At 38.9% G+C, this 43,559-nt stretch carries 32 protein-coding genes and 1 pseudogene; 12 read left to right on the top strand and 21 right to left on the bottom strand.

Annotation, left to right across the window (positions count from 1 at the left end; translation table 11 throughout):
• Nucleotides 1-69: 69 nt before the first annotated feature.
• On the bottom strand, nt 70-1,038 hold the full coding sequence (locus tag FTT92_RS15720) for a hypothetical protein (RefSeq protein ID WP_180172588.1): 969 nt from the start codon (nt 1,036-1,038) through the stop codon (nt 70-72).
• 94 nt (nt 1,039-1,132) lie between these two features.
• On the opposite strand from FTT92_RS15720, the gene FTT92_RS15715 reads away from it, so the two are divergent.
• Nucleotides 1,133-2,050, top strand: coding sequence for an Arc family DNA-binding protein (locus FTT92_RS15715; protein ID WP_180172587.1), 918 nt, complete (start codon nt 1,133-1,135; stop codon nt 2,048-2,050).
• Between the two features lie 83 nt (nt 2,051-2,133).
• Here the strand turns inward: FTT92_RS15715 and FTT92_RS15710 are convergent, their stop codons facing one another.
• The 15 genes from FTT92_RS15710 to FTT92_RS15640 all read right to left on the bottom strand — a co-directional run bounded on the left by FTT92_RS15710 (nt 2,134) and on the right by FTT92_RS15640 (nt 23,955).
• Nucleotides 2,134-3,057, bottom strand: a complete 924-nt coding sequence (locus FTT92_RS15710; RefSeq protein ID WP_180172586.1) for a hypothetical protein — start codon at nt 3,055-3,057, stop codon at nt 2,134-2,136.
• Entirely contained in the window at nt 3,057-5,237 is a 2,181-nt protein-coding gene (locus FTT92_RS15705) for an AAA family ATPase (RefSeq protein ID WP_180172585.1), read from the bottom strand. Before FTT92_RS15705 ends, FTT92_RS15710 begins: the two co-directional genes overlap by 1 nt.
• A gap of 21 nt (nt 5,238-5,258) precedes the next feature.
• Complete coding sequence (locus FTT92_RS15700) at nt 5,259-6,410, bottom strand: restriction endonuclease subunit S (protein ID WP_180172584.1); 1,152 nt, start codon at nt 6,408-6,410, stop codon at nt 5,259-5,261.
• Nucleotides 6,407-7,984 carry a class I SAM-dependent DNA methyltransferase gene (locus tag FTT92_RS15695; RefSeq protein ID WP_180172583.1) on the bottom strand — a complete coding sequence of 526 codons (1,578 nt, stop codon included), beginning with the start codon at nt 7,982-7,984 and terminating at the stop codon, nt 6,407-6,409. Before FTT92_RS15695 ends, FTT92_RS15700 begins: the two co-directional genes overlap by 4 nt.
• Nucleotides 7,985-8,039: 55 nt before the next feature.
• Nucleotides 8,040-11,384 carry a DEAD/DEAH box helicase family protein gene (locus FTT92_RS15690; RefSeq protein ID WP_373684126.1) on the bottom strand — a complete coding sequence of 1,115 codons (3,345 nt, stop codon included), beginning with the start codon at nt 11,382-11,384 and terminating at the stop codon, nt 8,040-8,042.
• Between the two features lie 72 nt (nt 11,385-11,456).
• Nucleotides 11,457-12,215 carry an alpha-ketoglutarate-dependent dioxygenase AlkB gene (locus FTT92_RS15685; RefSeq protein ID WP_180172582.1) on the bottom strand — a complete coding sequence of 253 codons (759 nt, stop codon included), beginning with the start codon at nt 12,213-12,215 and terminating at the stop codon, nt 11,457-11,459.
• Entirely contained in the window at nt 12,216-12,989 is a 774-nt protein-coding gene (locus FTT92_RS15680; protein WP_180172581.1) for a class I SAM-dependent methyltransferase, read from the bottom strand.
• A gap of 197 nt (nt 12,990-13,186) precedes the next feature.
• A complete protein-coding gene (csm6, locus tag FTT92_RS15675; protein WP_180172580.1) occupies nt 13,187-14,317 on the bottom strand; it encodes a CRISPR-associated ring nuclease Csm6 in 1,131 nt (376 codons plus the stop codon).
• A gap of 778 nt (nt 14,318-15,095) precedes the next feature.
• Nucleotides 15,096-16,433 carry an MFS transporter gene (locus FTT92_RS15670; RefSeq protein WP_180107902.1) on the bottom strand — a complete coding sequence of 446 codons (1,338 nt, stop codon included), beginning with the start codon at nt 16,431-16,433 and terminating at the stop codon, nt 15,096-15,098.
• A 202-nt stretch (nt 16,434-16,635) separates the two neighbouring features.
• Nucleotides 16,636-17,661 (bottom strand): enoyl-CoA hydratase/isomerase family protein, encoded by a 1,026-nt coding sequence (locus FTT92_RS15665; RefSeq protein WP_180172579.1) that lies wholly within the window; start codon nt 17,659-17,661, stop codon nt 16,636-16,638.
• A 23-nt stretch (nt 17,662-17,684) separates the two neighbouring features.
• On the bottom strand, nt 17,685-18,458 hold the full coding sequence (locus FTT92_RS15660) for an enoyl-CoA hydratase (protein WP_180172578.1): 774 nt from the start codon (nt 18,456-18,458) through the stop codon (nt 17,685-17,687).
• 80 nt (nt 18,459-18,538) lie between these two features.
• Nucleotides 18,539-19,666 (bottom strand): acyl-CoA dehydrogenase family protein, encoded by a 1,128-nt coding sequence (locus FTT92_RS15655; protein ID WP_180035213.1) that lies wholly within the window; start codon nt 19,664-19,666, stop codon nt 18,539-18,541.
• Nucleotides 19,667-19,786: 120 nt separating this feature from the next.
• Nucleotides 19,787-21,442: an AMP-binding protein gene (locus tag FTT92_RS15650; protein WP_180172577.1), complete on the bottom strand. Its 1,656-nt coding sequence runs from the start codon at nt 21,440-21,442 to the stop codon at nt 19,787-19,789.
• Nucleotides 21,443-21,531: 89 nt separating this feature from the next.
• Entirely contained in the window at nt 21,532-22,422 is an 891-nt protein-coding gene (gene mmsB, locus FTT92_RS15645) for a 3-hydroxyisobutyrate dehydrogenase (protein WP_180144641.1), read from the bottom strand.
• A 15-nt stretch (nt 22,423-22,437) separates the two neighbouring features.
• Complete coding sequence (locus FTT92_RS15640) at nt 22,438-23,955, bottom strand: CoA-acylating methylmalonate-semialdehyde dehydrogenase (RefSeq protein ID WP_180172576.1); 1,518 nt, start codon at nt 23,953-23,955, stop codon at nt 22,438-22,440.
• A 163-nt stretch (nt 23,956-24,118) separates the two neighbouring features.
• On the opposite strand from FTT92_RS15640, the gene FTT92_RS15635 reads away from it, so the two are divergent.
• Entirely contained in the window at nt 24,119-25,000 is an 882-nt protein-coding gene (locus FTT92_RS15635) for a LysR family transcriptional regulator (protein ID WP_078193328.1), read from the top strand.
• Nucleotides 25,001-25,121: 121 nt separating this feature from the next.
• The gene (locus tag FTT92_RS15630) at nt 25,122-25,280 is read left to right on the top strand and encodes a hypothetical protein (RefSeq protein WP_168379604.1); all 159 of its coding nucleotides are present in this window, start codon (nt 25,122-25,124) and stop codon (nt 25,278-25,280) included.
• Between the two features lie 209 nt (nt 25,281-25,489).
• On the opposite strand, the gene FTT92_RS15625 is transcribed toward FTT92_RS15630, so the two are convergent.
• Nucleotides 25,490-26,305: a hypothetical protein gene (locus tag FTT92_RS15625; RefSeq protein WP_180172575.1), complete on the bottom strand. Its 816-nt coding sequence runs from the start codon at nt 26,303-26,305 to the stop codon at nt 25,490-25,492.
• 197 nt (nt 26,306-26,502) lie between these two features.
• Here FTT92_RS15625 and FTT92_RS15620 point away from each other — a divergent pair, with 197 nt between their 5' ends.
• Nucleotides 26,503-27,927: a PLP-dependent aminotransferase family protein gene (locus FTT92_RS15620; RefSeq protein WP_180172589.1), complete on the top strand. Its 1,425-nt coding sequence runs from the start codon at nt 26,503-26,505 to the stop codon at nt 27,925-27,927.
• A 120-nt stretch (nt 27,928-28,047) separates the two neighbouring features.
• On the top strand, nt 28,048-29,484 hold the full coding sequence (locus tag FTT92_RS15615; RefSeq protein ID WP_180172574.1) for an amidase: 1,437 nt from the start codon (nt 28,048-28,050) through the stop codon (nt 29,482-29,484).
• 105 nt (nt 29,485-29,589) lie between these two features.
• Here the strand turns inward: FTT92_RS15615 and FTT92_RS15610 are convergent, their stop codons facing one another.
• The 4 genes from FTT92_RS15610 to FTT92_RS15595 form a co-directional block, all read right to left on the bottom strand.
• Nucleotides 29,590-31,719 carry a TonB-dependent receptor domain-containing protein gene (locus tag FTT92_RS15610; RefSeq protein ID WP_180172573.1) on the bottom strand — a complete coding sequence of 710 codons (2,130 nt, stop codon included), beginning with the start codon at nt 31,717-31,719 and terminating at the stop codon, nt 29,590-29,592.
• 369 nt (nt 31,720-32,088) lie between these two features.
• The gene (locus FTT92_RS15605; protein WP_180172572.1) at nt 32,089-33,402 is read right to left on the bottom strand and encodes a DcaP family trimeric outer membrane transporter; all 1,314 of its coding nucleotides are present in this window, start codon (nt 33,400-33,402) and stop codon (nt 32,089-32,091) included.
• Between the two features lie 126 nt (nt 33,403-33,528).
• Nucleotides 33,529-34,902 carry an MFS transporter gene (locus FTT92_RS15600; RefSeq protein WP_180172571.1) on the bottom strand — a complete coding sequence of 458 codons (1,374 nt, stop codon included), beginning with the start codon at nt 34,900-34,902 and terminating at the stop codon, nt 33,529-33,531.
• Nucleotides 34,903-35,093: 191 nt separating this feature from the next.
• A complete protein-coding gene (locus tag FTT92_RS15595) occupies nt 35,094-36,008 on the bottom strand; it encodes a LysR family transcriptional regulator (RefSeq protein WP_180027179.1) in 915 nt (304 codons plus the stop codon).
• Nucleotides 36,009-36,288: 280 nt separating this feature from the next.
• Between FTT92_RS15595 and catA the strand changes: the two genes are divergently transcribed.
• The 7 genes and pseudogenes from catA to FTT92_RS15560 form a co-directional block, all read left to right on the top strand.
• Nucleotides 36,289-37,209 carry a catechol 1,2-dioxygenase gene (gene catA, locus FTT92_RS15590; RefSeq protein ID WP_180172570.1) on the top strand — a complete coding sequence of 307 codons (921 nt, stop codon included), beginning with the start codon at nt 36,289-36,291 and terminating at the stop codon, nt 37,207-37,209.
• An 85-nt stretch (nt 37,210-37,294) separates the two neighbouring features.
• Nucleotides 37,295-38,692: a benzoate 1,2-dioxygenase large subunit gene (gene benA, locus FTT92_RS15585; RefSeq protein ID WP_180172569.1), complete on the top strand. Its 1,398-nt coding sequence runs from the start codon at nt 37,295-37,297 to the stop codon at nt 38,690-38,692.
• Complete coding sequence (gene benB / locus FTT92_RS15580) at nt 38,689-39,198, top strand: benzoate 1,2-dioxygenase small subunit (RefSeq protein ID WP_180079092.1); 510 nt, start codon at nt 38,689-38,691, stop codon at nt 39,196-39,198. The genes benA and benB overlap by 4 nt, the downstream gene beginning before the upstream one ends.
• Nucleotides 39,199-39,292: 94 nt before the next feature.
• Nucleotides 39,293-40,309: a benzoate 1,2-dioxygenase electron transfer component BenC gene (benC, locus tag FTT92_RS15575; RefSeq protein WP_180172568.1), complete on the top strand. Its 1,017-nt coding sequence runs from the start codon at nt 39,293-39,295 to the stop codon at nt 40,307-40,309.
• A gap of 14 nt (nt 40,310-40,323) precedes the next feature.
• Nucleotides 40,324-41,109, top strand: coding sequence for a benzoate diol dehydrogenase BenD (gene benD / locus FTT92_RS15570; protein WP_180172567.1), 786 nt, complete (start codon nt 40,324-40,326; stop codon nt 41,107-41,109).
• A 63-nt stretch (nt 41,110-41,172) separates the two neighbouring features.
• The gene (gene benE, locus FTT92_RS15565; RefSeq protein ID WP_180172566.1) at nt 41,173-42,396 is read left to right on the top strand and encodes a benzoate/H(+) symporter BenE; all 1,224 of its coding nucleotides are present in this window, start codon (nt 41,173-41,175) and stop codon (nt 42,394-42,396) included.
• A gap of 401 nt (nt 42,397-42,797) precedes the next feature.
• Nucleotides 42,798-43,559 (top strand): annotated as a pseudogene (locus FTT92_RS15560) (IS3-like element ISAba14 family transposase); the annotation flags it as partial.

Below are 43,559 nucleotides of genomic sequence, written 5' to 3'. Positions count from 1 at the left end.
CGCGACTCATGAGTGCTCGGTTATATGCGGGCCAATTGGTTGTGCGGTAGATTTTGTGTGTAGGCTTCTTCATTTGAAAATTATATCGCTGAAAAAGCCTTTACAGATAGGTTTGTGCAACAAAGCCCTTGGTTTGTATTTTGTGACAGAGTTTCTAATGGCTTTTAATACATCAAATTTATTAACCTCTTTGCCTAAAGATAGGTGATAACCTAAAACTACTCTTGTATAAACATCAATGAGTACAATTACCCAAACTCTATGAATAATTTTTTCAGTAAAATCACCCGAAAAGTCTGGTACAAGAATACAAAAGTGACCATCAAGAAGATGTGCATCCATTTCTACTCGTGATAATGGTGCGTCAATAGGTCTGTCAGTACCATCTCCTGTTGTAATTTTTTGACTGCTTTGCTTACCAAATACCTTCACTGCCTGTGCAGGGTTTTCTGCTAAAACCTTTTTTATGTACTTAGTAATAGTTACGTAACCTCTTTTGTCTGTGTCGAAAGGCCATTCTTGTTTGATTTCCAGCCCTAACTCTTTTAATTGGTTTAAAAACCACAACCATAATCCTTTGCTAGACTGATTTACGTAGTCAAGATTTTTTTGTCCTCTAGAATTGAGAATTTTATTATTAAAAGATTCTTTAACTTCTGGAAATCTTACAAATAAGGAATCTAATGCCCCACTACATCCATGTCCAAAGGAATTTGCTGATACCTTATTTTTTCTTTTATATCCATTAATATTGACATTAGGAATTAGTCCTCTCCAACCATAAATACGTCCATCTTGATGTGTTGCTAAACACCTCTCGGTAATAAGTCTGTATATGTATTTTTCTGAAAAGCCGGTTTCAATTTTTATCAAACTAGCATCATGCCCTCTTGCATACATCTCAACACCTTTTTTTCTGTTGATGTATTCAAGATATTTCTTTTTTTCTAATGCCCCTTCATCAAAAGTTGGCCATTCCACAATATCCTGAAGCGCTGCACCAATACGCCCTTTTCTTAAAGCAACAAAATTTGTCATTACCGAAACCACAAAAGGTACCTAGTAGGTACCATATTGAGTTTTTTTGTAAATGTCAATAACCTAAGAAATGACTATTAACTAACGAATTCGTATGAGCTTTCTTCAAAAAGATCCGCAGTATAAGCTGCGGCTCCCGGCAGATTTGAAAGAAAAAATTGAGCAATCTGCTCAAGAAAAAAATCGATCTATGAATGCCGATATCGTTGCGCGTTTACAAGATTCTTTTGATGTAGATATCAACTCCTTAAATACAGTACTAAAAGCAATAGAGGAATTAGTCAGCAAAAATATTTATTCAAATCGAAAGGCTCATTTATCAAACCGCCTTAACTTATTAAAGGATCAGTTTAATAGAATTGAAAAAAACTTATCTTCATCAGTAATTGCGTATAAAATCAATGAAGAATATGCGGAGCATGTTGATCTTTGGTTTAAAGGAAAATTAGAACCGTCTTTTTCGCAGTTAAGGAAAATAGCTCAATTATTTAATTGCAATGTTGAGTGGTTATTTCATGGCATAGGTCATCCTTTCACCATTCTAGAAGATAATTTTCCTCTCGATAATTCTGCCGCTATAGAATGGCTTAATAAGTCTCATAATTTATATAATCAACCAATAAAAATTTTGTTACTACGTAGTAAAGATGATCGTGGTGATTTTTATATTGTTAAAATATATGAATCTAACCTATTTGAAATTATTTTCATAAAAAATATAATATTAAACAAAATGTTATATGAGGACAATTTAAAAAATATTAAGATATTTTCTAATATCTTAAAGGATATAAATAAGAATTTAGAGTTAACTTCTTTAAGAAAAAAAATAAAAAGTTTTATCTTAAAAAATAATGATTTCGAAGAGTTGGTTGCTGGTAATATTCATCCTCTATCTGTACTTAATACTTATACCCCTTGGTGGGAAGATATTTGGGATGAAGGCTTCTATCACAACAATCAATATTGGGATGGTTGGATTGAGTTATGTGATAAAATTCATGAAGAATGAAAGATATGTAAATAGAATAGCTGTTTAAAGCTATTCTATTTACAATTTCTAAATCTTATATCATTTAATAGAGGTTTTTAAATTCACTCACTTTTATCTAAAATTTCAAATTTATCTGGATAATAAAACTGATCCAATCTCTTCATATAGACATCATGCACTAATAATGTAGCTTCATCTGTATGATGTTCTTTTTCTGATAAATCTAAACCATGCCCTAACTGAATTCCACCTAACTCGTTTAAGATATAACGATTATGGAAAGCATCACTTTGATCTGTTTCTTTAATTTGATAGATAGTTATTTCAAGAGTTTTAGCAGTATTATTCAAGCCTAATCGCAGTTGATTTTTAATATATTCAGGGCTTGGAGAACTATCTTGTCTGTTTTCTTTATAATAAATTTTCACAGAGGGATATGATGGATTTTTTTTGTGTTCAAATAAATTTAAAAGGCTTTTAATCACGTTTATAGCATTTTCCTTCCAACAATAAGCATCTATAATAATTAAATCCTTTGAACTAGAAACGACAAATTGAGAAATTATTTTTAGAAAATCATCATGTGTTCTATTGAAACTTACTTGTGAAGGCACATTCCAAAGATTCGAAAAAAAAATATTGTCAGGTGGAAGCCAGTCTGTAGTTGCAAGTTTGTTCTGAGTGACAATAGCCTTAAAAGGATTTAAATTATGTTCATATATAACTCTTTCATGCCATTCATTAGCATTAATTTGAGCAGATTCTCCAAGACGTTCTAGCATGCCTGCTTTATCTAAATATTCACAAAAACGATCAAAACGCTCTAGAACCTTTTGATCATTTATTTCATCTTTTAATTTAACTAATCCTTTAATAAATTTACGTTTTTTTTGGTTTGGAAATGTACTTATAAAACGAGGTGTACCAATACCAATACCATTTATACTTTTAAGCCAATTTAAATGGTTTTCATTTTCTAACCATTGTATGACAACTTTTGGATCTAAAGCATATTCATAAATCATTACAGAGCCTCGTCCAATCTTTCATGGAAGAAACCATTTGGCCATGGGTCTCTAAACTCTCCATCTTCATCCATGCGGATTCGTCTAACTTTCACACCATCTTTTGAGGGCTCTAAATAATTAATGATAACCTTATTATGACTAAAAGCCTTTAGTCCAACTGGAACTTCATTATCAGTATTCTGTCTAATACGTTTTCTGAGTCGTAAAATCAAATGTTCACTGTGCGTTTCAATCAAATAATTTACATGTTCAGTGTTTTGACTTAACAGATCACCAATAGCAACTTGTACTCGTGGGTGTAAATGAAGCTCGGGTTGTTCACATGCAACTAAACCACCCTTTTGGGTAATAGCAGCAACGATTAGAGGCATTAACTGGGATACACCAGTACCAATTTCATTTGGAAGAACTGATATATCATTTTTATAATCCCAAATCGTATAGCTGAGATTATCTATTCTTCTGCTTTCAGATTTTATTAAGCCAAGATCCAACATTAAAGATTTAGCTTCAAATTTATGCCCTTCCAAATCTCGATCTGGATACTCTAAATGAGCTTCTAAATATTTTTTAAGTTTCTTTAAAGTTGATAATTCTTCCTTGTAAATCTCTTCTCTTATCATCTTTTCAGTACGTGATAATAAATTCTTTAGTACCGATTTTCGTGCTGTCAAAGATACATGACCTATATTCACATAGTCTTTTACTAGTTTTATTAAATTTAAAAAAGCATCAACAAACTCAGGTCCAGCAGAATGAATCGTTTTCAGATTCTCATTAAGAGCACTAGTATCATGTTTTACCAACTTTAACACTTGATTCAATTGGTTTTTTGCTTTTGTATTACCTTTTAAAATTTTAGTCATCATATCAAAAACTAAATTTACATCAGTCTCATCGGTATCAATACTTTTAGTTAGTTCTTTAAACATTTCACGAACATTATTAAAGTTATCTACGTTTTTGAACTGACTAAAGATACTTTCAACCTTAATATTAATGCCATAACCTAAATTAAGCTTGTCTTCATCTAACATCCAGCTGTTAATTTTTTTTAAGTCAGCTATATCAGTCTTTAAAAGATTGCTCCATGCAGCACTACCATCATACCAATCTGATTGTTCTACATACGGTAAAGGCTGATAGTTTGCATCAATGATTTTTCGGATTGGACCGATACAAAGACTCTGATTTAAAATTGAAAGTAAATTATCTAATGGTGCTACGATGACATCCGATAGAATCTCATTGATGACTTCTATGAGCTTAGGGTCTTCCAGTTCTAATGTTGTCTTTAGCTTTTGACCCAGCTTAGGTAAAGCACCTTGTAAAACATCAATACCAATAGCTTGATGAATACCAACAAATCCACTTTCTAACATAAACATGTTATCTGACAGCGAATCATCAGCATCTTCATTTAAGATCTCATGAAATTGACTCAGGAAAGCTGAGTCAGATGTTGTATAAAATGATTCCGACTCATCAAAATCAATTCCATCAAAATCTATATTTGGATCTTCATGAATACTATCTTCAATTTCTTTATAGTACTGTTCAGCATTAACGCCATCTAAAAATGGGTGTATCTCTCCTCCCGCTTCTTTTACGTTCGCAATCCATTCAGCTTGATTATGTGGTTGAAGTAACTTATGGGCATAATTTAAAGCTGTAATAAAGGCTTGTTTAGAGCCTGATGTGCTGCTGACCTCAGCGATCAGACTATCGTCGAACCAAATTTTGTAAGTTTTGATATAGGCTGTTTTTTCAAATTTTGACCAGCTAATTTCAAATTCAATTGCAACTTTATTCGCATCAATAATTGGGCTACCCATTTGTAGGTCGATTACATCTCCCAAAATGTCAGCTAATTGAACGTAACTACTCCCAATCGCATCGCCCTTGTCATATTCAATTTTCAAGGTAATATTGGTATCCAGATCTCGCTTATGCACCAGGTTTTCAAAGCCACCAATATACTTTTTATTCAAAGCATCCAAGTACATTGGATTGCACTGCCCTTTAGACAGGATTTGCTGCAAATAGAACAATGCTTTCAGTACTGTGCTTTTACCAACACTGTTTGGACCAAAAAGTAAGGTCACAGGAGCAAACTCAATCGTTTGAGTTTGCTTAAATGCACGAAAGTTTGTTAGCGAGATTTTGGTTATTTTCATTACTCTACCGTTTAAATATTTTTAAAGCGTTCCATTAAATGCTTTTTGCTGTAAGGCTTTAAACAATTCATCATTTTGAACTAATTGCTTTTCTAACTTCAGTTTATGCTCACGTATAGCATGAACTTTTTTAGTGAATTGCTTTTGTAAATCACTTGGTGGAATTGGTAATCGAATCGATTGAAATTCTTTAGCATTGATATTTGCCATACCAATAATACTTTTACACATGCTTTGAAGTGTAGATTTACCCCAACTGGAATTTAGGAAACCTGATATATACTCAGGCATATATTCAGGAAGTGTTCTTCCTCTAACTAGATACCCAGCATAAGCCATTGGCTCAGGGCCATTGTAAACAGCAGTTTTACCAACTAACTCTTTACTATTCGTTCTGTTAAACAATATATCCCCTTGTTTAACTAAATATTTTTCATCAGCTTGGTCGGCAGTTATATACTTTAAGTCAGCTAAGTACATCTCACCTGAATAAGTAATATTATTCATACGTAAAATAGGCACTTCACCATCTAGGGTTGCTTTGTCTGATGAACCATATTTTACTGATTCCAACATGTCACCAATTTTTCCAATCTTCCAACCTTTTTCATTTTTGATTGGATCCCCGAACATATCAATAAACGTTGCTTGTAAAAGCTCATCTAGCTTTGCAATTGCCTGCTGACGTTTTTGGCGAATTTCATCGGCTTTATCTAGGATTGACGCAATTCGGCGTTGTTCTTCTAGTGGTGGCAATAAAATTGGAATTTCATCTAATTTTGCTTTAGTAATATGCTGTAAACCAACTCCCCCATGGGCTTGGCTGATGATATTACTCAATTGGCTGTTCAAAGCATATTTAAGATACTTTCTATCAACTACACTATTATCTACATCAACTCTAAAAATATGTTGATTTAAGTAGCCTTTTCCTCTATTCCATATAAATGCACCAAATGATGTGCCAGGTGTTCCAGACCAAGAAAATAGTAAATCATCAGTATCTACTACGAATTTTTCGTCAATATCCAAATTACAATAATTGAATGATTTCGTTACATCATTCAAATTTTGAATACGAATAATAGGTAGTCCTTGATCAGACCATTCTTCGGGCTTAAAAGCTCTGCCATTTCTTAATTTGCAAATATCACCTAACCGTTTAAAAATCATCTAATCAACTCCTCAAGCTCATTCATCCCTTGAAGAATTTCATTTTCTAACTGTTTCAGTTCAGCCAAAATCATTTTTGGATCTGCATATTCAACCGTTTCATACACCACTTTTTTATAACGGTTAATCGAAAAATCGAACTTATTGGCAATAATATCTTTGGCATCTACCACAAAAGCTTTTTTCGATTTATCACCTAACGCTGTTGTAATTTCTTCAGCAGAAGCATTATTTAACACAAGCTGACGATACGCTTTCCACTGTGCAACTACATCAGGTAAATCATTCGCACACTCACCGCTCAGAGGCGTACGCTTATCATCTAAAGAATAACCATCTGCTTGAACATCATAGAACCAAACACGCTCAGTCGAACCGCCTTTGGTAAACAGTAAAACCGCAGTACTGACACCCGCATACGGCTTAAACACACCGCTTGGTAAGCTGATAATGCCCTCAAGTTGGTTGTTTTCAATCATGCTTTTACGCAGTTGTTGGTGCGCACTCGAAGAACCAAATAAAACACCATCAGGTACAATCACAGCCGCACGACCACCCAACTTTAAGGCACGTAAAATATGCGCCACAAACAACAATTCAGTTTTCTTGGTTTTCACCATTTTCAGCAAAGGCGGATTAATGTTGGATTCATCCAAACTGCCCTTAAAAGGAGGGTTTGCCAAAATCACATCAAAGAAGTTTTCTTCTTGCTGTGGATAATGCTCTTTAATGGACTTATTTAAACTGTCTTGGTACAAAATATTGGCATTGGTCACACCGTGTAATGCCATATTCATACTCGAAACACGGAGCATAGTGCTGTCAAAGTCGAAGCCCCAGAACATATCGTGATTGATATGATCCATATAGGGCGTCAGCAAGTCACCAAGGTAATTTTTATTGCCATCTTCATCGACAACCACGCCGTATTCACTTGAATGTTGGCGGTTTAAATATTCACGGGTACGTGCCAAAAAGCCTGCTGTACCACAAGCAGGGTCACACACGTTTTCTGTTGGTTGCGGATCCATGATTTCAATCATGGTATCAATCACATGGCGCGGTGTACGGAATTGACCGTTAATCCCTGCAGTGGTGAGTTTACTGAGTAAATACTCGTAGATGTCTCCTTTCACATCGCTCTGAATCAATGGCAATTGATCAACCATCTTCACTGCAGACACCAATACCGATTCATTTTTAATTTCTAAATCGGCATCTTGCATGTATTCGCTGATGCTACTAAAGCCTTGCTCAGTAGACTTTTTGCTACCTAACTCTGCAAAAAATGGAAAAACTTTGCTTTTTAAATGCTGATGTAATTCTTTACCACTTAAATTTTTAAAATTTTTCCAACGTAATAATTGACCTTCAGGTGTTTGTGGGAACAAACGTCCTGTCACCGTCAAACCTTTAGCTGCTTTGTTGTCGGCAACGTCTTCTTGCATGTCCAACATACGGGCAAACATCAGGTAGCTGATTTGCTCAATCACGGTTAAAGGATTGGTAATGCCTCCGGTCCAAAATTTTTCCCAAAGTTTATCAATATCGTTTCGAATAGATCCAGTTAGCATAGCAATTCCAATAACAGCAAAGTTTTCATCAGTTTAATCGAGCAGGTGTTTTATATTAAGCAATACGCTGCTCAGGTGGTTGTTTTTTAACAAAGGGTTTCATCACATGGATGAGATCTGTTACATCATCCGGTGTAAACAGACCATCTAGACTCTCAGGATGAACCCCTGTAAAAGGTGCTTCATATAATTTATCAATAATGATACCGCCATTTTGAGAAATGTAAGCTTGCAATAAATTTAAAAATTGCACTTGTCGAGCAGTCAATTGCGAATGGTTGTATAAGAACTCTCTAAAGTATTGCTCCACCGCCTTAGGATCTAAACCAACGATCTCTTGAATGGTTAGATGCAATTCGGCTGCTGTACGACCATAAAACTTGTTGAGCACGTCAATTTCAATGTTCGGATGTTCAGACAATACAGTTGAAGTGAGCATCTGTAATTCACCTTCTTCGACTGGTTGTTGCTGGCGAATTTTCTGTAATACTGTGTTGCTCTCAATCATTTGATCTAAAATTTCTTTCAGCTTTTTACGATAAAGCATTGCTTCGTTATTGCTGAGTTTAATATCTTTTTCAATGATTTGAACTTCACCATCTTGGGTCGTTGTCGTTGGTGTTGCCCATGCACCACCTACTGTATTTCCTGCTTGTTTAAACTGCATCAATAACCGCAGTTCAAGTCGCAGTTGCTCTAATTTACTGACCGTAATATCTGACCAATAGGCATTGGTTTGCGCCGCCTTAATCAGCTCCGCCTTTTGTCGGACTGCCTGAATGTTCACAGCTAGAGATGAAACTTCAGTAATAACTTGCGCTTTATAAGTTTCATAAGAACTAGATTTACGAATTAAACTTTCTTGAGTCTGTGCAATCAGCTTATCAAATGCAATTGCCTCTTTTTCTTTCAGTACACGTGCATCCATTAAGGGTGCAATTTTGTCCAGTAAAATATGCTGCGTGGAGGCACTAAACTCTTTAATCAACTGGGTTTGTTGTAACTGATGTACGATACGTAAGAGCTTCTTAACGGTCACGCTATCATTTGGTAAATCATTAATATCAGCGGCGAGCAGATTGGTTGCAATCTCAAAACCATCAATGTCGCTATGGATTAAAGCAGCTTTGGCAAAATCCAACTTAGCAAGGAAAGTCGACTGCAATAAAGAAACCGATTTAACATCTTCCGGCTCTTCATATTCCTCTTCAAAATATTTAAAGTTGCCATAATGATCGAAAATCAAAAATTCTTTTTTGTCTTTACCTGGACCAAATAGATTTTCACAAAGGCGTGTACCACGACCAATCATCTGCCAGAATTTCACCCAAGACATGACAGGTTTAGCAAAGACTAAATTAACCACTTCTGGAACATCGATTCCTGTATCGAGCATATCCACTGAAATGGCAATTCGAAAATCATTATTCGGTTCTTTAAACTCTGTAATCAGGTTATCTACCTTGTGAATCTTGTTATGAATCACCTTACATACCCGCGCACCATACTGAGGATAAAGCTTACAAAACAGTTGTTCTAGATGCTCTGCATGATCTTGGCGTTGCGCAAAAATGATTGTTTTACCAATTAAACTTCCGGTGGCATCTTTAATGCCATTTTCCATCAGATTTTGCAAAATAAAAGTGTCTGTTGATTCACTAAAAATCTTCTTACCAATCTGATTACCTTTAATGGTCGTTTGCTTGGCAACATCTTCCCCTAAATCATCTTCGAGTTGTTTCTTTTGCTCTTCAGAAAGTTGATTATAGTCGATCCCATCACGTAAGAATTCTGTCGTGACATCTTTGACTTTGAATGGAACCAAGTAAGGAGGTTCATTTTCAATGGCTTTGTCTAAGCCAAATTCAAAGGTCGGTTGCGTATCAGTACAGTCAAACATTTTAAACGTGTTACGACTAATAAACTTAACTGGTGTTGCTGTTAGACCGACTTGTAGCGCATCAAAATAGTCGAATAGATCTTTATAACGATTATAAATACTGCGGTGACTTTCATCGGCAATGATTAAATCAAAGAACCCCACATCGAACTGGGCAAAGCGATTCATCATGCCTGGATAAGTTGCAATATAAATACGAGAATCTGTGGGTACTTTATTTGTTGCGCCAATCACACAACGTGGTTCACTCCTCAAGAAGTCCTTAAAAGCATCATCTGCTTGTTTACGTAATTCTCGACGATCACATAAAAATAAAATACGCTGAGCCCAATGTTCACGAATGAGTAATTCCGACAAGGCAATTGCTACACGGGTTTTACCTGTACCTGTGGCTTGAATGATTAAAGCTTTACGACCTTGATCTTTAAATTTACGGCTTAAGGTTTTAATGGCTTCAATTTGATACGGACGCTCAACAATGGATAAGTCCGGATTATTACGCTCTAATTCTTTGTTGGCATATTGATGTTTAAAGCGTAAATTCTCCAAGCTTTTAAAACTATAAAAACCATAAATTTGGCGATAGCTGCTATATCGTGCATCGTCCCAAATATAGGTTTCATAACCATTACTATAAAAAATGACTGGACGCTTAAAGCCCATGTCTTCCAAAGCATCTGCATAATGTCGAGCTTGCTCTCGGCCCTGATGCACACTGACACTAGCTTTTTTAGCCTCTAAGACCGCAATAGGCTGACCTTCTAAATCAAAAAACACATAGTCAACAAAGCCTTTTTGCCCATCGCGCATGTCTACAGGAAATTCGAGCTGAACCTGCTGTGGATCGGTAATATCCCAACCCGCGGTTAACACCATATTATCAATGATAAATTTACGCGTCTTTTCTTCATTCCACTGTAAGCTGTGGGCAACATGGGTACTTCTCGCACGTTTTTGTTGAGCGAGTTCGGTACTGATTTTTTCTACTTTTAGGTTCTTTAAACGCTCTTTATCTAATTCTTCTCTTAACTTTTGATTCTCTTCATACTGTAAATTGAGCTCTTTTTCAGTCGCAGAATGCTTTTCAATATTTTTAAATGTAGGTAGAGCTTCATTGGAAACTTTACAGTAGTTCACCATCAGATACTGCCCGATTCCAAAGGCTGTACCTAAGCAAGCAAAAGCTGTTTTTTGATTACCCAAAGCACCATGCGCCGTCAAGTTACCTTGTTGGCGTAAGTAATCTAACTTATACAGGAGCGACGGGGTAATACTATTTTGAAAGTCTGATGCAAATAGCAGATCTGCAAAATTTGCTTTTGCGATACGGGGCAATGATTCAAACTCATAAATTGACTTTACCACCTCTTCTGCAAATGAGCGCAAACGTGTTGTTGTGCTTCCCGGGTCTGTATAAATCACAGCTTCCGCAAGCGCACCCAAATCTGCTAAAAGTGAAAATTTTTCTCTTAAAAACTCAAAGTTCTGAGATTGCACCACAACCCTCTCTTATAATTTATTCATATAAAGTCAATAAGTTATTAACTTAACACAAATTAAGTCAGCACATCCCTACTCAATTCTTCGAAAAGTTAAATTAAATCTGGATTTCAATATTTTTTTGCGTTTAGGAACAGCATGTTCCCAAAAATGTTGCATCTCGCCAGACATAATTAGCAGGCTCCCATGCTGCAATGGAACCGTAAACTTCATATTATGGTCTTTAGTATTGCGAACCTGAAAATCTCGAGTTTCACCAAAATTTACCGATGCTATCGTTGGATTTTTACCTAATTCAGGTTCATCATCTGTATGCCAATTTAGATAATCTTCACCATCTCTATACCAATTTAATAACACACTATTAAATTTTGTATTGGCAACTTTTTCAATCTGCTCCTTAATATAGAGTAGTCCTTTATTCCAAGGATTAGGTTCAGATAAAATGCCTGAATACTTGTAGGCTTTACCAGGATCACCATACCAACTTGTCAAACGTGGTAAAGGGATTTTTTTACCATATAAGCGAATGGAATCCTGCTTCCACAAAATATTGGTAAAGTGAATTTCCTTAAAAGAATTTTCATCTACCTCTTTCCAATTCACCTCATTCAAAGCATAACGATCATTTTCTAGAAAATATTCGACTGTACGATCGCTGATTTTCTTTGAAAAAAAGTGAGGTACATAAAAAAGTTGACCATGTGGGATCTCAATAACAAACCCTTGTAATTCTTGATTCCAAGCATAGGAAAATCCTACCCCTTCCGGAATATCAAATGGCAGTTTATGCACAGAATTTTCTTCTAAAGTATCAAATAAATCAGCCATTTACTTTATCTCAACTTTTACACAAAAGTAGATATGTTTCATATTGCGATCATCTACAAAACGTGCTAGTTCCGCATGTGTAATTGACAATTGTTCACCATTATCAGGTTCTGAATCTAATAAAGCATTATATAAGGCTTCAAGTCGTGGTGAACCACCATAATAATTGCGATCATTGCTTACTACAATAAAGTAATGGGTTCCCCCATTTTTTAAAATTTTATTAAATAATTCAAATTGATCGAAACCTTCTACGTCTAAGATATTAGAGAATAAATGTACATTCATACGTTCATTATCAATAGAAAGGTCATTTTCTTCCACATCATCTAGTTCTTTATTGATAAGTGTTAGCTCAGCTTCAGGAGCTTTACAACCAATGATACTTTCAGCACGCTTAATTGCGACTTCAGATGGTTCAACTAAAGTAATATGTTTTACTTCCTCTTGTAATCCGATTGCTTTTTCCAGTAAAAGCAAAGTGGCTAGTCCCTGACCACAACCATAATCAAAGATATGTACAATCTCATCATTATTATCATTTAGCATATCTAGTGTTTTGGATACAACAACATCCCACTGACGTTGCACCATAGGCCCATAAGAATATAAATATTGATTGAGTAAATTTGGACTAGGAATAATTGCACGACCTCGATTTAGTTCTGGTTGGTTATTAGTGTCAATACCTGCAAAACTGCGTAGAGAATTAAAATCCAAACTTGACGTTGTTAAAGTTTTATTTTGAATTGCGTTGATAACTAAATCGTTCATAATCGTATCCTAAATTTTTTAAAATTCATTTGTATGGACACATCATATTTCGATTAAAAAAGTAAGTTTTGATTCTGCAAGCTTACTAAGAAATTGGAACGTAATACTGTTTTAAAGCACGAATACTTGCTAAATTTTTATCAAGTATTCGCTATAACTTCGTAAGCTTACGAAAGTTTTTCTGAAAGATAGAAAAATTAAATCACATTGTCTTTAAAACTATTTCTAATAATGATTTGCTCAGCTTCAACTGGTAAATAAAATGGCATACCCCTTCCATTTTGTTTAGGCATAATCTTCGCAGCAAGTTCAATGCCTAATTGCTTTTCTAATTGTCTTTTAAGCTTTGATTTAGTGGTATCAAAAAATTCTTTATTCACTTCAAGTGACGTATCACTATCTTTTAGTTCATCATAATGCGTTAAGTATTCAAATGTGAGTTCCTGAATAATTTGAATCTCTGCATCGCTATTTTTTCCTTTTTGAGATCCTGTTGGTGCTTTGATTCCAGGTTTGGCTTTCTGCTTGCAATCAGCAAACCACATAAGCATTGCCATTTCTCTTGGAGGCAAATCAGCTCTAATCTTGCCATTAATTTCAATATAACGGTGAGTTACATTGATTTCCAGATTCACCTTTTGATTTGACTGGTTAATTTGTTCTACCACATCAGAAAATTGATAGTTATTCATTTTTAAAGGATGTGTATCTGGTAAAACATTTCTTAAACGTACAAATGGAATATTTGCTAAAAAAACTTTCGCATCTTTCGCATTAAGTCGTTCCTGAGAATTGTACTTTGCAACATAATATTCACCAGGAGTTGGGTAATAGAAATTTTCTGCAAATTCAAACTCTTCTGAAATTAAAACATGTGACATGTTATCTTGAGCTCGTCCATATAGAGATAATGCATATCCCGCATAGAATCCCATCGTTTTACGCCCACCAGCAATTGAAACATGAAGTTTAGTGTTTTCATCTTCAGTAAATTTTTTGATCAGTTTGCAAGTTTCATTTGCAGCAAGCTCATTATCATCGAGGGTTTTTAGATCTTCTAATTCTTGCCCTTGATGTGAAATGACATGTAATGTTGAATCATCAAATTTAATATTTGGTAAGTTGTAATCCTTTAGCAGCTGATCAAAGATTCCATCTTGAAAAAGACGTGAACGTATTTGTATCTTACCTTTTGCGGTAGTAAGTACGTGGATTTCTGTAGGAATCCATTTATCACTATTTTCGGGATCAGCAGCCAATGCATATAAAGTTTCAGTAATGATCTGAGGTGTCATTCCCGTAACTAAAAATAAGATATTCTGTTGCATACAGTTCTGCTCTCTAACTATGAACTATTCTGTTTTCAGCTATTACTTAACTTCTAATATTAGATTAACTTAATTAGAAAGCTTTTCTTAACCTTTCATTGCCTTACCAAGTAAATTTGAAACAAAAACTCTGAATACTTTTAAATTTCAATTTGAATAATAACTCGCATACTTTATTAAAATGGATTGTTGTAAGCTTGTAAAACCATTCTTAAAATTGGCATTTCGCATATATTTCATTGTACACAGTTTGATTTAAGGACGGATAAAATGACTATCTCTATGAACTTTGAACAATTAAGCTTAGGGTTCAGTAAGCATGCTGTGAAAAGATCTTCACAACGAGGTATCAAACCAAGATACGTTGCTAATATCTTAAAATTCGGACGAAAAAATTACCAAAATGGTGCTGTCATTACACTGGTTAGAAATGAAGATTTTCGATTGATAAGATATTGATAATAAAACGTTTATAAGAGTTAAAAATTTAGTTAATTCTTCATAAAAGTTACAAAATTAGTTAAAAAGTAATTAACTAAAACCATGGATAAAAAATTATATCTGATTGATTTATATGTTTTTCATTAGTAACAACTTTAGTTAAGTGAACGGCTCTTGCACATCAACTGTATTCAAATTGCTATGTTCCTAAGCTTCGCTAAAAATAAATTTGTCCTGCCACAATCCTTAGGCAAGAAAAAGCCATAACAATTGTTGTTATGGCTGTACATATGTATTTCTATATTTAAATCAGTCCACTGTTTTCCTGATTGTTGATTTAGGAAGATTTGATTTCCTCACTACTAAATACTTTAGTCTTTTGCTCTATTTGATCTGGCTTTAAAAATGATGATGCAATAATCGCAATCACTGCAAAGCCTGAAATATAGGCAATAATTAAATTAGGGCTTCCATCACCAATACTTAGCAATTTCGTCGCGATTAATGGTGCTAAACCACCACCTAGCACGCCTGCAAATTGAACTGAGATTGAAATACCGCTATAACGTATTTCTGCTGGAAATTGGCGCGAAAATAACTGTGACTGCGGCGCATACATCAAAGGAAAAACTACACCAATACCAATCACAATGGCCGTCCAAACCAATACTGGATCTTTAGTATTTAACATCGCAAAAAATGGATAGCTGTATAAAGCCAGTACGCATAAACCAAATCTAAACATGTTTTTTTGCCCAACTTTATCAGACAAATGTCCAAAAATTGGCGTAATAACCATGATGACTGCAGCACCACAAATCGTTGCAAACAAGATATCTTGCCTAGGAATATTTAGCTGTGTGGTGGTATAGGCTAAAGCAAATGTCGATGCCAAATAGAACCAAGCATTTTCAGCAGCTCGAGATAAAATAATCGTAATCAACTGCTTAGGATGATTCTTAAATACCTGTTTTGCTGGAACTTTAATTGTTTCGGTTTGCGCTTTAACTTTTTCAAAGTCTGGCGACTCAGGCACTTTCACACGAATATACCAACCTACAGCCAGTAAAATAATGCTGGCTAAAAATGGTAGACGCCAACCCCAGCTAAATAACGCTTCTTCAGGTAACATTGAGACTAAGCCTAAAGCTACCGAAGCGAGCAATAAACCACCACCTGTACTGGCTTGCGGTAAACTTCCCCAAAAGCCTTTTTTACCCGCTGGCGCATGCTCTACCGCCATGAGGACTGCTCCGCCCCATTCTCCACCCATGGCCATGCCCTGTATAAATCTTAAAATAATTAAACAGACCGTTGCCCAATAACCAATGGTTTCAAATGTCGGTAACAACCCAATCATCACCGTTGGAATACCCATCAACATTAATGTGACCAATAACATTGATTTACGACCGATTTTATCGCCAAAATGACCAAAAACAATGCCACCAAGTGGTCGACCAATAAAGCCTACAGCATAAGTGGCAAATGCTGCCAATACGCCAGTTAATGGATCAAGATTTGGGAAAAAAAGTCGATTGAAAATGAGTGCTGCGGCAGCACCATAGATAAAAAAGTCATACCATTCGATGGTTGTACCCACCATGCTGGAAATACCCGCTAAACGATGCGAGGACTTAGCTGGTGGAGCTGTGTTTCCCTGTACATTTTGCATTGTTATCTTCCTTATTCTGCAAGATATTTCTACGTTGCATTTTCACGATGCTTGATTTGTATGATGATTTTCTTCATGAAAATCAATATTTTTAGATCTTATATGTGTTTAATTTACGCTGAGTCACTGGTTCATATCGAACATAAAATCAAATATGAATATTGACCAAGGGTTTGAACCGTTAAAAATATAAACCTACTGATTAAATAGATATTTCCTCCATTATTTTGTCTAAAGTCGGACTGGACTGTTGCCACTTTGGCTGTTTGTCTTTATCCACAATTAATGCACGCACACCTTCAACAATATCGCCATGTTGAAACCAAACGTCTTGTAAATGTCGTTCAATTTGCATGCATTGCTTTAGTGAAAGACCTCGACCTAAATGTTGGAGTTGCAAACTGATCCTTTTCGCGATTGGAGATCGTTGTTCCAAGGTATTGCGTATTTTTAACGCCCACGCTTGAGCATCATTATGCTGTTCATTTTCAAGACTATTTTCAATGGCATCAATGCTCTCAAAACCAAAATGCTTACGAATTAAATCTGCATTTTGACTGAGTTCACTTTCCACTGGTCGAGTAATATATTTCGCAATCAATTGTTCAATATTTTCTTTGCTGAGATGCTTGGAATTTCTTAAATCTTCTTCTAATTGAACAAGTTGCTCACTCGGAACATGGTAGTCAATCAAATCTAGATACAACGCATCGCTAGCACTGATTTGATCGCCCGTAGTTGCCATGTACACACCAATATCATCTAAACGTGATAAAAAGTGTGTCGCAGCCACATCTGGGAAAAATCCAATGGCAGTTTCAGGCATGGCAAATCTAGACTTTTCGCTGCTGACAAGCACATGACATGCTTGGGCTAAGCCAAATCCACCGCCAAGTACATAGCCATCGAGTATGACAATAATGGGTTTTTCATACGAACGAATGGTGTTCAGCATTTCATACTCAGCTTGAAAATAAGCTTGATGATCATCTCTACCATTCATATAACTATCATAGAGATAGCGAATATCTCCACCTGCACAAAATGCTTTGGGACTATTTGAGCGAATAAGTACGGCATGAATATTGGTTTGATCAGCCCATAGTCCTAATTGCTGTTGAATCCCCTGAATCATTTCCAAAGACAAGGCATTTAAACTTGCCACGCGATCTAAACTGATTTGGCCTAAATGTCCATGTTCTTCAATCATTAAGTTATTTGTACTCATATCCATATAATCCTTTTTTATTTTTAATTGTCTTTAAAATTGGCTTGGCGCTTTTCAACAAATGCTTGCATGCCTTCTTTTTGGTCTTGAGTTGCAAAAATCGAATGGAATGTTCTGCGTTCAAAACGCAAACCTTCTTGCAAACTGACTTCAAATGCACGGTTAATTGACTCTTTGATCATCATGGTTGCCACCACAGATTTTTCCGCTATTTTTTCAGCAGCTTTTAAGGTCTTTTCGACCAACTCCTCTTTAGGAAAGACCTGAGCAACTAAACCACTCTGCTCTGCTTCTGCTGCGCCCATTTGTCTCGCAGTCAGACACATTTCCATGGCTTTGGCCTTACCTATAGCAAGCGTTAAGCGCTGTGTCCCACCTATCCCTGGGATTACTCCCAATGTCACTTCTGGTAAACCGAATTTTGCATTGTCGGCACAGTAAATAAAGTCGCACATGAGTGCTAACTCACAGCCTCCACCTAACGCATAACCACTGACAGCTGCGATTAGAGGTTTACGGCGCTGAGCAATTCGATCTGCCAGATGAAAAAAATCATCCAAATAAATATTTGGAAAACTCAGTTCAGCCATTTCTTTAATATCTGCACCAGCGGCAAAGGCTTTTTCTGAACCTGTAATAACCATACAACCGATGGTTGGATCTCGATCTAAATCATCTAAGGCTAAATTAAGGTCTTTAATTAATGTGCTATTCAACGCATTTAAGGCCTGAGGACGATTTAAAGTAATGAGTCCTACACCATTGTTCTTTTCAAGCAGAATTGTTTCAAATTGCATGTGAGATCCCTATATATGTTCAATATTTATAAGTAGGCTTCGTCTGAAGCCTTGTCGTTTTAAAGGTCTTAAAGACAACGTTATAAGCTGCGGGCAATTACTAAACGTTGGATATCACTTGTGCCTTCATAGATTTGGCAAATACGTGCATCACGATATATACGCTCTATCGGGAAATCTTTGAGATAACCATAACCTCCAAAGACTTGTAATGCTGCGGAGCAAACACGTTCAGCCATTTCAGACGAAAAAAGCTTGGCCATAGACGCTTCATTTAAACAAGGTTGTCCTGCTTCTTTTAAACGTGCCGCGTGATAGACCAATTGGCGTGCAGCTTCTATTTCTGTTGCCATACTTGCCAATCGGAACGCAACTGCCTGATGTTCAAAGATCGGCTTTCCAAAAGTAATACGCTCTTTGGCATATCGGGTTGCTTCTTCTAATGCTGCTCGTGCAAGACCAACCGCTTGCGCCGCTATACCAATACGACCGCCTTCTAGATTTGATAAGGCGATTTTCAAACCTTCACCTTCTTTTCCTAACATTAGGCTTTCATGCACTCGCACGTCTGTGAGTGCGATTTGGCAGGTATCTGAGGCATGTAATCCAAGCTTTTCTTCAGTACGAATCACTTCATAACCAGGTGTTTCTCTTGGGACAATAAAAGCACTCATGCCTTTTTTCCCTGCACTTGGATCAGTCACAGCAAAGACAATAATGACCCCTGCATTATGACCAGAGGTAATAAACTGCTTAGCACCATTAATCACCCATTCATTGCCATCTTTAACTGCACGAGTTTTAATGGCAGCAGCATCTGAACCTGTATGCGGCTCAGTTAATGCAAATGCACCGATCATTTTGCCTTGTGCTAAAGGCACTAAATATTTCTGCTTTTGTTCTTCTGTGCCAAATTTAGCAATAGGAACACAGCCTACCGAGTTATGTACACTCATAATGGTTGAGGTTGCCCCATCTGCCGCTGCAATCTCTTCTAGAGCCATAACATAGGCAAGATTACCTGTATCTGAACCACCCCATTCATCTGATACCAACATACCCAATAAACCCAGTTCCCCCATCTGCGCTAAAGCCGCTTTGGGAAAGGTACCGTGTTTATCCCATTCAGCCGCTTGAGGTTTAATTTGTTCCTGTGCGAAACTGCGTGCCATGTCCTGAATTAATAATTGTTCTTCGGTAAATTGCATCTTATCTTCCTGTACATCAATCAAATGCTTCCATCCAGTTTGAAAATGATTAGAACTGAATGAAAGCTTGATTTTGATCCTGATTGTTCGGCATTAATTTAGAGTTAATCGTTACGTCATTTAACTTGCATGCTGCGTGGATTGTTTCGCAATCTCTTGATTTCTTAATAAGAAACGCTGAATTTTTCCGCTTGGAGTTTTCGGTAGTTCTTGAACAAACTCCACCAATCGTGGATAAGCATGTGCAGATAGGCGCTTTTTCACAAATTGCCCCAGCTGCTCCGCTAATTCTTCTGACGCTGTGACATGCTCAGCTAAAATCACAAAAGCTTTTACGATTTCTGTCCGATCTGGATCAGGCACACCAATGACCGCAGCTTCAATCACTGCATCATGCTCAAGTAAAGCACTTTCTACATCGAATGGCCCGATACGATAACCTGATGTGGTAATCACATCATCATTACGACCAACGAAGCTCATACTGCCATCTGCGTGTAATTCTGCGGTATCACCCGTGAGGTAATAATGTTTTACAAAGGGTGACTTACGACTTTCTTTATAGCCACCAAACCACATCATCGGTGATTGACTGATATCGACAGCCAGTACTCCTGGCGTTCCTGCAGCTAGCTCTTGCCCTTGTTCATCAACAACCGCCACGCGATATCCCGGACTGGCATAACCTGCGACACCTGCGCGAATATAATGTTGTAAACCATGGTGATTACACACCACCATACCAACTTCAGTCTGACCATAATGGTCAAAGATCGGTGCATCGAGGACTTGTTTAAACCAACGGAACACTTCAGGGTTAAGCGGCTCACCAGCGCTACTGACGACTCGAAATTTACCTTTGAGTTTTGCCATTTGTTCAGGATCAGCTGCCATCATCATCCGATACGCTGTCGGTGCGCCTGCAAGGTTCGTCACCTTGTAGTCATCTACAATCTGACACAAACTATCAATGCTAAAACCACCTTCGTAAAAGAGTGTTGCATGTCCAAGTAAAAGTGGTCCAGTGATTCCATAATACAAACCATAAGCCCAACCCGGATCGGCAATATTCCAAAACGAATCATCTTCACGCAGTCCTACCGCATTTTTCATATATTGACCAAAAGCGATCAAAGCTTTAAGCGGGACTTCTAAAGGTTTTGCGGGACCTGTAGTACCTGAAGTAAACATTAGAAGAAATGGATCATTGATGCTCTGTAGGACAATTTCACAATCTGTAGACTGTGCGTTTACTTCATCCCAAAAGTTTAAATCTCCCTGTTGAATCCCTTGACCCGCTCGATCTGCAACAGTAACGATTTGGGGACAATGTGCAACTTCATCTAATTTACTACGATTACCAACATCGCTAATCACCAATTTGCTTTGTGCAAGGTGTAAACGATGTTCAATGGCTTTGGGGCCAAAGGCGGTAAATAGCGGTTGATATACAGCACCTATTCGCCAAGCCCCTAAAATCACCACAAGTAATTCAACTGTACGAGGTAATAAACCCGATACACGATCACCCTTTTGCACACCCTGTGACTTTAAAAAATTGGCAAATTGGCTCGACCACTGTTGCAGCTCTACAAAGGTATACTGTTCTTTCCGCCCATCTTTGCCTTGCCAATACAGTGCAACCTTATCTTGATCAATCGCATGACGGTCGCAGCATTCATAACATGCATTTAATTGCTCTAAAGAGCCTGATAACATTTCTTTGGCAGCATGATTTAAGTCAAATGCCTTTGCAACATCTTGATAATTCGACATCTTCTCTACCTCAGTCTCAATTTATTGTTATTCCGACACGAGTGTTAGTATTTTTAGCCATCCCTAGGCTAGATTGGTGTTCAAAGCGATTAAGCATCCTTAGGTAAGTATTGCTGCACAATGCTTGAAAAATCTAAGTGTGCATTACCTTGTAAACACAGCTGTTGATACATCTGCTGAACCAGTCCACCTAAAATAATCGGCTGTTTGACTTGTCCTGCGGCTTCTACAGCCAATCCTAAATCTTTCAACATCAACTGCGTTGCAAAACCATCGGTATAGCCACGTCCTGCAGGTGCATTTGCTGAAATACCCGGCCATGGATTACATACATCCGAACTCCAGCAACGTCCGCTCGAACTATTCACCACACCCGCTAAGGCCTGAGGATCAATCCCCAGACGCGCACCGAGCGCCATACCTTCAGCAACGGCTGCCATGGAAATACCAAGAATCAAGTTATTGCAAATTTTCGCAATTTGACCTGCACCCACATCACCACAATGCACAATGTTTTTACCCATGTGGCCCAATACCGCTTTGGTTTTTTCAAAGGTTTGATCATCTGAACCGACCATAAAGGTTAATGTACCTGCCTGAGCACCAATAGTTCCGCCTGAAACAGGGGCATCACAGATTTTTATCTGATGTGCAGCACCCACCTCAGCTATATCCTTAATGGTTTGCGGATCAATGGTACTGCTATCGATACATAAGCTTCCTGCTTTCATTACCGCCAATACACCATTTTCTCCCAAGTACACCTCTTTGACATGCTTGGCAGCAGGCAACATGCTAATCAAGACATCTGCTTGTTTCGCGGCATCTTGTGGGCTGTGGCAAACGATGCCACCTGCTTCAGTAAAATGCTGAATCGCAATTTCACTTAAGTCGAAACCGTAAACCGTAAAACCTGCTTTGAGTAGGTTTTGGGCCATTTTTCCGCCCATGTTTCCTAAACCGATAAAGGCAATATTCATCCTTGAACTCCTAAATTAACGTAGGTTAATGGTGGTATTCACTTCACCTTTTTCTTGTGTATCTTCGAACCAACGACTGGTGATGGTTTTAGTTTGTGTATAGAACTGAACTGCTTGCTTACCATATGGACCTAAGTCACCCAGTTTTGAACCACGCGATCCTGTAAAACTAAAGAAAGGTACAGGTACAGGAATTGGAATATTGATACCCACTTGACCAATATCGATATCGCTTTGGAATTTACGAGCAACTGCACCACTTTGTGTAAACAGTCCAACACCGTTGCCGAATGGATTAGCATTAATCAATTCAATCGCCTGCTCTAAAGTATCAACATGAATAATGGCTAATACGGGTCCAAAGATCTCTTCGGTATAGATGCGCATATCGGTTGAAACTTGATTAAAAATCGTTGCTCCGACAAAGTTTCCTTGCTCATAGCCAATGACTTGAACATCACGACCATCCAGCAACAGTTCTGCGCCTTGTTCTACACCGCTTTGAATTAAATCCAGTACACGTGCTTTTGCGCGAGGTGAAATAACTGGGCCAATATCGGTATTCGGCTCATGCCCTGCATTGACCTTCAGCGTTTTGGCTTTTTCAACCAGTTCATTGACCCATTCTTTACTTTCACCAACCATGACAGCAACCGACAAAGCCATACAACGCTGACCTGCCGCACCGAATGCTGCACCAACGAGGGCATTTAAAGTTTGTTCTTTATTGGCATCCGGCATTACCACGACATGGTTTTTGGCCCCCATCATCGACTGCACACGTTTTCCATGCTGTCCTGCAAGGTTATATACATGTGTACCAACGGCTGTAGAGCCTACAAATGAAATGGCCTTAATAGCTTGATGTGTACATAAACGATCAACAACGTCCTTACCACCATGCACTACGTTCAATACACCTGCTGGAATACCGGCTTCAATCGCAAGTTCGACAAGCATCATGGTCGATAATGGATCTTGTTCAGATGGCTTTAGAACAAAGGTATTTCCACTGACAATAGCCATTGGGAACATCCACAGTGGAATCATCGCAGGAAAGTTAAATGGCGTAATTCCTGCACATACACCCAAAGGTTGTTGCAAGGTATAGGTATCCACACCACGTGCCACACCTTCTATATATTCGCCCATTTGAAGTGTGCCAACCGAACACGCATGCTCAACGACTTCTAAACCACGTTGAATATCACCTTCAGCATCTGCAAGTGTCTTTCCTTGCTCAGCAGTCAGTACGCGGGCAATCTCTTTCATATTGCTACGGATGAGATCTTGTAGCTTCAGCATAATGCGCATACGTGCTTGAACAGGCGTTAAGCGCCATGTTTTAAAAGCCTCTTGCGCTGAAGCAATCGCTGCATCCACTTCTTCCATAGTCGCCATTGGAACACGACCCAAAACCTCTTGAGTTGCAGGATTTAGAATGTCTTGCCACTCTGTAGTGTTTGACTCTATAAATTTACCGTTAATTAATAATTTAGCCGTCGCTGACTGAATATTTGACATTGTGTTCATGACCTCTCCATAGGCACTTATTGTTTTGTACTGACTTAGAAAATATCCAAAAGCCTTATATTTATATTTTCCAATTCACTTCAAACTAGCAAAGAAAATTTTGACTACCAATAGAGATTCACGCACGATTGATGTGCAAATATGCACAGGGATGACAATAACAATGAAAGTAGATTGGGATCATTTACAGTATTTTTTGGTTTTGGCTCGTGCGAAAACCCTAACCAATACCGCACGTATTATCGGTGTTGAGCACAGTACGGTTTCTCGACGTATACATGCGCTAGAACTGGCTTTAGGCACACCATTATTTAAACGTGAAGCCACAGGTTATGAGCTCACTTTAGAAGGTTTGGCACTGGTTCCTCGCGTTGAACAAATGGAACAGGCATTTTTACAAATCGAAAAACCTAACCAACCTATGCAAGGTCGTGTGCGAATTGGCACACCCGAAGGGTTTGGAACAGCATTTTTGACACAGCTCTTGGCAGAATTGTCCAAAAAATACCCCTTGCTGACTATCGACCTTATTCCTGTGCCGAAAATGATCAAGCTTTCACATCGTGAAGCAGATATTGTTATTTCCATCGATCGACCAAAATCAGGCCCCTATATCATTACTCGACTGGCAGACTATTGTTTAAAGATTTATGGCAGTAAAGAATACTTAAAAAATACGCAACCCATTCATACATTAGAAGATTTAAAATCACATACCTTTGTGAATTATATAGATGATTTAGTCTATAGCCCTGAACTGTATTGTTTAGAACGTTTACCTATTCAGCTCAATGCAAACTTTAGAAGTAGTAGTATTTTGGCTCAACAAATTGCCGTGAGTGCGGGTGCAGGATTGGCAATATTGCCCAAGTTTTTGGCCGAGGAAAAACCCGAATTAGAACAAGTCTTGGCGCAAGATGTTCGTTTTGTGCATACCTTTTGGATGCTGACCTTAGTCGATTTACAACATGAGCCACGCATTAAGCTAGTCTGGGACTTTTTGAGAAAAAGAACTGACCAATATCATAGTTTATTAATGGATTAAGAAATGAAGCTACCTTCCAAACTATAACTGTTATAGAAATTTAGATGAATGTTGTATCTATGCTTTCAAGCGATATACCCTAATAATCACCTATAACCACTAGGGATTTAGAGTACATCTTATGAGCAATCAAGAGCCTAAAAAACCGCAAAAATATGCAGACAGTGAAATTTCAGATAAGGCTTTTAAGCGTGCCATTATTTGGTTCTCGATCTATGTGCTTTTATTCTGTATTGGTGTAGCGTTTGTCGTTGGTGCAGATAATTCCTATCTACCTTAAGCGATAATCTATTCGCTTATTGCAACTCGCTATTGCATGTATATCTTACATTTCATGTTCGCTCATGATCAGATCATATTGAATTGATTATTAGGCCAATTAATTTGGTTTTAAATTTAAAAAAAGCTTGTAAGTCTAGATTTACAAGCTTTTTGCATTTTTAAAGTGATCAAATCACAGCTATAAAATTACTTGCCCATCTGAATCGCTTATGCAGGACTTTGCATTTTAACTTGGTGCTGTAGATGCGTTTGAATATATTCACCGTAGACCGACATTTTTTCAAAGATGTGTTCTGAATAAAACATGTCTTCTACCAAGACTTGCGCACGGTCAAATTCATATAAACTTAATCGTTGTAAAATTTTGGCGTTAATGACCGAAAATTTTTGGCATAAATCGATATATTGCTGATCTTTGTCTTTAAATAGCAGCTTTAACATATTGATTTTATTTAGATCAAAGTCAATCAGTTCAGCTTTATCCGCCAATACATGGATTTCAACATCTAAAAATTCAGCGAGCTGTTTTAATTTTTCTAAGTCTATATGTAGATGTGTAATACAAATGATTTTGGAAACTTTCGGATTACATAAGCTATTGATCAAACTAAAATAGAAGTATTCTGCTGGCGATAGTTGTTCATTATGTAGCTCAATATAGACATTTAGTCCCGATAAAACATCATCAACTTTAAATGCGCTAAGTTTAGCCTCCGCTTGATAATAACGATTTAATATCGCAACATTTTCAGGGCTTTGTGGTGTAGCGTAGATCACCTTCTGATTCAAATTCGCTAAAATAAAGGGTGCAAATAAAAAAGCAGCATTTTCAGCCTTGGCGTGCATATGCTCCTGACAAATACTGACATAGCCCACTTGCTGTACTTGTCGCAAAATTCGACTGCGTAACAGCACCGCTTCTAAATTAGTATGCTTTTGTTGCAGCAGATGCAGCGTTGAATCTGTCAATGGAACATCCACCAGTAAATGTTGTAACAGTTCTAATTCACTGGCTTTAAACATACTCAACTCCCTAACTTCCATACCATTTGACGCCACAAGTGTTGTTGTCAATACACCTTATAAAAAATTCAAGCTTAAAACTAGATACAGCGAATTTGAAAAAACATATAACAGTACAGCCTCATCTGTTATAAAAATATAATGCACAATTAATTTTACTGATATATTTATAACAGAATCTTGTCTTGTTGATGACTATGTATAAATCGGAACAGCTTGCTCAGCACCTACGTCAACTGATTGAAAATGGCACTTTAAAAGCGCACGAAAAGCTCCCGTCTTTACGTGAACAAGTGCAGTTGTGCGGTTTTAGTTTGATCACGGTCATGAATGCTTATCAGGAGTTAGAATCGCGTGGCTTAATCTATGCACGTGAAAAATCAGGCTACTATGTAGCGCAAGGCTTAGTCGAAATAGAGGCTGAACAAACTCAAATCGTGTCTTTAAACACCCCCATTGAAATTAACTCTCTGGTCTTTAAGTATTTAAAATCGATACAAGATGAAAAAATCGTTCCATTGGGTTCAGCCTTTCCAGCTCAAGACATTGTTTTTTCTAAAAAGCTAACCCAAATCATGGGGCAAATTTCCCGAAATCCCAAAAGTTACGATGCCATTGATAATCTTCCACCCGGTAATTTAGCTCTACGTAAGTTGGTTGCACAGCGTTATTGCATGCAAGGCATAGCCACTGACCCAGAGGATATTGTGATTACCTCAGGCTGTATGGATGCACTGAATCTTTCCTTACAGGCCATTGCCTCACCGGGTGATTATATTGTGTTACAGCAAAATATTTTCTATGGCGCCTTGCAAGCTGCAGAGCGCTTAGGCCTTAAAGTGGTGACCTTACCTGAACATCCACAAGACGGTTTTGATTTAACCGCGTTTGAACATATTTTAAAAACTTATCCCGTCAAAATTTGTTGGCTGATGCTGAATTCGCATAATCCTGTGGGCTTTACAGTGAGTGATGAAATCAAGCAAAAAATTGCCGTGCTCTTACACCAATATCATGTGTATTTAATTGAGGACGATGTGTATGAAGAAATGCATTATGCGTCTAAGAAACCTGTTTCAATGAAATACTTTGACCAAAATAATATGGTCTTACATTGCTCTTCTTTTTCTAAAACGTTGGGCGCTGCATTTCGAGTGGGTTGGGTGCATGCAGGTAAATACTCTCAAGCGATTCAACACTTGCAGCTTATGAGCACGATTTCCGTCAATACCTTATTGCAAAATGCCTTGGTGGAATTTATTTCAAATTATCATTATGAAAAACATTTACGGGTCCTAAGAAAAAGTCTACAGCAACACAAATTACAGTTTTACCGTTATTTGGAAAGCCGCCTACCGACTGGATGCAAATTACAATATCATCCAAGTGGTTATTTTCTTTGGTTAAAACTACCAGAAAACGTTGAAAGTATGGCAATCTATGAAGCCCTAATTCACCAGCAGATCGGTGTTGCTCCAGGCCGTTTATTTAACGTATCAGAAGCCAAAACTCAATATATCCGTTTAAATTGTTCCTTTGCATGGAAGGATGAGATTCAACAGGCTTTAGATGCCCTCCTTAGTACAATCTCTGCACTTTCCTCAGATCAGATGAATATTTGACAATTTTTATTGTCATTATTATGCTCAAACAGATATTGTTCAAATACATATATTTGTTGTTGAGATCACAATGAATTCATTCAATATTTACCAAAATTCAAAAAACAAATAGGTTAGTTCATGGAAGATCAAAAACACAGTCAACGCATACATGCCTTTAGTTCGGATGTACTCACAGATCTGGATGCTGTGGGGATTGCACAGCTCATCAAATCTAAAGAAGCCTCTGTACAGGAAATAACACAAGCGGCCATTGCACGTGCGGAACAAGTCAATCCGTATCTAAATGCCATTGAATTGGACTGTTTTCAGCGTGCTTTAGAGCAAAATCAATATGTTGAACATGGTCTATTTGCGGGCGTCCCTTTTTTCTTTAAAGATAATCTAGATTATCAAGGATTGCCATCACGCCATGGTTCAAAGGCCATAGGTTCAAAACCAGCCGATCGTAATCCTCAAATTAGCCAACAAATCTTAGATCAAGGGTTTGTCGTATTAGGAAAATCTAAGCTCCCTGAATTTGGTCTAAATGCCAGTACCGAATATAAAGATGGCTCAGCCACCTATAACCCTTGGAATCTAAGTTATTCCTGCGGCGCGTCTTCTGGCGGTTCTGCAGCTCTCGTTGCAGCCGGTGTAGTGCCGATTGCCCATGCCAATGATGGCGGTGGTTCAATTCGTATCCCTGCTGCATGCTGCGGTTTGATTGGATTAAAGCCTAGCCGTGGCCGTACTTATGACAGTGAAGCAGCAGGCTCTCTTCCGATTAATATCATCAGTGAAGGTGTTTTAACCCGTAGCATACGAGATACAGCGCATTTTTATGCAGGAATGGAGTCAAGTTATTACAATAAAAAACTGCCACGAATAGGCATGATTCATGGCCCTTCTAAACGTCGCCTACGCATAGGCTTAGTCCCGCAATCGATTACAGGGCAAATAGATAGCGAAACAACTACAACCTTAATGCATAGCGCAGCACTCTTGGAAAAATTAGGTCATCATGTTGAAGAACTTCAGTTACCTTTTTCCTTAAGCTTTGTTGAAGATTTTAGTGAATATTGGGGGATGTTGTCCTTTTTACTGAGTACCTTTGGCAAGAAAATCTTTGGCGCTGACTTTAATCCAAAAGAGTTAGATCACTTAACCGTTGGTTTATCGAAGTTGTATAAAAAGAACTTTTATAAAACCCCGCTATTTCTGTATCGATTAAAGAAAATGCAGCAACAATATCGTGAAATCTTTAAGCATTATGACGTTTTGCTATCGCCTGTACTTGCACATACCACACCTAAAATTGGCTATTTGTCACCTCAATTACCGTTTGACCAGTTATTCGAACGTATACAGAACTATGTGACTTTTACCCCTATCCAAAATGTGGTGGGTGCGCCGGGTATGTCGATTCCTATGGGAGAAACGCAAAACGACGGACTACCGATCAGTATGCAAATATCAGCCGATGTCGGTGATGAAAAAACCTTGATTGAACTGGCGTATGAAATTGAAGAAGCTCAGCCATGGCGACGTATTCAAGATATGCCTCGAACTGCTTAACAAACCAATCAAAGAGTTAAAAAAGGGAGCTGATTGACTCCCTTTTTTATTTTCAAATCTGCGAATCAAAGCTTTTTAATAGATCACTGTTTAAATACAAGATGCTTAATTAAAATGATACGTCAGTCCTGCATATACCGCCCGACCTTCACCAGGTGTTAAACGAGCAGGATCTTTGCCGGCATCGTTATAGCTCGGTGTCACGGTAGATGCATATTTTTTATTAGCCATATTTCTGAAATCCAACCAAGCCATATACTGTTTTTGCGGTTGAATATAGCCGAACGATGCTCCCCAAATTTGCCAATCTTTTGCGTAGAAACTATTGGCATAGTCGGTTGCGACCTTTGCGGCATAAAGTGTATTCACCGCAGCATAAAAGCCTAAAGGATGTTCGTATTTCAGTTCAGCCTGATAGATGTGTTTTGGTATACCTGCAAGCTCATTTTTTCCAAATACCGCATCATTTTTATAGTGAAAATCATTCAAGGTATAGGCTTGTTTTAGTTGAACCTGTCCATATGTATCATTTTGCCAAAGTGAACTGTTTAAACCGACTTCAATCCCTTGATGGATGGTGTCTGAAGCATTCGATTCGTAAATTATCGGATTAGGCTCTGGTTGGATTTCAACAGCCAACAGTTCATTTTTAACCTGTGAATAGTAATATGCAATATTCCACTCACCCAGTGCATGTTGACCACGCCCACCTAGTTCAAGAGTATTCGCTGTCTGACTATTCAAATGAATCGGAGCATTTTGGCGTCCCGTCGCTGCGCCACTTTCATCGGGGAACTTTTGATCCGAACCCCAAATTAAAGCCCATGGATGTGGTGCTTCTAAGCTTCGACTGACATTGGCAAAGAGCTGTGTTTCTGGTTTGATTTGATATCGGAAACCTAGCGATGGCAGGACATTCCATTCACGAATATTTTCTTTATGGCTCTGCACAGGCCATGTCACTTCACTTTCACGATGGGTGTACGCCAATGCAACTCGACTATCGAGCCAAAACTGTGGGTGTAGTGCCAAGGCATTGGCATAATGTAAAACATAGTCACCACCTTGGTAGGTATAATGCCGCGTTTCTGTACCCGCAGCATAGGCGCCTTGCGCTACACGCAAGCGTTCAACGACCTGACCATCTGGCAAATGCGTGGTACTACGAAAACCTAAAGTATTTTGGCTTTCATGCCCCCATAGCGTTCGGTCAAATTGGTAGTTAAATAAGGTAATGATATCGTCATAGTCAACATCGGTACTATACAAACCTTCTTGCAAATCCATCGGATAATGGTGATAGGCCAGACCCAACTGTAAACGATCACCCGAGTCCAAAGTCATATTGGTTTTATTCGCCAACCAAAGACTTCCCGGCTGCGGACGATTATTATTCAGCGAGATATTTTGGGCTACTGCTTGTTTTGGATTTTGTTCAATCTGTTGTTGGGTTAGACGTCCCGGCGTTTGGTGTTCAGTCTCTCGGTAACGCAGATAAAAACGTGTATCTAGGTTAGGGTTTATTTTATATCCCACATTGGCCGATAAACCTTTGCTCTGGCTTGAAGCATGATCTTGAAAACCGTCATCATCACTTTGTGTTAAGGAAAGATAATAATCTAAGTCACCGATTTGTTGTCCTGAGCTGATTTCACTTTTTTGATAACCGTGGCTACCCATTTCATGATGCACTGACAGTTTTGCTGCATTTTTTCCTGTTGGGCTTGCATAGTTAATTAGACCACCCAGGCTTAATGCGCCACGTGTTAAACCATTCGCCCCTCGTAAAACCTCTATATGGTCTACCCACAGCGGCTCAAGCAGTTCATAAGGTGTTCCTCCTGGCCCTGTAAATGGCAAATCATCTAAGGTTACATACAACCCTGAAGCATGCGCCCCCGGTGCGCGATTGATCCCCGAGCCACGTATCGACAGTTTTACCCCTTCATTTCCTGAAGATGCCGCGTAAATTCCCGGTTGATTTTTAAATAAATCAGCATTTGTTCGCTTGGGTACATCTTGAATGTCTGCTGCAACGATCGCATTGGTTGCACCATTTACTTTAGTCAATGCTTTTTTTATTTGATCATCCATTGAACTTTGTTCAACGTTAATGGTGATTTCAGGTAATACATTGCTATCTGCAACACTATATTGTGCCATTGCAGTAAGCATCATCAGGCTTAAAAGCTTAAGTGACGTGTTGTTATATTTGGAAAATTGAGGGACATCCATGATTGCGTCTTCTAAGTGAAACGAAATTGACGGCAAGGATTGTAGTGTGTTTTATCGTCATGTATGTATCAAAATATTTCAAAATTCATGATTTTTATCAATATCCTTCTTCGTATTTTTATATTCAAATGATTTGTTAAATGAAATAAAACAGATAATTATATTTTTTAGTCAAAAAATAAAAGTTTCTAAATAAGATAAAAGCCCTCAATCGGAGAAGATCAAGGGCGTGTATGGATTGAGAGCACGTATTGAAAGTTTTTCGGAAAATTAAATGTCAAAACCTGAACATACTTCCAATCCCGCTCTCGTTAAATTGATATTGAAATTTCTAAGGCAATTTAAATTTAACAATTCTCTGTAACGACATTAGAAGTTATACATCGCGACTGCATTGATTCGATTATCTTCACCTTTAGTACTGCCATTTGGCGCAGCGCCAAAAGCTTCACGTTCACCATAGACATATTCCAGACCTAAACTAATCGGCTTAACAGGGCTGTAAAATACATTTGCCCAAGCTTGCCACAAGTTTTTATTGGCCTTGGTTTTATCGACTAATGAGTTGACATAATCTGCATTATTATCTGCTTTCATATAACCATAGCCCAATGTTCCGCGCCATTGTGCTGAAATTTGTTGAGTTAAACCTACTGTAATCGAGTCAAATTCATTGGTGGCGATGATGTCTTTATCCGCATTGGTCACAAAACCTTGGTTGGTCCATGACACAAAACTACTGTCGCCTTTGACATGGTAATAATCCGCTTTGAGCACTGTTTTATCCGTCAAATCTAGCTTTGCGCCCAGACCAAGCCCCCATGCAGTTTCTGTATCCGTATCCGTTTTCTTTTCAGCACCCATCGCACGTGCGCTCAACATGAGTGTATCTGTCATTTTATGGTTTAAATGCGCTGTTAATGCAGGCAAACGCATATTTGAGCTGTCATCCTTAGAATCTTCTGCGGCGAGTACAAGATTTGTCTCTGGACTAAATTTGTGACTATAGCGAACTTGCGGTGTACGTTTAACAGCACCACCGACATAGCCCAACGCATCAATGGTTTCAGGCATATAATCAGGTACAGCAAAGTTAGACCATGTTTGCCCCACCAACCAATCACCATAGGTCAAATAGGCATGACGAATCCGCAGTCCATCATTTGCACCCAAAAAGTCGACTTCAATTTTACCGCCTACATCGCCCACTTGAGTCGGTGTTTTAAAGTCTAGTCCTAAACGTGTGGCAGCAAGTGTTGCTTTTAAACGATCTGAACTTTCAGCATTTCCTTCTAGCGGAACACTATTCATTTGGTTATACAGGCGAGATAAGCTGCCGCCTTCTGCCTGATAAGATGCATCTGCACGCACATTGCCATACAAGCTAAACTCAGCGCCCGATTTGGTATTTAAACTCAGGCTCGGTGTTTGAGTTGTTTTTTGAGTCTGGGCAGCAACTACAGGTCGTTGTTTTACATCTTTGATTTCACTCGACAAGGTGTTTTGCTGTTGAACATATTGCTGCATCATGGCTTTTAACGCTTTGACTTCTTCACGCAACTGTTCAACTTCAGCCTCGCTGACTGCCGCATGTGTCCACATGGGGAAGACAGCTGCACAAGCCAGTAGCATCGGTTTAAATTTAAAGGTTTTTTTGACTAAATTTAGCTTTTGAGTTTTCATCCTGACCTCGATTTGGGCGATGCCCTTTCCTTATTTTTTTGTCACAATTTCCCACTAGCCCTCATGCTGTGCATCAGGGCCTGGAAACTAAAATTTTGGGGTAATGTTAAATCTTTAAATACCGGCTTAATTCGCTGGATTTTTAATGGCTTGTGTATTGAGCTTTGGCAATTGACCTTGAGTAGATGCCTCTACTGACGCTTGTAAATTCACCATAAAAATTGCTAAAGCAGCTACGACACCCGGAATGGCAATCACCAAGAAGTTCATTTGATGCGGCAAATTCATGGTTAACAGCGCACCAGTAAGTACCGGTCCAACGATTGCACCAATTCGTCCAATCCCCGATGCCCAGCCCATACCTGTAGAACGTACCTTGGTTGGATAGTATTGTGCGACAAAGGTATAAAGTAGGATTTGCGAACCGATGGTAGCTGCACCTGCAACAGCAATTAAGGTATACAGAACCATTTGCGGACTGTTAAAGCCCAGTAAGATTAAAGCCACCGCGCCACACATGAACATGATGCTCAGTACTTTTTTAATATGGAATCGGTCTGCAAAAGCACCACCACCAATAGCACCTACCATTCCACCAATATTCAGTGCAAAGAGGAAAATCATACTTGCACCAAGCGAATAGCCGGCTTGAATCATCAATTTTGGTAACCAACTTCCAAGTGCATAAACCATCAATAAGCACATGAAAAATGCAATCCAGAACATGAACGTACTGAAACTACGGCCTTGTTGAAATAATGCTTTTAACGGAGCTTTGTCTTCTTCAGAAATTTCATTGAGTACAAATTGAGTATCTGTTGTAAGGACTTGTTCAGGCGCAATTTTAGAGACAATCGTTCGAGTCGTATCTGTTTGATGCTTTGAGGTTAAATACATCAATGACTCAGGGAGGAATTTCCAGATTAAAGGCAGTGCAAGACATGGAATAATTGCAATATAAAACATGATTTTCCAGCCATATACAGGCACTAACCAAGCACCCAATAATGCTGAAGCCATACCACCAATGGCATAACCACTAAACATTAGTGCAACCAAGGTGCTACGTATACGTTTAGGCGCGTATTCTGTCATTAATGCCACAACGTTCGGCATAACGCCACCGATGCCTAGACCGGCAAGAAAGCGTAAAATACCAAACTCAACTGGAGTACTTGCAAAAGCGCCGCAGAAGGTAAAACCACTAAAAATACCGACGCAGATCATAATGGTTTTTTTACGACCAATTTTATCGGACAGTGTGCCAAAACACATGGCACCAAACATCATGCCAAATAAAGCCGTACTTGCCAGTAAGCCGGCTTGTACCGCAGATAAGGACCATTCTTGCATCAACAACGGTAAGGCAACGCCATAGATCACCAAGTCATAACCGTCAAAAATAATAATCAAAAGACACCAAATCAAAACACCCCAATGAAATGGCGTAAATTTGGCTTCATCAACCAAGGTATTAATATTAATTTTCTGGTTTTGCATAGCCCACCTCCTAATTGTGAAGCTTGTAAAATTCGCTTTTCACAATGAATAAGTCGGTGCTTAATGTCCAAAACCGATTAGGCATGTTTGTATACCTAAAAAGTTGAATACAAATTAATCCCTTGATTCCGCTTTATTTAAACAGATCATTTCATAACTGCAGTTCATCTGAACGTCTAGCGACAGCATACTCAAAACACAGCACGATCATATGGAATCGCTTCTAAATCATATACTTGATAAACACTATCAAATAAACCACGAATATCTTCGCTCTCATCCATATGACGCACAGCCATAAATACAGGGCTAATCGCGGCTTCATCTAAGATAGGAACAAAGGTTAAATGTGTTAATTGCACACTTTGGGCACTCATTGGGGTGATACAAACTCCTTCATTCGCTGCAACAAAGCCTAGTGCCAGTTGTAATTCACGTACTTCACGTACTTTTTTAGGTTCCAAACCATACTCTGAAAATATGCCACGCACTTGGGTCGAAAAGTTTGGTTTGTTGTGATTTGGGTAAAAAATCAATTGCTGATCGATCAGATCTGCAAGATATACCCCTTCCTTTTTTTGTGCCAAAGGGTGACTAGCGTGTAAGGCTACTACTAAGCGTTCTTCTCGCAGTAAAACCCGTTTGATCGCGGGGTCTGAAATACGCAAACGCCCAAAGCCGACATCTATACGACCTTCCTTTAATGCTTTGATTTGTTCTGTGGTGGCCATTTCCTCCATTTCTATTTTTAAATGTGGATGTTGTTGTTTGAATAAATACAAAATATTCGAGAGTAAACCAAACAATAAAGAGCTCACAAAACCGATTGTCACTGTTCTTTCTGTCAAACCGATTCGTTTCGTCATCGATTTAATTTCTTCTGCATTAGACAAAAGTTTTAAAGCATGATGATAAAAAAATTGACCTGCTTCTGTAGTCTTAAGCGGACGGCTACCTCGTTCAAATAACTGAATTCCAAGCTCATGTTCCAAATTTTGAATCTGCCGACTCAAAGGTGGTTGAGCTATATATAGTTTTTCTGCCGCTTTGGTAAAACTCTGCTCTTCAACCACCGCGACAAAGTATCTTAAGTGTCTTAGTTCCATGGTTATCGATACCTATTAAGTATAATAAAATGCAAATTTGATCTTCGACGTGAAGATTTTATTCTTTTAAGGTATATCACATAGACAGGATTAAGCAAATTTAATCCCATCCAACAGATCAAAACATCGTGCAGTGCATTACCTGAAAGAAGCTTCAGCCGCTACACGAAACAACTTAAAAAGTATTGTTAGACAACCAAACAAGGAACGTGGCAGCCAAAGACCTCTTTTATCGAGTGATAGCCACCCATACTTAAATGCATACTTAAGGAGATATAGTATGAACCGTCAAGAGATTGATGTTCTGGTTAAACATATGAACGTAGATACAGCGACAGGGCCTGTTGACCAACGTGTACAGCAAGTTGTGGTACGTTTATTGGGTGATTTATTCCAAGCGATTGAAGATCTAGATATTACTCAAACTGAACTATGGAAAGGTCTAGAGTATTTTACAGATGCAGGTCAAGCGAACGAATTGGGTCTTTTAGCCGCAGGTTTAGGTTTAGAGCACTATCTTGATTTACGTGCGGATGAAGCTGATGCGAAAGCAGGTATTACAGGTGGTACACCACGTACCATTGAAGGCCCTTTATATGTGGCTGGCGCACCTGAATCAGTGGGCTTTGCTCGTATGGATGATGGTACGGAAACCGATAAAATTCCAACACTGTTTATTGAAGGTACAGTAACAGATACCGAAGGCAACATCATTGAAGGCGCTAAAGTTGAAATTTGGCATGCCAACAGCCTAGGTAACTATTCTTTCTTTGATAAGTCTCAATCTGACTTTAACCTTCGCCGTACGATTCTTTCTGACCAAGACGGTAAATATGTTGCACAAACTACGATGCCCGTTGGTTATGGCTGCCCTCCAGAAGGTACAACTCAATTTGTTTTAGACAAATTAGGCCGTCATGGTAACCGTCCATCGCATGTACATTATTTTATCTCTGCACCAGGTTACCGCAAGTTAACCACTCAATTCAACATCGAAGGTGATAAATACCTTTGGGACGACTTCGCCTTTGCAACTCGTGATGGTCTGGTAGCAACTGCTGTTGATATCACAGACGAAGCTGAAATTGCGCGTCGTGGTCTAAACCAACCGTTTAAGCACATTAGCTTTAATGTTGAGTTAGTTAAAGAACAAGCAGCAGCACCAAATACTGAAGTAGATCGTCGACGCGCTAGCGCTTAATTACTCACTCAAAGGAAGCCGAGCTGTCTCATCCTAGTATGACAACTCGGCGACTATCCCCTCATTGGACAGTCGGAGAATGGACATGCCACGTATTCCTGTAATTAACACCAGCCATCTAGATCGTATTGATGAACTTCTTGTCGATAATTTTGACACTGGTGAATTTAAACTGCACCGCTCAGTATTTACTGATCAAGCGTTATTTGATCTTGAAATGAAATACATTTTTGAAGGTAACTGGGTGTATTTGGCACATGAAAGCCAAATTCCAAATAACAATGATTATTACACGACTCATATCGGTCGCCAGCCGATCATCATTGCACGTAACCGTAATGGTGAACTGAATGCCATGATCAATGCCTGCTCACACCGTGGCGCACAGTTATGTCGTTATAAAAAAGGCAACAAAGCAACCTACACCTGTCCATTCCATGGTTGGACTTTTAATAACTCAGGTAAATTGCTCAAAGTTAAAGACCCTGCTGAAGCGGGTTATTCAGATTGCTTTAACCAAGATGGTTCACATGACTTGAAAAAAGTCGCGCGCTTTGAAAGTTATAAAGGCTTTTTATTTGGTAGCTTAAATCCTGATGTGCCAAGCCTTGAAGAATTCTTAGGTGAAACCACCAAAATTATCGACATGATCGAAGGTCAGTCGGAAAATGGTTTGGAAGTTTTACGTGGTTCATCTACCTATACCTATGAAGGTAACTGGAAACTGACAGCTGAAAATGGCGCAGATGGCTATCACGTATCAGCCGTGCATTGGAACTATGCAGCAACCACTCAGCACCGTAAAGAAGCGCAAGCCGCAGATAATATTCGTGCCATGAGTGCGGGTTCTTGGGGCAAGCAAGGCGGTGGTTCTTATGGTTTTGACAGTGGTCACATGTTGTTATGGACCCAATGGGCAAACCCAGAAGACCGTCCAAACTTTAGCAAAGCCGATGAATATACTGAAAAATTCGGCGCGCCGATGTCGAAATGGATGATCGAGCGTTCACGTAACTTATGCCTTTATCCAAACGTTTATTTGATGGATCAATTCGGTTCACAAATTCGCGTTTTACGCCCGATTTCTGTCAATAAAACTGAAGTCACCATTTACTGTATCGCCCCTGTTGGTGAAGAGCCAGAAGCACGTACACGTCGTATTCGTCAATATGAAGACTTCTTTAATGCTTCAGGCATGGCAACACCTGATGATTTAGAAGAATTCCGTGCCTGCCAAGCAGGTTATGCAGGGATTGAACTGGAATGGAACGACATGTGCCGTGGTTCAAAACACTGGATTCATGGACCGGATGATGCAGCCAATGAAATTGGATTAAAACCACTATTAAGTGGCATCAAAACGGAAGATGAAGGTCTTTACCTTGCTCAGCATCAATATTGGTTAAAAACCATGAAACATGCCATTGCTGAAGAAAAAGAATTGACAGAACAAGTCGCAAATGAACAAGGAGATGTCGCATGAATGCAACTGCACATTTAGACAGCGTAAGCATTGAAGCTGTATCTCAGTTCCTCTACCGCGAAGCGCGTTTTTTAGATGATGAAAAGTGGGATGAGTGGCTAGAGTGCTATGCCCCATCTGCATCATTTTGGATGCCGGCTTGGGATGACGATGACCGCCTAACGGAAGATCCGCAGTCTGAGATTTCTTTGATTTATTATCCAGACCGCCAAGGTTTAGAAGACCGTGTCTTCCGCATTAAAACTGAGCGTTCATCTGCCACGATGCCAGATACCCGAACCAGCCATAACATTAATAACGTCGAGATTATTGAACGTGATGGCGACAAAGTGACGGTGCGTTTTAACTGGAACACCTTAAGTTTCCGCTACAAAACCAACTATAGCTACTTTGGCATGTCACGTTATGAAATTGATTTTTCAGGTGAGCAGCCAAAAATCCTCAGCAAATATGTTGTTCTGAAAAACGATTATATCAACCAAGTTATTGATATTTATCACCTCTAAAAGCTTATTTTACTAAGCAAGGTTTTACTTTCAGCCAGAAGGATATTTGGCTGAAAGGACACGTTATACCAGATTTTCAAAAGGATATTCAGCCATGTCAAACCATAATGTTGCACTTCAATTTGAAGATGGCGTTACTCGTTTTATTAGTGTTGCTCAAGGTGAAACCCTATCCGACGCAGCCTATCGTCAAAAAATCAATATCCCTCTAGATTGCCGTGATGGCGCATGTGGGACATGCCGTGCATTTTGTGAGTCGGGAACTTACGACATGCCTGAAGAATCTTATATCGAAGACGCTTTAACCCCCGAAGAAGCTGAGCAAGGTTATATTTTAGCTTGCCAATGTCGTCCAAGTTCAGATGCGGTTTTCCAAATCAGTGCATCATCTGACGTGTGTAAAACTGAAATTCATGAGTTTCAAGGCACATTGTCTCGTGTTGAAAATATGTCGGATTCTACGATTACCTTTGATATTCAACTGGATGAAGATCAACCTGACATTAACTTCTTGGCAGGTCAATACGTCAATGTCGGCATTCCGGGGACTGAAGAAACACGTTCGTATTCGTTTAGTTCAAAGCCGGGCAATCGTTTTACAGGCTTCGTGGTTCGTAATGTCCCTGAAGGAAAAATGAGTACCTTCCTGAGTGCCAATGCGAAAGCCGGCGACAAAATGACCTTCAAAGGTCCTTTTGGTAGTTTTTATCTGCGTAATATCGTCCGCCCTGTGGTCATGCTTGCAGGTGGTACAGGTATTGCGCCGTTTATGTCCATGTTACAAGTGCTTGAAGAAAAAGGTTCTGAACAACCTGTTCGTCTTGTATTTGGCGTAACCAATGACTTTGACATCGTGGCAAAAGACAAGCTCGATGAATTACAAAGCAAACTCCCCTGGTTCGAATACCGTACTGTGGTCGCTCACCCTGAGTCACAGCATGAACGTAAAGGCTATGTGACCAGTCATGTTGAAAAAGATTGGTTAAACAACGGCGATGTAGATATTTATCTCTGTGGTCCTGTACCGATGGTTGAAGCGGTACGTAGCTGGTTAGATACAGAAGGCGTTAAACCTGCAAACTTCTTGTTTGAAAAATTCTCAGCAAATTAAGGAAGAATAGTTTAATGTCAGAACAAGCGAGATTTAGCAATAAAGTTGTCATTGTAACCGGTGCCGCTCAAGGTATCGGTCGTGGAGTCGCACTACAAGTGGCCCGAGAAGGCGCTCAAGTGGTGTTGGCAGATCTTTCAGATTTTGTTGAAGATACGCTGAACGATATTCAAGCCCATAATGGCGATGCCATTATTGTTAAAGCCAATCTTGAAACATATTCAGGCGCTCAATTAGTTGCTACCCAAGCCATTAAAAAATATGGCCGAATTGATATCTTGATCAATAACGTCGGAGGTGCGATTTGGATGAAGCCCTTCCAAGAGTTTTCAGAAGAAGAAATCGTTAAGGAAGTTAATCGTTCATTATTTCCAACTATGTGGTGCTGCCGAGCCGTGTTACCTGAAATGATTAAAAATCAGCAAGGGACGATTGTAAATGTATCTTCTATTGCAACCCGTGGTATTAACCGTGTGCCATATTCAGCGTCAAAAGGTGGGGTCAATGGCTTAACCGCTGCACTCGCTTTTGAGCATGCCAAAGATGGTATTCGAGTCAATGCCGTAGCCACAGGTGGCACAGAAGCGCCACCACGGAAAGTACCAAGAAACGCAAACCCATTGTCAGATCATGAAAAACAATGGATGCAAGACGTGGTCGATCAAACCATTGACCGTACATTCTTGGGGCGCTATGGCACAATTCAGGAACAAGTCAATGCCATCCTATTTTTGGCATCCGATGATTCATCTTATATGACTGGAACGGTCGTCCCTGTTGGTGGTGGAGATCAAGGTTAATCTCTAAAAATCATTGGTTAAATTCAACAGGCTCATTGACATAGTTGCATGGAGGCAAAAGCGATGGCACCCCTGTTAAAAACATTAAAAGAAGATTGGTCGATCTCAGCGACGGTTGCAGGATTTTTAGCCGTGCTGATTTCATATTCAGGCCCATTGATTATTTTTTTCCAAGCCGCACAAAAAGCCCAAGTCTCCCCAGCCATGATGATTTCATGGATTTGGGGCATTTCTATTGGTGCAGCACTGGCGGGTATTTATCTCTCTATTAAATATAAAACCCCGGTGATTACCGCGTGGTCAGCGCCCGGTACGGCTCTTTTAGTCACCCTCTTTCCGAATATTTCGCTGAATGAAGCCATAGCGGCTTATATCACGTCTGCTATCGTTATATTTTTGATTGGCATCACCGGCTATTTTGACAAACTCTTAAAATGGATTCCTCAAGATGTCGCTGCGGGAATGATGGCAGGTATTTTATTTCAGTTTGGGCTTGGACTGTTCACTGCTACAGATAGTATGCCGATCATTGTCTTTGGCATGTTATTGGTCTTTCTGATTTCTAAAAGACTATCGCCACGCTACGCGATGATTTGGGTCTTACTGACTGGAGTCGTTTTGAGTTTTTCATTAGGAAAAATTAATCCTGTTGATGTGAATTTTCAACTCGCTATACCGCAGTTTATTGCCCCAATTTGGACTTGGAACTCAACTTTAAATTTGGCGATTCCCTTAATCTTAGTCAGTCTGAGTGGTCAATTCCTTCCGGGGATGGCGATCATGAAACTCAGTGGATATGACACGCCAGCCAAGCCGATTATCACAGCGACCAGTATTGCCTCGCTCGCTGTCGCATGTGTCGGGGGCATTACCATTGTTTTGGCGTCTATTACCGCAGCTATGTGTATGGGCAAAGATGCACATGAACTAAAAGAAAAACGCTATATAGCCGGTATTGCCAATGGTATTTTTTATATTTTAGGTGGCTTATTTGCAGGCAGCATTGTCATGTTATTTAGCCTATTACCTAAAGAGTTAGTCGCTGCACTTGCAGGTTTAGCGTTATTAGGTGCGATTGGGACAAATATGTCGGTTGCGATGAAAAATGAGGCCAACCGTGATGCAGCGCTGATCACTTTTTTAGCGACAGCCTCAGGTATGCATTTTTTAGGGCTAAGCTCAGTATTTTGGGGGATTTGTATCGGTGTCGCGGCACATGTCATTTTGACCAAACGAGTAGCCACACAAGCACCGATAACAACGTCTCAAGATTCTAAAAGTTCATAATATCCAAACGCATTGTTAATACAAAGAAGATGGAAAATTACATCTTCTTTGTTTAATCAAAAACAAAAAGCTTTCATTTAGACTTCGGTTAATTCAGGCAATTCTCGATGAGCGATTTCAAAAGCTTCTTGCACATCTAATCCACAGCAGTCAATAAAAGCTCTACAACTTTGGCAATCCAGCGAACCCTTTAGGCAAATAAGCATAGCACCGCACAGATTCAATTTTTATGATGAAGTAATCGCCACCTAGCCTTAGTTTAAAAAAAACCATCTAATTTGAACCAACATAAACTTTATCAGCAGCGTAAATCTAAAGGTTTTTAAGAGATGGATCCGTAAATTTGAACAACTCCTATAAGTGATATTTTGCTCCTCAAATGATGTTATAAACATCAATATATGGAGTATTTTATGGCACGTAGACCAAGAAGAAATCATTCAAATGATTTTAAAGCTAAGGTAGCACTTGCTGCGATTAAAGCAGAAAAAACACTTGCTGAATTGAGTGCTGAGTTTGATGTTCATCAAAACCAAATTATTGACTGGAAAAATCAATTGATCTCAGCTTCCTCGCAAGCTTTCGATCAATCAAAAGCTCCAACAGAACCACCCATCGATCTAAAAAAACTACATGCAAAAATCGGTGAGCAGGCATTAGAAATTGATTTTTTAGAAGGTGTGTTGAAGAAACTGGGCCGCTTCAACCACAAAAGTTAATCGACGACTCACTTCAGATTTCAGTATCTAAGCAAGCTAAGCTGCTGAAAGTCTCCCGTGGTTGTTATTACTATCGCCCAAAACCTGTGAGTGCATCAGATCTGAAGCTGATGCGATGTATTGATGAATTACATATGCAATATCCTTTTGCAGGCAGTCGTATGATGCGTGATTTGTTGAATCGTCAAGGACATCATATAGGACGACGTCATACACGTACTTTAATGAAGAAAATGGGTATTCAGGCGTTATATTGCAAACCAAATTTAAGCCAGGCTAATCAAGCTCACCGTAAATATCCATATCTGCTCAAAGGGTTGGCTATTCAGCGCAGTAATCAAGTGTGGTCTACGGATATAACGTATATCCCTATGGCAAAAGGCTTTGTTTATTTATGTGCTGTGATTGATTGGCATAGCCGCAAGGTACTTGCGCATAGGGTAT

It is taken from the genome of Acinetobacter sp. YH12023 (assembly GCF_013420135.1).
In the GTDB taxonomy this organism is placed as follows: Bacteria; Pseudomonadota; Gammaproteobacteria; order Pseudomonadales; family Moraxellaceae; genus Acinetobacter; species Acinetobacter amyesii.
This window is presented reverse-complemented; position numbering and strand designations above follow the sequence as displayed.

Coding starts and splice junctions, on each gene's coding strand:
- FTT92_RS15640 (WP_180172576.1), bottom strand. CDS start 23,955: ATGAACACAATGTCAAATATTCAGTCAGCGACGGCTAAATTATTAATT.
- FTT92_RS15715 (WP_180172587.1), top strand. CDS start 1,133: ATGAGCTTTCTTCAAAAAGATCCGCAGTATAAGCTGCGGCTCCCGGCA.
- FTT92_RS15660 (WP_180172578.1), bottom strand. CDS start 18,458: ATGCAATTTGAAACAATTCTGCTTGAAAAGAACAATGGTGTAGGACTC.
- FTT92_RS15610 (WP_180172573.1), bottom strand. CDS start 31,719: ATGGATGTCCCTCAATTTTCCAAATATAACAACACGTCACTTAAGCTT.
- FTT92_RS15600 (WP_180172571.1), bottom strand. CDS start 34,902: ATGCAAAACCAGAAAATTAATATTAATACCTTGGTTGATGAAGCCAAA.
- FTT92_RS15595 (WP_180027179.1), bottom strand. CDS start 36,008: ATGGAACTAAGACACTTAAGATACTTTGTCGCGGTGGTTGAAGAGCAG.
- benC (WP_180172568.1), top strand. CDS start 39,293: ATGTCAAACCATAATGTTGCACTTCAATTTGAAGATGGCGTTACTCGT.
- FTT92_RS15700 (WP_180172584.1), bottom strand. CDS start 6,410: ATGATTTTTAAACGGTTAGGTGATATTTGCAAATTAAGAAATGGCAGA.
- benD (WP_180172567.1), top strand. CDS start 40,324: ATGTCAGAACAAGCGAGATTTAGCAATAAAGTTGTCATTGTAACCGGT.
- FTT92_RS15630 (WP_168379604.1), top strand. CDS start 25,122: ATGAGCAATCAAGAGCCTAAAAAACCGCAAAAATATGCAGACAGTGAA.
- benB (WP_180079092.1), top strand. CDS start 38,689: ATGAATGCAACTGCACATTTAGACAGCGTAAGCATTGAAGCTGTATCT.
- csm6 (WP_180172580.1), bottom strand. CDS start 14,317: ATGCAACAGAATATCTTATTTTTAGTTACGGGAATGACACCTCAGATC.
- FTT92_RS15710 (WP_180172586.1), bottom strand. CDS start 3,057: ATGATTTATGAATATGCTTTAGATCCAAAAGTTGTCATACAATGGTTA.
- mmsB (WP_180144641.1), bottom strand. CDS start 22,422: ATGAATATTGCCTTTATCGGTTTAGGAAACATGGGCGGAAAAATGGCC.
- FTT92_RS15655 (WP_180035213.1), bottom strand. CDS start 19,666: ATGCAATTTACCGAAGAACAATTATTAATTCAGGACATGGCACGCAGT.
- FTT92_RS15615 (WP_180172574.1), top strand. CDS start 28,048: ATGGAAGATCAAAAACACAGTCAACGCATACATGCCTTTAGTTCGGAT.
- FTT92_RS15625 (WP_180172575.1), bottom strand. CDS start 26,305: ATGTTTAAAGCCAGTGAATTAGAACTGTTACAACATTTACTGGTGGAT.
- FTT92_RS15620 (WP_180172589.1), top strand. CDS start 26,503: ATGTATAAATCGGAACAGCTTGCTCAGCACCTACGTCAACTGATTGAA.
- FTT92_RS15670 (WP_180107902.1), bottom strand. CDS start 16,433: ATGCAAAATGTACAGGGAAACACAGCTCCACCAGCTAAGTCCTCGCAT.
- FTT92_RS15605 (WP_180172572.1), bottom strand. CDS start 33,402: ATGAAAACTCAAAAGCTAAATTTAGTCAAAAAAACCTTTAAATTTAAA.
- FTT92_RS15705 (WP_180172585.1), bottom strand. CDS start 5,237: ATGAAAATAACCAAAATCTCGCTAACAAACTTTCGTGCATTTAAGCAA.
- benE (WP_180172566.1), top strand. CDS start 41,173: ATGGCACCCCTGTTAAAAACATTAAAAGAAGATTGGTCGATCTCAGCG.
- benA (WP_180172569.1), top strand. CDS start 37,295: ATGCCACGTATTCCTGTAATTAACACCAGCCATCTAGATCGTATTGAT.
- catA (WP_180172570.1), top strand. CDS start 36,289: ATGAACCGTCAAGAGATTGATGTTCTGGTTAAACATATGAACGTAGAT.
- FTT92_RS15665 (WP_180172579.1), bottom strand. CDS start 17,661: ATGAGTACAAATAACTTAATGATTGAAGAACATGGACATTTAGGCCAA.
- FTT92_RS15635 (WP_078193328.1), top strand. CDS start 24,119: ATGAAAGTAGATTGGGATCATTTACAGTATTTTTTGGTTTTGGCTCGT.
- FTT92_RS15685 (WP_180172582.1), bottom strand. CDS start 12,215: ATGGCTGATTTATTTGATACTTTAGAAGAAAATTCTGTGCATAAACTG.
- FTT92_RS15680 (WP_180172581.1), bottom strand. CDS start 12,989: ATGAACGATTTAGTTATCAACGCAATTCAAAATAAAACTTTAACAACG.
- FTT92_RS15720 (WP_180172588.1), bottom strand. CDS start 1,038: ATGACAAATTTTGTTGCTTTAAGAAAAGGGCGTATTGGTGCAGCGCTT.
- FTT92_RS15650 (WP_180172577.1), bottom strand. CDS start 21,442: ATGTCGAATTATCAAGATGTTGCAAAGGCATTTGACTTAAATCATGCT.
- FTT92_RS15695 (WP_180172583.1), bottom strand. CDS start 7,984: ATGCTAACTGGATCTATTCGAAACGATATTGATAAACTTTGGGAAAAA.